Origin of the sequence: Serratia sp. CY38905, from assembly GCF_052168875.1 — a bacterium.
Classification (GTDB): Bacteria; Pseudomonadota; Gammaproteobacteria; order Enterobacterales; family Enterobacteriaceae; genus Serratia; species Serratia sarumanii.
This window is the reverse complement of the sequence record NZ_JBJNLV010000008.1, coordinates 169,373-227,043: the sequence shown is the minus strand read 5'-3', so window position 1 is coordinate 227,043 and position 57,671 is coordinate 169,373. Positions and strand designations below refer to the sequence as shown.

General features: G+C 61.7%; 46 protein-coding genes (2 of these 46 running past the window's edge). 25 read left to right on the top strand and 21 right to left on the bottom strand.

Going from position 1 to position 57,671, the window contains the following annotated elements; genetic code table 11:
- Positions 1 to 1,208, bottom strand: partial view of a YifB family Mg chelatase-like AAA ATPase gene (locus ACJ8MK_RS17850; RefSeq protein ID WP_442517946.1) — the 5' portion only. It extends 316 nt beyond the left edge of the window; the window shows 1,208 of its 1,524 coding nt (coding positions 1-1,208); its start codon is at positions 1,206 to 1,208; the stop codon falls past the left edge of the window.
- A 341-nt stretch (positions 1,209 to 1,549) separates the two neighbouring features.
- Between ACJ8MK_RS17850 and ACJ8MK_RS17845 the strand changes: the two genes are divergently transcribed.
- The 10 genes from ACJ8MK_RS17845 (at position 1,550) to ACJ8MK_RS17800 (ending at position 11,893) form a co-directional block, all read left to right on the top strand.
- Entirely contained in the window at positions 1,550 to 2,782 is a 1,233-nt protein-coding gene (locus tag ACJ8MK_RS17845) for an MFS transporter (protein WP_049234772.1), read from the top strand.
- A 133-nt stretch (positions 2,783 to 2,915) separates the two neighbouring features.
- Positions 2,916 to 3,014: an ilv operon leader peptide gene (gene ilvL, locus ACJ8MK_RS17840; protein ID WP_013814970.1), complete on the top strand. Its 99-nt coding sequence runs from the start codon at positions 2,916 to 2,918 to the stop codon at positions 3,012 to 3,014.
- 142 nt (positions 3,015 to 3,156) lie between these two features.
- Positions 3,157 to 4,803: an acetolactate synthase 2 catalytic subunit gene (gene ilvG, locus ACJ8MK_RS17835; protein ID WP_039569749.1), complete on the top strand. Its 1,647-nt coding sequence runs from the start codon at positions 3,157 to 3,159 to the stop codon at positions 4,801 to 4,803.
- Positions 4,800 to 5,057: an acetolactate synthase 2 small subunit gene (gene ilvM, locus ACJ8MK_RS17830; RefSeq protein ID WP_004929955.1), complete on the top strand. Its 258-nt coding sequence runs from the start codon at positions 4,800 to 4,802 to the stop codon at positions 5,055 to 5,057. The genes ilvG and ilvM overlap by 4 nt, the downstream gene beginning before the upstream one ends.
- Positions 5,058 to 5,080: 23 nt before the next feature.
- Positions 5,081 to 6,007: a branched-chain amino acid transaminase gene (locus ACJ8MK_RS17825; protein ID WP_033636413.1), complete on the top strand. Its 927-nt coding sequence runs from the start codon at positions 5,081 to 5,083 to the stop codon at positions 6,005 to 6,007.
- 76 nt (positions 6,008 to 6,083) lie between these two features.
- Positions 6,084 to 7,934, top strand: coding sequence for a dihydroxy-acid dehydratase (gene ilvD, locus ACJ8MK_RS17820; RefSeq protein ID WP_442517945.1), 1,851 nt, complete (start codon positions 6,084 to 6,086; stop codon positions 7,932 to 7,934).
- A 5-nt stretch (positions 7,935 to 7,939) separates the two neighbouring features.
- On the top strand, positions 7,940 to 9,484 hold the full coding sequence (gene ilvA, locus ACJ8MK_RS17815) for a threonine ammonia-lyase, biosynthetic (RefSeq protein WP_015379394.1): 1,545 nt from the start codon (positions 7,940 to 7,942) through the stop codon (positions 9,482 to 9,484).
- 112 nt (positions 9,485 to 9,596) lie between these two features.
- Positions 9,597 to 10,592 (top strand): hypothetical protein, encoded by a 996-nt coding sequence (locus tag ACJ8MK_RS17810; RefSeq protein WP_033654501.1) that lies wholly within the window; start codon positions 9,597 to 9,599, stop codon positions 10,590 to 10,592.
- On the top strand, positions 10,592 to 11,170 hold the full coding sequence (locus ACJ8MK_RS17805; protein WP_060439642.1) for a hypothetical protein: 579 nt from the start codon (positions 10,592 to 10,594) through the stop codon (positions 11,168 to 11,170). The genes ACJ8MK_RS17810 and ACJ8MK_RS17805 overlap by 1 nt, the downstream gene beginning before the upstream one ends.
- 21 nt (positions 11,171 to 11,191) lie before the next feature.
- Complete coding sequence (locus ACJ8MK_RS17800) at positions 11,192 to 11,893, top strand: DUF2461 family protein (RefSeq protein ID WP_197641124.1); 702 nt, start codon at positions 11,192 to 11,194, stop codon at positions 11,891 to 11,893.
- Between the two features lie 8 nt (positions 11,894 to 11,901).
- Here the strand turns inward: ACJ8MK_RS17800 and ilvY are convergent, their stop codons facing one another.
- Positions 11,902 to 12,792 carry an HTH-type transcriptional activator IlvY gene (ilvY, locus tag ACJ8MK_RS17795; protein WP_033636409.1) on the bottom strand — a complete coding sequence of 297 codons (891 nt, stop codon included), beginning with the start codon at positions 12,790 to 12,792 and terminating at the stop codon, positions 11,902 to 11,904.
- A 168-nt stretch (positions 12,793 to 12,960) separates the two neighbouring features.
- Between ilvY and ilvC the strand changes: the two genes are divergently transcribed.
- The gene (gene ilvC / locus ACJ8MK_RS17790) at positions 12,961 to 14,436 is read left to right on the top strand and encodes a ketol-acid reductoisomerase (RefSeq protein WP_033636408.1); all 1,476 of its coding nucleotides are present in this window, start codon (positions 12,961 to 12,963) and stop codon (positions 14,434 to 14,436) included.
- 47 nt (positions 14,437 to 14,483) lie between these two features.
- Here ilvC and ACJ8MK_RS17785 read toward each other — a convergent pair whose 3' ends face one another.
- Positions 14,484 to 15,419 carry a sugar kinase gene (locus ACJ8MK_RS17785; RefSeq protein ID WP_442517944.1) on the bottom strand — a complete coding sequence of 312 codons (936 nt, stop codon included), beginning with the start codon at positions 15,417 to 15,419 and terminating at the stop codon, positions 14,484 to 14,486.
- Between the two features lie 240 nt (positions 15,420 to 15,659).
- On the opposite strand from ACJ8MK_RS17785, the gene pdeH reads away from it, so the two are divergent.
- Together pdeH and ACJ8MK_RS17775 are read left to right on the top strand one after the other, a co-directional pair.
- Positions 15,660 to 16,451, top strand: a complete 792-nt coding sequence (gene pdeH, locus ACJ8MK_RS17780; RefSeq protein ID WP_049212970.1) for a cyclic-guanylate-specific phosphodiesterase — start codon at positions 15,660 to 15,662, stop codon at positions 16,449 to 16,451.
- 90 nt (positions 16,452 to 16,541) lie between these two features.
- Positions 16,542 to 18,581: an AsmA family protein gene (locus ACJ8MK_RS17775; protein ID WP_442517943.1), complete on the top strand. Its 2,040-nt coding sequence runs from the start codon at positions 16,542 to 16,544 to the stop codon at positions 18,579 to 18,581.
- Here the strand turns inward: ACJ8MK_RS17775 and ACJ8MK_RS17770 are convergent, their stop codons facing one another.
- From ACJ8MK_RS17770 to yhjD, 3 genes are all read right to left on the bottom strand, one after another.
- On the bottom strand, positions 18,582 to 19,349 hold the full coding sequence (locus ACJ8MK_RS17770) for a CDP-diacylglycerol diphosphatase (RefSeq protein ID WP_033654494.1): 768 nt from the start codon (positions 19,347 to 19,349) through the stop codon (positions 18,582 to 18,584). It abuts the gene before it with no gap.
- A gap of 100 nt (positions 19,350 to 19,449) precedes the next feature.
- A complete protein-coding gene (locus ACJ8MK_RS17765; protein ID WP_033636402.1) occupies positions 19,450 to 20,772 on the bottom strand; it encodes an MFS transporter in 1,323 nt (440 codons plus the stop codon).
- Between the two features lie 328 nt (positions 20,773 to 21,100).
- Positions 21,101 to 22,120: an inner membrane protein YhjD gene (gene yhjD / locus ACJ8MK_RS17760; protein WP_033636401.1), complete on the bottom strand. Its 1,020-nt coding sequence runs from the start codon at positions 22,118 to 22,120 to the stop codon at positions 21,101 to 21,103.
- A 341-nt stretch (positions 22,121 to 22,461) separates the two neighbouring features.
- On the opposite strand from yhjD, the gene ACJ8MK_RS17755 reads away from it, so the two are divergent.
- Complete coding sequence (locus tag ACJ8MK_RS17755) at positions 22,462 to 23,328, top strand: crotonase/enoyl-CoA hydratase family protein (protein ID WP_033636400.1); 867 nt, start codon at positions 22,462 to 22,464, stop codon at positions 23,326 to 23,328.
- A gap of 16 nt (positions 23,329 to 23,344) precedes the next feature.
- Here the strand turns inward: ACJ8MK_RS17755 and pdeR are convergent, their stop codons facing one another.
- Positions 23,345 to 25,339 carry a cyclic di-GMP phosphodiesterase gene (gene pdeR / locus ACJ8MK_RS17750; RefSeq protein WP_039569730.1) on the bottom strand — a complete coding sequence of 665 codons (1,995 nt, stop codon included), beginning with the start codon at positions 25,337 to 25,339 and terminating at the stop codon, positions 23,345 to 23,347.
- Positions 25,340 to 25,874: 535 nt separating this feature from the next.
- Between pdeR and spy the strand changes: the two genes are divergently transcribed.
- On the top strand, positions 25,875 to 26,363 hold the full coding sequence (gene spy, locus ACJ8MK_RS17745; RefSeq protein ID WP_033636398.1) for an ATP-independent periplasmic protein-refolding chaperone Spy: 489 nt from the start codon (positions 25,875 to 25,877) through the stop codon (positions 26,361 to 26,363).
- 94 nt (positions 26,364 to 26,457) lie between these two features.
- Here the strand turns inward: spy and ACJ8MK_RS17740 are convergent, their stop codons facing one another.
- Positions 26,458 to 27,675, bottom strand: a complete 1,218-nt coding sequence (locus tag ACJ8MK_RS17740) for a Tm-1-like ATP-binding domain-containing protein (RefSeq protein WP_442517942.1) — start codon at positions 27,673 to 27,675, stop codon at positions 26,458 to 26,460.
- A gap of 264 nt (positions 27,676 to 27,939) precedes the next feature.
- On the opposite strand from ACJ8MK_RS17740, the gene ACJ8MK_RS17735 reads away from it, so the two are divergent.
- The 4 genes from ACJ8MK_RS17735 (at position 27,940) to ACJ8MK_RS17720 (ending at position 36,616) form a co-directional block, all read left to right on the top strand.
- Positions 27,940 to 28,578, top strand: coding sequence for a TetR/AcrR family transcriptional regulator (locus ACJ8MK_RS17735; protein WP_033636396.1), 639 nt, complete (start codon positions 27,940 to 27,942; stop codon positions 28,576 to 28,578).
- Between the two features lie 478 nt (positions 28,579 to 29,056).
- Entirely contained in the window at positions 29,057 to 32,080 is a 3,024-nt protein-coding gene (locus ACJ8MK_RS17730; RefSeq protein ID WP_442517941.1) for an autotransporter outer membrane beta-barrel domain-containing protein, read from the top strand.
- A gap of 202 nt (positions 32,081 to 32,282) precedes the next feature.
- Positions 32,283 to 35,309, top strand: a complete 3,027-nt coding sequence (locus ACJ8MK_RS17725; protein WP_442517947.1) for an autotransporter outer membrane beta-barrel domain-containing protein — start codon at positions 32,283 to 32,285, stop codon at positions 35,307 to 35,309.
- Between the two features lie 455 nt (positions 35,310 to 35,764).
- A complete protein-coding gene (locus tag ACJ8MK_RS17720) occupies positions 35,765 to 36,616 on the top strand; it encodes a helix-turn-helix domain-containing protein (protein ID WP_033636393.1) in 852 nt (283 codons plus the stop codon).
- On the opposite strand, the gene ACJ8MK_RS17715 is transcribed toward ACJ8MK_RS17720, so the two are convergent.
- The 3 genes from ACJ8MK_RS17715 to ACJ8MK_RS17705 form a co-directional block, all read right to left on the bottom strand.
- Complete coding sequence (locus ACJ8MK_RS17715; RefSeq protein ID WP_033636392.1) at positions 36,606 to 38,390, bottom strand: ATP-binding response regulator; 1,785 nt, start codon at positions 38,388 to 38,390, stop codon at positions 36,606 to 36,608. The two genes, ACJ8MK_RS17720 and ACJ8MK_RS17715, sit on opposite strands and share 11 nt — an antisense overlap.
- Entirely contained in the window at positions 38,387 to 38,881 is a 495-nt protein-coding gene (locus ACJ8MK_RS17710; protein ID WP_033636391.1) for a molybdopterin-dependent oxidoreductase, read from the bottom strand. Before ACJ8MK_RS17710 ends, ACJ8MK_RS17715 begins: the two co-directional genes overlap by 4 nt.
- Before the next feature lie 161 nt (positions 38,882 to 39,042).
- On the bottom strand, positions 39,043 to 40,392 hold the full coding sequence (locus ACJ8MK_RS17705) for an aminotransferase-like domain-containing protein (RefSeq protein ID WP_049195607.1): 1,350 nt from the start codon (positions 40,390 to 40,392) through the stop codon (positions 39,043 to 39,045).
- Between the two features lie 137 nt (positions 40,393 to 40,529).
- Here ACJ8MK_RS17705 and ACJ8MK_RS17700 point away from each other — a divergent pair, with 137 nt between their 5' ends.
- The 3 genes from ACJ8MK_RS17700 (at position 40,530) to ACJ8MK_RS17690 (ending at position 42,683) form a co-directional block, all read left to right on the top strand.
- A complete protein-coding gene (locus ACJ8MK_RS17700) occupies positions 40,530 to 41,159 on the top strand; it encodes a LysE family translocator (protein ID WP_442517940.1) in 630 nt (209 codons plus the stop codon).
- A 36-nt stretch (positions 41,160 to 41,195) separates the two neighbouring features.
- A complete protein-coding gene (locus ACJ8MK_RS17695; RefSeq protein WP_442517939.1) occupies positions 41,196 to 42,047 on the top strand; it encodes a PhzF family phenazine biosynthesis protein in 852 nt (283 codons plus the stop codon).
- A gap of 69 nt (positions 42,048 to 42,116) precedes the next feature.
- Complete coding sequence (locus tag ACJ8MK_RS17690; protein WP_442517938.1) at positions 42,117 to 42,683, top strand: DinB family protein; 567 nt, start codon at positions 42,117 to 42,119, stop codon at positions 42,681 to 42,683.
- Between the two features lie 77 nt (positions 42,684 to 42,760).
- Here ACJ8MK_RS17690 and gorA read toward each other — a convergent pair whose 3' ends face one another.
- On the bottom strand, positions 42,761 to 44,113 hold the full coding sequence (gorA, locus tag ACJ8MK_RS17685) for a glutathione-disulfide reductase (RefSeq protein ID WP_103830361.1): 1,353 nt from the start codon (positions 44,111 to 44,113) through the stop codon (positions 42,761 to 42,763).
- A 130-nt stretch (positions 44,114 to 44,243) separates the two neighbouring features.
- Positions 44,244 to 45,086 (bottom strand): 23S rRNA (adenine(2030)-N(6))-methyltransferase RlmJ, encoded by an 843-nt coding sequence (locus tag ACJ8MK_RS17680; protein WP_004931012.1) that lies wholly within the window; start codon positions 45,084 to 45,086, stop codon positions 44,244 to 44,246.
- Positions 45,087 to 45,300: 214 nt separating this feature from the next.
- Here ACJ8MK_RS17680 and ACJ8MK_RS17675 point away from each other — a divergent pair, with 214 nt between their 5' ends.
- The 3 genes from ACJ8MK_RS17675 (at position 45,301) to rsmJ (ending at position 48,677) form a co-directional block, all read left to right on the top strand.
- Positions 45,301 to 45,762: an HIT family protein gene (locus ACJ8MK_RS17675; protein ID WP_442517937.1), complete on the top strand. Its 462-nt coding sequence runs from the start codon at positions 45,301 to 45,303 to the stop codon at positions 45,760 to 45,762.
- Positions 45,763 to 45,879: 117 nt separating this feature from the next.
- The gene (gene prlC / locus ACJ8MK_RS17670; protein ID WP_033649387.1) at positions 45,880 to 47,922 is read left to right on the top strand and encodes an oligopeptidase A; all 2,043 of its coding nucleotides are present in this window, start codon (positions 45,880 to 45,882) and stop codon (positions 47,920 to 47,922) included.
- Positions 47,923 to 47,930: 8 nt separating this feature from the next.
- Positions 47,931 to 48,677, top strand: a complete 747-nt coding sequence (rsmJ, locus tag ACJ8MK_RS17665) for a 16S rRNA (guanine(1516)-N(2))-methyltransferase RsmJ (protein WP_033654480.1) — start codon at positions 47,931 to 47,933, stop codon at positions 48,675 to 48,677.
- Positions 48,678 to 48,705: 28 nt separating this feature from the next.
- On the opposite strand, the gene ACJ8MK_RS17660 is transcribed toward rsmJ, so the two are convergent.
- From ACJ8MK_RS17660 to uspA, 8 genes are all read right to left on the bottom strand, one after another.
- The gene (locus ACJ8MK_RS17660; RefSeq protein WP_033654479.1) at positions 48,706 to 49,305 is read right to left on the bottom strand and encodes a KpsF/GutQ family sugar-phosphate isomerase; all 600 of its coding nucleotides are present in this window, start codon (positions 49,303 to 49,305) and stop codon (positions 48,706 to 48,708) included.
- The gene (locus ACJ8MK_RS17655) at positions 49,305 to 50,942 is read right to left on the bottom strand and encodes an FGGY-family carbohydrate kinase (RefSeq protein WP_039569021.1); all 1,638 of its coding nucleotides are present in this window, start codon (positions 50,940 to 50,942) and stop codon (positions 49,305 to 49,307) included. The genes ACJ8MK_RS17660 and ACJ8MK_RS17655 overlap by 1 nt, the downstream gene beginning before the upstream one ends.
- A gap of 13 nt (positions 50,943 to 50,955) precedes the next feature.
- Positions 50,956 to 51,909, bottom strand: a complete 954-nt coding sequence (locus ACJ8MK_RS17650; protein WP_033649382.1) for an ABC transporter permease — start codon at positions 51,907 to 51,909, stop codon at positions 50,956 to 50,958.
- A 1-nt stretch (position 51,910) separates the two neighbouring features.
- Positions 51,911 to 52,900: an ABC transporter permease gene (locus ACJ8MK_RS17645; RefSeq protein ID WP_442517936.1), complete on the bottom strand. Its 990-nt coding sequence runs from the start codon at positions 52,898 to 52,900 to the stop codon at positions 51,911 to 51,913.
- Positions 52,893 to 54,392 carry a sugar ABC transporter ATP-binding protein gene (locus tag ACJ8MK_RS17640; protein ID WP_103774471.1) on the bottom strand — a complete coding sequence of 500 codons (1,500 nt, stop codon included), beginning with the start codon at positions 54,390 to 54,392 and terminating at the stop codon, positions 52,893 to 52,895. The genes ACJ8MK_RS17645 and ACJ8MK_RS17640 overlap by 8 nt, the downstream gene beginning before the upstream one ends.
- 104 nt (positions 54,393 to 54,496) lie before the next feature.
- Positions 54,497 to 55,483: an autoinducer 2 ABC transporter substrate-binding protein gene (locus ACJ8MK_RS17635; protein WP_033649381.1), complete on the bottom strand. Its 987-nt coding sequence runs from the start codon at positions 55,481 to 55,483 to the stop codon at positions 54,497 to 54,499.
- A gap of 329 nt (positions 55,484 to 55,812) precedes the next feature.
- A complete protein-coding gene (gene gdhA, locus ACJ8MK_RS17630; protein ID WP_033649380.1) occupies positions 55,813 to 57,156 on the bottom strand; it encodes an NADP-specific glutamate dehydrogenase in 1,344 nt (447 codons plus the stop codon).
- Positions 57,157 to 57,356: 200 nt separating this feature from the next.
- Positions 57,357 to 57,671: the 3' portion of a universal stress protein UspA gene (gene uspA / locus ACJ8MK_RS17625; RefSeq protein WP_004930988.1), read on the bottom strand. It continues 123 nt past the right edge of the window; the window shows 315 of its 438 coding nt (coding positions 124-438); its start codon lies off the right edge, out of view — the gene reads right to left on this strand; the stop codon is at positions 57,357 to 57,359.

The following is a 57,671-nucleotide window of genomic DNA, read 5'->3' as shown; positions in this document are numbered from 1 at the left end:
CTTTCTCCGTGTGTTTTCCGATGACTGAGTGTTCCCGGCGGCAACAGCGGCACTTCGATAGACAGATCGAAACGATCGAGAAAAGGCCCTGACAGCCGGGCCAGATAGCGCAACACCTGCTGCGGTGAGGCGCGATTGTGCAACCCCTGATAGTGCCCCGTCGGGCTGGGGTTCATTGCCGCGATCAGCTGCACTCTGGCGGGGAAACAGACCTTGGCGTTGGCGCGTGAAATCACGATCTCGCCGGATTCCAACGGCTCACGCAGCGCATCCAGTACCTTACGCTCGAATTCCGGCAGTTCATCCAGAAACAGCACGCCGTTATGCGCCATCGAGATCTCGCCCGGTCGCGGCAGTGAGCCGCCGCCGACCAATGCCGCCATCGAGGCGCTGTGGTGCGGTGCGCGAAACGGCCTCTGGCGCCATGGTAGGGCAGTGGGAATGTGATGCTGCAAGCTGGCGACCGCTAGACTTTCCAGCGCCTCAGGCTCCGTGAGCGGTGGCAGTAGGCCCGTGAGGCGGCTGGCCAGCATGGTTTTACCGGTGCCCGGCGGCCCAATCAGCAATAGGTTATGCCCGCCGGCGGCGGCGATCTCCAGTGCCCGCTTGGCCTGCTCCTGGCCGATGATATCGCGCAGATCGGCGCTGTCGCAGGCGGTGTCTGCAGCGGGAGGCGTGGCCGCCACCGGCAGTTCGCCCTGGCCGAGCAGAAAGGCGCAGACTTCCAGCAGGTGCCGGGCGGTATGGGAGTGCGACTGCTCGATCAGGCCGACTTCGGCGGCGTTGTCCGTTGAGAGAATCAGTTGCCGCCCGGCATCAGCCGCCGCCAGCGCCGCCGGGATCGCGCCCCTGACCGCGCGCAGTGAGCCGGACAGCGCGAGCTCGCCAAGAAACTCGTAGCGCGCCAACGGTGCGAGGGGCAATTGCTCGGAGGCGGCGAGGATCGCCAGCGCTATCGGCAGATCGTAACGCCCGCCTTCTTTCGGCAGATCGGCGGGCGCCAAATTGACGGTGATGCGCCGGGCGGGAAAGGTGAAACCGTTATTGATCAGGGCGCTGCGCACCCGATCGCGCGCCTCTTTTACCGTGGTTTCCGGCAGGCCGACCAGCGTCAGGCCGGGCAGGCCATTGCTGATATGCACCTCCACCGTCACGGAAGGGGCCTGAACGCCGATGATGGCGCGGCTATAGATTACCGCCAGTGACATATCGCTCTCCTTGCTGAGGGCGACATGATGCGTGATTCATCTGGGCATTGCGCGGCGTTATTGGTGGTTTTTCGATGCATTTAGCAGAGTAATCGCTGATTTTCATCGAAATAAATGAGGTTGTGCGAGCCGCCTCGCAACCTGCGGCAATACCCATTAACAATTCGCTGAAGGCTGCAACATATTAGCGGCCCATACGCATTGCAACCATAGGGTTAACGGGTGTATTTAACAATTGATTAAAAGAAAAATCACTTATTTAACAAACCCCGACCGCCGCCGCATTCTGCCCGGCAGCCGCTAAACCTCCTGACTTCGTACTCTACGGTAGGGATAACACTATGTTTGGTTGGACCCCGCTGCAACGCAACGCGGCAATCGCCAGCTTTTCAAGCTGGACGCTCGACGCTTTCGATTTTTTCGTGCTGGTATTCTTACTCAGTGACATCGCGCAATCTTTTCACGTCGGTCTGGAACAGGTGACGTTGGCGATTCTGCTCACGCTGGCGGTGCGCCCGATTGGCGCGCTGATCTTCGGGCGGGCGGCGGAAAAATATGGCCGCAAGCCGATCCTGATGCTGAATATCGTCTTCTTCTCGGTGTTTGAGCTGCTCTCCGCCGCCGCGCCCTCGCTGACGGTCTTCTTGCTGTTGCGGGTGTTGTACGGCGTTGCGATGGGCGGCATCTGGGGCGTGGCGTCGTCGTTGGCGATGGAAACCATACCGGACCGCTCGCGCGGCCTGATGTCGGGTATTTTCCAGGCCGGCTATCCGTTCGGTTATCTGCTGGCGGCGGTGGTGTACGGCCTGCTGTTCGAAACGGTCGGCTGGCGCGGCATGTTTGTCATCGGCGCGGCGCCGATCCTGCTGCTGCCGTTTATTTATTATTGCGTGCAGGAGTCGCCGGTGTGGCTGGCGGCGCGTGAACGCAAGGAAAGCTCTGCCTTGCTGCCGGTGTTGAAGAGCCACTGGAAGCTGTGCTGCTATCTGGTGCTGCTGATGGCGGCGTTCAATTTCTTCTCCCACGGCACGCAGGATCTGTATCCGGTGTTTCTGAAAGTTCAGCACGGTTTCGATCCAAAAACCGTCAGTATCATCGCCATTAGCTACAATATCGCGTCAATTATCGGCGGCGTTTTCTTCGGTTCGTTGTCGGAAAAGATCGGCCGCAAAAAAGCGATCATCATCGCCGCGTTGCTGGCGCTGCCGGTGATCCCGCTGTGGGCATTTTCCAGCGGTTCGCTGATGTTGGGGATCGGCGCTTTCCTGATGCAGTTCATGGTGCAGGGCGCCTGGGGCGTGGTGCCGACCTACCTGACTGAGCTGGTGCCGGCCAACACCCGCGCGGTGCTGCCGGGGTTCGTGTACCAGTTGGGTAACCTGATCGCTTCGGTCAACGCCACGCTGCAAGCCACCATCGCCGAGCATCATGGGCATAATTACGGCCTGGCGATGGCGATCGTCGCCGGTACGGTGGCGGTGGCGATCGCCCTGTTGGTGTTCTTCGGTAAGGATACGCGCGGCAAGGCGATCACAGACGCGGTGAAAAATCCGGGCGTGCGCGCCAACGTGTGAAATCCGGGCGATTCGCGTGAGGTATGACCAGATTGCGCCGAATAATAACGCAAAAAAAGTGTTGTCATGCCGCGCGCGACTATGGTACCTCTGTAAGCATTAGTTCTGAATGAGCACAGTGAACAAACCCATTATGAAAGCCTTTGCCCAAGTGATTAGCCTAGTCGTGATTAGCGTGGTGGTGATTATTATCCCACCGTGCGGGGCTGCACTTGGACGAAGAAAGGCTTAGCAAACAAGCCGGAATCGCAAGAGAACCCCCGCACCGTCAGGTCCGGGGGTTTTTTATTGGCAAGAGAAAAGTGGAGCAAGGGGCAGAGAATGAAAAACAGAACAAAATCCTGCGGTTGTCGAAGTAAGGCGGGGAAATAACTATGAATGGCGCTCAGTGGGTAGTTCAAGCGTTGCGTGCGCAGGGTGTGGATACCGTATTCGGCTATCCGGGTGGGGCAATCATGCCGGTGTACGATGCGCTGTACGACGGCGGAGTGGAACACCTGCTGTGCCGCCATGAACAGGGCGCCGCGATGGCCGCCATCGGCTACGCCCGCGCCACCGGCAAAGTCGGCGTTTGCATCGCCACTTCCGGCCCCGGCGCCACCAACCTGATCACCGGCCTGGCTGATGCGCTGCTCGATTCCGTTCCCGTTGTCGCCATCACCGGTCAGGTGGGTTCCGCGCTGATCGGCACCGATGCCTTTCAGGAGATCGATGTTCTCGGCCTGTCTCTGGCCTGCACCAAGCACAGCTTCCTGGTGGAATCGCTGGACGCGCTGCCGGGCATTATGGCGGAAGCCTTCGCCATCGCCGCCGGTGGCCGCCCTGGCCCGGTGCTGATCGATATCCCGAAAGACATCCAGCTGGCGCAGGGCGACTTGCACCCGCATCTGATACCGGTCGATGAAGCGCCGGCATTCCCGGCGGCGGCGTTGGCGGAGGCGGCCGAGCTGCTGGCTCAGGCGCACAAACCGATGCTGTACGTCGGCGGCGGCGTGGGCATGGCGCAGGCGGTGCCGGCGCTGCGCGAGTTCATCGCCGTGACCCGCATGCCGAACGTCGCCACCCTGAAGGGGTTGGGCGCGCCGGATGCGCAAGATCCGCTGTACCTCGGCATGTTGGGCATGCACGGCACCAAGGCCGCCAACCTGGCGGTGCAGGAGTGCGATCTGCTGATTGCCGTCGGCGCGCGTTTCGATGACCGCGTGACCGGCAAACTGAACGCCTTCGCACCGCACGCCAAAGTGATCCACATGGATATCGACCCGGCGGAAATGAGCAAGCTGCGCCAGGCGCATGTGGCCCTGCAAGGCGATCTGAAAGCGTTGCTGCCGGCGTTGCAGCGCCCGCTGAACATCGCCCCCTGGCAGCAGCAGGTGACGGCGCTGAAAGCCGACCACGCCTGCCGCTACGATCACCCCGGCCAGCCGATCTACGCGCCGCTGTTCTTGCGCCAGCTGTCCGCCCGCAAGCCGGCCAACAGCGTAGTGACCACCGACGTGGGCCAGCACCAGATGTGGAGCGCGCAGCACATGACGTTCGAACGCCCGGAGAATTTCATCACCTCCAGCGGCCTCGGCACCATGGGGTTCGGCGTGCCGGCTGCGGTGGGCGCCCAGATCGCGCGCCCGCAAGATACGGTGATCTGCGTCTCGGGCGATGGCTCCTTCATGATGAACGTGCAGGAACTGGGCACCATCAAGCGCAAACAGCTGCCGCTGAAGATCGTACTGCTGGACAACCAGCGCCTCGGAATGGTGCGTCAATGGCAGCAGTTGTTCTTCGACGGCCGCTACAGTGAAACCAACCTGTCCGATAACCCCGACTTCCTGATGCTGGCCGCCGCCTTCGGCATTCCCGGCCAGCGCATCAGCCGCAAGGATCAGGTGGAGGGCGCGCTCGAGGCGTTGTTCAACACCGAAGGCCCTTATCTGCTGCAGGTCTCTATCGACGAACTCGAAAACGTCTGGCCGCTGGTGCCGCCGGGCGCCGGCAACGAAACCATGTTGGAGGAAATATCATGATGCAGCATCAACTCTCGATCCAGGCGCGTTTTCGCCCCGAAATGTTAGAGCGCGTATTGCGGGTCGTGCGTCATCGCGGCTTTCAGGTTTGTGCTATGAATATGGTTTCCCCGGCCAACGCCGACAGCATCAATATCGAATTGACCGTTGCCAGCCCGCGTCCGGTTGCCCTGTTGTCATCTCAATTAAGTAAACTGATGGACGTCTCCTGCGTCGAGATCCAGCAGCCAACATCACAACAAATACGCGCCTGAGGCGCCGAGAAGGATAAATAACAATGACAAAGAAAGCCGATTACATTTGGTTCAATGGTGAGATGGTTCCCTGGGCCGAGGCCAAAGTGCACGTGATGTCGCACGCGCTGCATTACGGCACGTCGGTATTTGAGGGGGTGCGCTGCTACGACTCGCACTTGGGGCCGGTAGTGTTCCGTCATCGCGAGCATATGCAGCGCCTGCACGATTCGGCGAAAATCTACCGCATGCCGGTTTCGCAAAGCGTTGACGAACTGATGGAAGCCTGCCGCGCCACGTTGCGCAAGAACAACCTGGTCAGCGCGTACATCCGACCGCTGGTGTTCGTCGGCGATGTCGGCATGGGCGTCAACCCGCCGGCCGGTTACAAAACGGACGTGATTATCGCGGCGTTTCCTTGGGGCGCTTATCTGGGTGAAGAAGCGCTGGATCAAGGCATCGACGCGATGGTCTCCTCCTGGCACCGCGTCGCACCAAACACCATCCCCACCGCGGCCAAGGCCGGCGGCAACTATCTTTCTTCTCTGCTGGTGGGCAGCGAAGCGCGTCGCCACGGCTATCAGGAAGGCATTGCGCTCGACGTGCACGGCTACATTTCCGAAGGGGCGGGCGAGAACCTGTTTGAAGTGAAAGACGGCGTGATTTACACCCCGCCGTTCACCTCTTCGGCGCTGCCGGGCATCACCCGCGACGCGATCATCAAGCTGGCGAAAGACATGGGCTTCGAAGTGCGTGAGCAGGTGCTGTCGCGCGAATCGCTGTACCTGGCCGACGAAGTGTTCATGTCCGGCACCGCGGCGGAAATCACGCCGGTGCGCAGCGTGGACGGCATTCAGGTCGGCATCGGCAAATGCGGCCCGGTGACCAAACAGATCCAGCAGGCGTTCTTCGGCCTGTTCAGCGGCAAGACAGAAGACAAATACGGCTGGCTGGATCCGGTCAATCCGTAACGACAAGACAGACAGATAAGAATATCCAGGCGGTTCGTTCGCCGCCTGTCATAAATACATTTGGAGTGAAAAGAGCATGCCTAAGTACCGTTCCGCCACCACCACCCACGGCCGCAATATGGCGGGTGCCCGCGCATTGTGGCGCGCGACCGGGATGTCCGACGCCGATTTCGGCAAGCCGATCATCGCCGTGGTCAACTCCTTTACCCAGTTCGTGCCGGGCCACGTGCATCTGCGCGATCTGGGCAAACTGGTCGCCGAACAGATCGAAGCCTCCGGCGGCGTGGCCAAAGAGTTCAACACCATCGCGGTGGATGACGGCATCGCCATGGGCCACGGCGGCATGCTCTATTCCCTGCCGTCGCGCGAGCTGATCGCCGACTCGGTCGAATACATGGTGAACGCCCACTGCGCCGACGCGATGGTGTGCATCTCCAACTGCGACAAGATCACCCCGGGCATGTTGATGGCGGCGTTGCGCCTGAACATTCCGGTGATCTTCGTCTCCGGCGGCCCGATGGAAGCCGGCAAGACCAAACTCTCCAATCAGATCATCAAGCTGGATCTGGTGGACGCGATGATCCAGGGCGCGAACCCGAACGTCAGCGACGCCGACAGCGAGCAGATCGAGCGTTCTGCCTGCCCGACCTGCGGTTCCTGCTCCGGCATGTTTACCGCCAACTCGATGAACTGCCTGACCGAAGCGCTGGGCCTGTCGCAGCCGGGCAACGGCTCGCTGCTGGCCACTCACGCCGATCGCAAAGCGCTGTTCCTCAACGCCGGCAAGCGCATCGTCGAGTTGACCAAACGCTATTACGAGCAGGACGACGAAAGCGCGCTGCCGCGCAATATCGCCAACAAGGCGGCGTTTGAGAACGCCATGACGCTGGACATCGCCATGGGCGGCTCGACCAACACCGTGCTGCACCTGCTGGCTTCGGCGCAGGAAGGCGAGGTGGACTTCACCATGGAAGACATCGACCGCCTGTCGCGCAAAGTGCCGCACCTGTGCAAGGTGGCGCCGAGTACGCAGAAATACCATATGGAAGACGTGCACCGCGCCGGCGGCGTAATCGGCATCCTCGGCGAGCTGGATCGCGCCGGCTTGCTGAACCGCGAGGTGAACAATGTGCTGGGGCTGACCCTGCCGCAGACGCTGGAAGCCTACGACGTGATGCTGACCCGCGACGAAAGCGTCAAGAAAATGTACTCCGCCGGGCCGGCCGGTATCCGCACCACGCAGGCATTCTCTCAGGACTGCCGCTGGGATTCGCTGGACACCGACCGCAAGGAGGGCTGCATCCGCACCCGTGAGCACGCCTACAGTCAGGACGGCGGGCTGGCGGTGCTGTATGGCAACCTGGCGGAAAACGGCTGTATCGTCAAAACCGCCGGCGTAGACAAGGAAATCCTCACCTTCCGCGGCCCGGCCAAAGTGTATGAAAGCCAGGATGATGCGGTAGAAGCTATCCTCGGCGGCAAAGTGGTGGCGGGCGACGTGGTCGTTATCCGTTACGAAGGGCCGAAAGGCGGGCCGGGCATGCAGGAAATGCTTTACCCAACCACGTATCTGAAATCGATGGGGCTGGGCAAGGCGTGTGCGCTGATCACCGACGGGCGTTTCTCCGGCGGCACCTCCGGGCTGTCCATCGGCCACGCCTCGCCGGAGGCGGCCAACGGCGGCCTGATCGCCCTGGTGCAGGACGGCGACATGATCGCGATCGACATTCCGCATCGCGGCATCCAGCTGGACGTCAGCGAGCAGGAGCTGGCGGCGCGGCATGAGGCGGAACTGGCGCGCGGCGATGCGGCCTGGACGCCGAAAAACCGTGAACGTCAGGTGTCCTTCGCGCTGCGCGCTTACGCCTCGTTGGCCACCAGCGCCGACAAAGGCGCGGTGCGCGACAAGAGCAAACTGGGGGGATAAGCAGTATGGCGGTCTCTCAACCCCTACCCAGCGCCCCCTGCGGCGCGGAATATCTGCGAGCGGTACTGCGCTCGCCGGTCTACGAGGTGGCGCAGGTCACCCCGTTGCAGGCCATGAGCAAAATCTCTTCGCGCCTCGGCAACACCATTTTGGTGAAGCGCGAAGATCGCCAGCCGGTGCACAGCTTCAAGCTGCGCGGGGCCTATGCGATGATCGCCGGGCTGGACGAAGAGCAGAAGGCGCGCGGCGTCGTAACGGCTTCGGCCGGCAACCACGCGCAGGGCGTCGCCTTCTCCGGTAAACGGCTGGGGATCAAAACGCTGATCGTGATGCCGGTGTCCACCGCGGACATCAAGGTGGATGCGGTGCGCGGTTTCGGCGGCGAAGTGCTGCTGCACGGCGCCAATTTCGACGAGGCCAAGGCGAAGGCGATCGAGCTTTCCCAACAGCAAGGAATGACCTTCGTGCCGCCGTTCGATCATCCGACGGTGATCGCCGGGCAGGGCACGCTGGCGATGGAGCTGCTGCAGCAAGACGCGCATCTGGATCGGGTCTTCGTGCCGGTCGGCGGCGGCGGCCTGGCCGCCGGGGTGGCGGTGCTGATCAAGCAGCTGATGCCGCAGATCAAAGTGATTGGCGTCGAAGCGGAAGACTCCGCCTGCCTGCGCGCGGCGCTGGATGCCGGCCATCCGGTGGATCTGGCGCGCGTCGGGCTGTTCGCTGAAGGCGTGGCGGTGAAGCGCATCGGCGACGAAACCTTCCGCCTGTGCCGTGAGTATCTGGACGACGTGATCACCGTGGACAGCGACGCCATCTGCGCGGCGGTCAAAGATCTGTTCGAGGACGTGCGCGCCATTGCCGAACCTTCCGGCGCGCTGGCGCTGGCGGGGCTGAAAAAGTACGTGCAGCAGCACAACATTCAGGGCGAGCGTCTGGCGCACGTGCTGTCCGGCGCCAACCTCAACTTCCACGGGCTGCGCTACGTTTCCGAACGTTGCGAACTGGGCGAACAGCGCGAAGCGCTGTTGGCGGTAACCATTCCGGAACAGCAGGGCAGCTTCCTCAAGTTTTGCCAACTGCTGGGCGGCCGCTCGGTGACCGAATTCAACTACCGCTACGCCGATGCCGACAACGCCTGCATTTTCGTCGGCGTGCGTCTGACGCGCGGCCACGCCGAACGGCGGGAGATCATCGACGAACTCAACGCCGACGGTTATCAGGTGGTGGATCTGTCGGACGACGAGATGGCCAAGCTGCACGTGCGCTACATGGTGGGTGGGCGTCCGTCGAAGCCGCTGCGCGAACGGCTGTACAGCTTTGAGTTTCCGGAGTCGCCGGGCGCGCTGCTGAAGTTCTTGCAGACGCTGGGCACGCACTGGAACATTTCGCTGTTCCACTATCGCAGCCACGGCACCGACTTCGGCCGGGTGCTGGCGGCCTTCGAGCTGGCGCAAAGCGAGCCGGAATTCGAGCGTCACCTGCAGGCGCTGGGCTACGATTGCCACGACGAAACCGACAACCCGGCGTTCCGCTTCTTTTTGCAGGGGTGAGTCGGATTGATAAGCAACCGTGACGCGTTAGTCAGTTTATGGGTTGCATGGTTGTGATTTTGTCGTGCATTTTTATACTGCCAAGACTTCTGACGTATAGGGATGCACGACAATGAAAACCGCTTTTTCTACGCCGTTCGGTTCCCCCGAAGACGATTTGACCAACGCCGAGTTTGCCCGCCTGTTGGGCAATACCGGCGTACAAGAATTCTATCGCGATATTAATCTGCAAGCCTTGCAGGACTCGCTGGACTGCAGCCTCGCCTTTCATGGCGTGGGCATTATTTTTTCCGACGGGCAGAACTCATTTTTAGTCCGCCCGACGCAGCACACCGGTTACTCAAACGCTTCGCAGGTTACCCACGTGGTCATCAGCAAAACGGTGGCTCATACTTCACGCGTTGCCGCGACCAATACGCTGTCGGAAGCGTTGAGCAAACCCAGCGTCAGCAAAGAGTTGGCCTCGGCCGCGCTGTCGTGCGGAACGCTGCTGGTATCGGTATTTTTACTGGCGTCGGGCAGCGTCGCCGTGCCGTTTACCGGCGGCACCAGCTCGGCGGTGGCTTATCTGGGTTATGCCGGCATGGCTGCCAGCGCGTTGCAGTGCGGCAATGGGCTGTACCGCGTCAACAAGCTTTATGACGGGAAAGGCGATGAACTGGCTCAGCTCGACTCAGAACAGTGGTATATCGCTACCAGTACCGTGCTCGATGTGATCTCGCTGGCCAGTGCCGGGGCTGCCCTGAAGGAAGCGACGATGACCTACCGCGCCATGCGCCGCATTTCGGCGCGCAAGGCGACGGAATGGCTGAAAAGCATGCCCCGTAGCGAAAGGAAGCGGCTGACCGAAAACATCATTCGGGCGGAAAATCCGGGAATTTCCAATAACGTCTTGAAAGAGATGGTGAAGAACGGCTTATACCCGAAGCGCTACCCGACGGAAGCGATCCAAAACGGGCTGCGCCAGCAATTGCATTCGGCGCTCAATAACTCATTGACGTTCGTGGGCAGCGGCATCAGCGGCACCCTGTCTGCGCCGGTGAATGTGAAAACCACCGGGCAGTATTTTGTGGGCATTATGCAGAAATTGCCGCAGATGGTGAGGTAATGGCGGACTGGATGATTAAACGCCTGATCGCGCAGGGCCGGGAGATGGAACGCCAAATCGCGGCGCGCGATGGCGCGCTTTTCGCCGGTGTGGATGCGCAGCTCGAGCAGCATTTCCTGACGCCGGGCCAGCGGCTGTCGCCGCCGGGCGTCGGCAATGTCATGTTGCTGATGGTTTGCCTGACGCTGGGGCTGGCGGGCGTGATGGGCCTGGCCACGGACGTGGCGGCCGCCTGGAGCGGCAAGACTTCCGCTGCCGTTCTCATGGGCAGCGGCGCGATCGTGGCGGTGTGGATGACGTTGATCCTGTTCCAACTGGTGCAGGGTAAAAACAGCGGGGTGGTATTGTTGCAATATTACCTTGGCATGCTCGGCCTGTTTTGCCTTGGCGCCGCGGCGGCGTGGGCGGCGGGGATGACCGGCATCGCCACTGTCGCCATGCTGCTGGGGGGCGGGGTTGGCGGTGCGCTATTCAGCAACCGGGCGGCGTTCTATCTCTATGTCGCTTATTTTCGCACGCGTCGGCGCGTATTTATCAAACGCCGTTGGCAGAGAGAAGATCTGCGCAACACCCGATAAACCGTCAGAACGGAAAAACTTATGACGCAACCCTTCTCCGGCTTTAGCCAGCAGGGTCTGAATTTCCTGCAACAGGTGCGGATCGAGAACGATAAGGCGTGGTTCGACGGCAACCGCGACATCTACGATCGCGAGCTGCTGGCGCCGTTTCGCGCGCTGGTGGAGCAGTTGGCTCCCGGCATGCTGGCGATCGATCCGCTGTTCGAGACTCGCCCGGCGATCGGTAAAACGCTGTCGCGCATTCATCGCGATACGCGTTTTTCACATGACAAATCGCGCTACCGCAGCCGCATGTGGCTGACGTTCAAGCGCCCGAGTAAAGACTGGAAAGACGCGCCGGTCTACTTTTTCGAACTGGGGCCGGACATGCTGCGCTATGGGCTCGGCTACTACAGCGCCAACAAGCCGACCATGGATCTGTTCCGCCATACGCTGAGGCAGCGGCCGCAGCCTTTCCTTGAGGTGGCCGCCTGCTGCCGGCCGCCGTTCGAGCTGGTGGGAGAGAGCTACAAGCGCCCGCTGGTGAAGGAACAGGCGGCGGAGATCGCCACCTGGTACAACCGCAAGTCGTTTGCGGTGATGGTGACCGACAGCGAAGTGGAAAAGCTGTTCAGTGCCGATCTGATGCCGCTGCTGGCCGGGGCATTTTTGCAGCTTGAGCCGCTCTACCACTGGCTGATGCAGGTAGAGACGATGAAGCAGATCGACCCGGCGGATCTGTAAACCCCGCGTCAGCGGGGATGCAGCAAGCGCCAAAAGGCGTCGATCAGCGGATCGCTGAGGCGCTTTTTCTGGACGCAGACCCCCAGCTCGAACGGTTCGACCATCGAGATGTTATCCAGCTGCGAGATGCGGTTGCGTACCGGCTCCGGGCTGTTGTCCACCACTACGCTCGGGATCAGTGCGATGCCGCAGCCCAAAGCGACCATCGACACGATGGCTTCGTGGCCGCCGACGGTGGCGTAAATCAGCGGATTGCTGATGCGGTGGCGGCGGAACCACAGCTCGATGCGTTTTCGCGAAGGGCCGTGCTCCGGCAGGATGAACGGGATCTCGGCCCAGTCGGGCCTGTCGGCGAACGCCTGGCTGCGCACCGCGCAGGGCAGCGCCGGCGCGATCAGCACCAGCGGGATTTCGCCGATTTTGGTGAACGCCACGCTGGCGGGCAGCGTTTCCGGCCGGCCGGCGATGCCGAGATCGGCCTCGTTGGATTGCACTTTGTCGACCGCGTCGGCGGCGTCGCCGGTGGTCAGCTTAATCTCCACCAGCGGGTGCTGCGCGCGGAAGCGATCGAGGATCGGCGGCAGGTGGCTGTACGCCGCGGTCACCGAGCAGAACAGCCGCAGTTCGCCGCTCAGCGAAGGGCCGTGCTGGCCGAGCGAGTGCTTCAGCTGCTGATATTGCAGCAGCGTTTGCTGGGCGAATTCTTTCAGCTGTTCGCCGGCGTCGGTCAGCTGCACGGTGCGGTTATCGCGCAGGAACAGCGGCTGCCCGAGGATCTCTTCCAGCCGCTGGATCTGGCGGGAGAGCGTCGACGGGCTGACGTGCATCGCCTTGGCGGTGCGCCCGAAGTGATGGCTTTCGGCCAGATGCAGGAACAGCTTTAAATCACGTAAATCCATATCGATACGCTCGCAGTGAGAGTGTTGCAAAAATTGCAATATCACGTTCTCAATATATCAATTTAAGCAACGCATTTCCTGTTATACATTGAGTTTAACGAATCTCCGCACAGACAGGGCGGGGAATGAAAATAACAATGCAAGACAACATCAAACCGGAGTACCACCATGGCTAACTATTTCAACACATTGAACCTGCGTCAGCAGTTGGCGCAATTGGGTAAATGCCGCTTTATGGCGCGCGACGAATTTGCTGACGAAGCCGGCTACCTGAAAGGTAAAAAAGTGGTGATTGTCGGCTGTGGCGCCCAGGGCCTGAACCAGGGGCTGAACATGCGCGATTCCGGTCTGGACGTCGCCTATGCCCTGCGCAAAGAAGCGATCGACGAGAAGCGCGCTTCCTGGCGCAAGGCGACCGAAAACGGCTTCAAGGTCGGCACCTACGAAGACCTGATCCCGCAGGCGGATCTGGTGGTCAACCTGACGCCCGACAAGCAGCACTCTTCCGTGGTGCGTGCGGTGCAGCCGCTGATGAAAGACGGCGCGGCGCTGGGTTACTCCCACGGCTTCAACATCGTTGAAGTGGGTGAGCAGGTGCGTAAAGACATCACCGTGGTGATGGTCGCGCCGAAATGCCCGGGCACCGAAGTGCGCGAAGAGTACAAGCGCGGCTTCGGCGTGCCGACCCTGATTGCGGTTCACCCGGAAAACGATCCGAAAGGCGAAGGCATGGCGATCGCCAAGGCCTGGGCGGCGGCGACCGGTGGCCACCGCGCCGGCGTGCTGGAGTCCTCCTTCGTCGCCGAAGTGAAATCCGACCTGATGGGCGAGCAGACCATTCTGTGCGGCATGCTGCAGGCGGGTTCGCTGCTGTGCTTCGACAAGCTGGTTGCTGAGGGCACCGATCCGGCTTACGCCGAGAAACTGATTCAGTTCGGCTGGGAAACCATCACCGAAGCGCTGAAGCAGGGCGGCATCACCCTGATGATGGATCGCCTGTCCAACCCGGCCAAGCTGCGTGCCTATGCGCTGTCCGAACAGCTGAAAACCATCATGGCGCCGCTGTTCCAGAAGCACATGGACGACATCATCTCCGGCGCTTTCTCGAGCGGCATGATGGCCGACTGGGCGGAAGACGACGTGAAATTGCTGACCTGGCGCGAAGAGACCGGCAAAACCGCGTTCGAGAATGCGCCGCAGTTTGAAGGCAAAATCAGCGAGCAAGAGTACTTCGATCACGGCGTGCTGATGGTGGCGATGGTGAAAGCGGGCGTTGAGCTGGCGTTCGAAACCATGGTCGATGCCGGCATCATCGAAGAGTCGGCTTACTACGAGTCGCTGCACGAGCTGCCGCTGATCGCCAACACCATTGCGCGTAAGCGTCTGTATGAAATGAACGTGGTTATCTCCGATACCGCAGAGTACGGCAACTACCTGTTCGCCAACGCGGCGGTGCCGTTGCTGAAGGACTTCATGACCACCCTGCAGGCGGGCGATTTGGGTAAAGCCGTGGCGGGTACGGCGGTGGACAACGCGCAGCTGCGTGACGTGAACGAAGCGGTACGCAGCCACCCTATCGAAACCGTCGGCCGCAAACTGCGTGGCTACATGACCGACATGAAACGCATCGCCGTTGCGGGCTGATTTCCCGCAAGGCAAAGCACACAGAGCCGGCAGCGATGCCGGCTTTTTTATGCCTCCGGCATGACCTCGGCGGGAATGATGGCGCCGCGGTGTTGGATCACCGTTGCGGCGAGCAGGTGGCCGCGCTGCGCCGCCTGTTGGGCGCTGCCGCCGTTCAGGCGTACCGCCAGGTAACCGGCGCTGAAAGAGTCGCCCGCCGCGGTGGTATCCACCACGCGCTCCGGCGGCAGCGCGATGGCCGGCACCTCAAGCCGCTCTCCCTCCACGCTGAACACCAGACAGGCATCCGCGCCGCGTTTGATAACGATCTCGCCGACGCCGAGCGCCTGCGTGCGCGCCACCACCTGTTCAACCGGCTGCGCTCCCCACAGCAGCTCTTCGTCATCCAGCGTCAGGAAGGCGATGTCGGTGCAGGCCAGCACCTCACGGTAGGCCTGCTGCGTTTCCTCACGGCTGTGCCACAGGCGCGGGCGATAGTTATTGTCGAAGATAACCTGGCCGCCGTTGGCGCGGCAGCGGCGCAACAGCGCCAGCAGCTTCGTGCGGTCGGCAGGCGCGAGGATCGCCAGGCTAATGCCGCTGAGGTACAGGTAATCGAACTGCGCCAGCCGGGCGCACAGTGCGTCGGCCTGGGGACCCGCCAGCCAATACCGGGCGGCGGCGTCGTTGCGCCAGTAGTAGAAGGTGCGTTCGCCGGCGGCGTCGGTTTCGATCACGTACAGGCCCGGCAGTTTGTTTTCCAACCGCTGAATCAGCCCGGTCTCGATCTTCTCCTGCCGCCAGGCCTGCAGCATCTCGTCGCTGAAGCTGTCGGTGCCGAGCGCGGTGACGTAATGCACCTGCAGCGTCTGTTCCGGCATTTGGCGGGCGAGGTAGACGGCGGTGTTGAGGGTATCGCCGCCAAAGCCGCGCGTCAGCTGTGCGCCCTGCTGCGACAGTTCGATCATGCATTCGCCGATCACGGCGAGATTTCGGATAGTCATCGTCAATAAGCCCTGGCTAAAGAAGAAGCAACAACCGCCAGTCTCCACGCAAGGCGGTGAGGGAGTCAATAAATTAAAACGGTGTTTTGATTTTTTATGATCGCGATCGGCCCATGCCAAAACAGGGTGAAGAAGAAACCGTGCGGCAATTCGTGCTTAAAGTTTTGCGCGGCGCGGCCGATAAGCTGGGTAAAGAAACAGCGGCAGCGCTCTCACTTCCCCGCCACGGCGATAGTACCGATGATAACCAACCTGATCTCGGGTCTGCTGGCGCCCTGTTTTGCCCTCTATGCCTGCGCCAAATCGCGGCGCTACTGGCGGCAATGCCGGCGCTTGTATACCTTCCAGCCGATTTATCGCACCAGCGGCGCGCTGCTGGCGGTGGAACTGCTGACGGCGGTATATCACCCGAATGAACCGGACAAACGGCAATCCCCGGAACAGTATTTTTCCTCGCTCGGCGTCGCCCAGCGTTTGCGGGTGATCCAGGAACAGCTGGCGCTGTTGCAGCGCTGGCAGGCATTGTTCATTCGCCACGCGTTGATGGTGTCGGTCAATATCGACGGCATGGCGCTGCAAGCGTTGCAGCGCCATAGCGAGCTGCAGCGGCAGATCGCCGAGATGCCCTATCTGCGCTTCGAACTGGTGGAGCACGCCGAAACGGCGTCAAACCGCCCGTTGCACCAGATGGTCGGCGGCGAACGGCTGTGGCTGGACGATTTCGGCAGCGGGCTGGCCAACTTCTCCGCCGTCGGCGCCTGGCGCTATCAATACATCAAGGTAGCGCGCGAATTGTTCACCTTGCTTAAACAGTCTGAAGAGGGCGTGCAGCTGCTCGGCACCCTGATCAAGATGATGAACCAGCACAGCGACGGGGTGATCGTCGAAGGCGTGGAAACCGAGCAGGAGTGGCGGCTGGTGCAGCGTTCCGGCGCGTTGGCCGCGCAGGGTTACTATCTTTCCCGCCCGGCATGCTTTGAAACTTTACACAGCGTACCGACGCTGTTCGCCGCGCCCGGCGCGCCGGCGTGAACTCCGGCCTATCCTCAGCTAATCTTAAACGGGGCTGCTCATTCCTTTTCCTTTCATTCGGCAGCCCGGTTTATGTGCTGAGGGAGCCCTATGACAAGAACAGGAAAGGTTTTCAGCTGGCTGGGCGGCATTGTGCTGCTGGCGGTCGCCGCGCTGGCGATCTTCATCGCTACCTTCGACTGGAATCGACTCAAGCCCACCATCAACGACAAAGTGTCGGCCGAACTGCGGCGGCCGTTCGCCATCCGCGGCGATCTGGGCGTCGACTGGTCGCGTAACCGGGATGAGGGCGGCTGGCGCGCCTGGGTGCCCTGGCCGCATATTCACGCCGAAGACGTGTGGCTGGGTAACCCGAAAAACATGCCCGGCGACAGCATGGTGACGCTGCAGCGCGTCGACGCCAGCATCGCACCGCTGGCGTTGCTGAAGAAAGAACTGCTGATCCCGCGCATTTGGGTCAAGCAGCCGAATGCGTCGTTGCAACGCCTGGCCAACGGCGACAACAACTGGACGTTTGACCTGGCCGCTGGCCAGGATCCGCAGCAACCGCCTTCCGACTGGTCGTTCACCGTTCACGACATCGTGTTCGACAAGGGGCAGATCGCCTTTAAAGACGCCACGCTGAAGGCGGACTTCCGCGCCGTCATCGATCCGCTCGGCAAACCGCTGCCGTTCAGTGAAGTGACCGGCAAACAGAGCAGCGGCAAGGCCGCCACTCCTGACTACGTCTTCGGTTGGCAGGTCAAGGGCAAATACAACGGCGAGCCGCTGAGCGGCAGCGGCAAGATTGGCGGCATGCTGTCGCTGCAGAGCGCCGATCTGCCGTTCCCGCTGCAGGCCGACGTGCGCTCCGGCAGTACCCGGGTGGCGGTGGCGGGCACCTTGACCGATCCGCTGAACCTCGGCGGGCTGGACGTGCAGCTGAAATTTTCCGGCGAAAGCCTGGGTAATCTCTATGGCCTGACCGGCGTGCTGCTGCCGAACACGCCGCCGTATGCGACCGATGGCCATCTGATTGCCCGCCTGCATCAGCCGGGCGGCGCCGTGTTCGAATATCAGAAATTCGACGGCAAAATCGGTGACAGCGACATTCACGGCGATTTGAAATACGTTGCCGGTAAGCCGCGGCCGACGCTGAGCGGCGCGGTGAGCTCCCGGCAGCTGAGGTTGGCGGATCTGGCGCCGCTGATCGGCGCGGACTCCAACGCCGCCAAAGCCGGGCGCGGCGAGAAGAGCCGCCAGCCGGCGGATAAGGTGCTGCCGGTCGAACAGTTCGATACGCAAAGCTGGCGCAAGATGGATGCGGACGTGAAGTTTGCCGCCGCGCGTATCGAACGCGGCAGCGATTTGCCGCTGAGCGATTTGGCCACGCATCTGAAGCTGAACAATGGCGAACTGCGCCTGGATCCGCTGCGCTTCGGCATGGCGGGCGGCAGCCTGAACGCCGTGGTGCGCCTCGACGGCGGCAAAAAGCCGATGCGCGGCCAGGTGGATATGCACGCGCGCAAACTCCAGCTCAAACAGCTGTTGCCGAACGTGGCGGCGATGAAGCGCAGCCTCGGGCAGATGAACGGCGACGCCAGGCTGACGGGCAGCGGCAATTCGGTAGCCGAGCTGCTGGCGACCAGCAACGGCGACCTGCGCCTGTTGATCAATAACGGGGTGATCAGCCGCAGCCTGATGGAAATCCTCGGTCTGAACGTTGGCAACTATCTGGTGGCGCAGCTGTTCGGTGACGATGTGGTGGGCATCAACTGCGCGGCGGCGGATGTCGGCATCCGTAACGGCGTCGCCGCGCCACGGCTGTTCGTGTTCGACACCGAGAACGCGGTGATCAACATCACCGGCAACACCAACCTCGCCACCGAACGGCTGGATTTGTCCATCGATCCGGAAAGCAAGGGGATGCGCGTGCTGACCCTGCGCTCGCCGCTGTACGTGAAAGGCACCTTTAAGCACCCCGACGCCGGCGTCAAAGCCGGGCCGCTGATCGCGCGCGGCGCGGCGGCGGTGGCGTTGGGCGCGGTGCTGACGCCGGCGGCGGCGCTGCTGGCGCTGGTTTCACCCAGTGAAGGCGGCGAGGAGAACCAGTGCGGGCAGATCCTGCGGGAGATGAAAGGCAAAAAATAGTCAGGCGTGCGGCGGCGGCGTGAGCAGCCGGCAGTCGTGATCCTGGATCTCTTCCGCCGAGGCCAGGGTAAACGGCAGCAGGCTGCGCTCGGTCGCCAGCAGCAGGAAATCGCCGTCCGGCAGCGCGGTCATCGCCAGGCCGAAGCTGCCCATGCGCCCTTCGGCGCGCGGCAGGCCGGAAGCCAACAGGCGGAAGGCGCCCTGTTGTTCCAGTTCGGCGGGGGTCACCCGCCGCCCCAGATAGTCATGCCCCAACAGGCCGCCGGGCAGCGGTTGCCATTGATCGATAAAATCGGGGCCGATCTGCGCCAGCCGCTGTTTTACCGCCGGCAGCAGGCAGGAGATATGAATGTGCAGCTGGTTTTGCGTGCGGCCATATTCCGAGTTGATCGCCAGTGAAATATCGCCATCGTCGATCGGTTTGCCATAGCGTTCCGCCATCACGTGGCGCGCGCGCCAGGCCTGGGCGAAGAAATTCGGCGTAGTGGCGTCCAGCACCGCCGGGCTTTCTATCCCGGTGATTTTGGCGCTGGGCATCAGCAGGTATTGCAGCGGCCCGTTGCGATCTTTAAACACCACGAAGCCGGCCGGCACATCTACCTGCGCGCAGGGCGCCGGGTTGTCATGCGCTTGCTGATTGGGCAGACATTGCTGGCTGACGATGCGCCACAGCGCATCGGGATGATCAGGCTTCAACCCGTAATAGAGCGCGATGGCGAGAGCCGCCAGCAGCGCAACGCAGACAAATACTCCACGACGCAGAGACATCGGCCGATCCTGTTACCGAGAGAAACATCCAGCATAGCCCGGTTTTATGACAGTAAACGAACAACGCGTGCGGCCCCCGCAGTGAGGGGGCCGCAGGGGATCACAGCGACCGGTGGCGGGTTTCTTTCATCAACAGCAGGGCCAGCAGCGTCAACCCGGCCATCGCCGCCAGGTACATGCCGACGTAGAACAGCCCGTAGTGGGCCGCCAGCCAGGTGGCGATATAAGGCGCCACGGACGCGCCGAGGATCGACGCGACGTTGTAGGAGAACGACGCGCCGGTATAGCGCACTTCGGTCGGGAACAGCTCCGGCAGCAGCGCGCCCATCGGGCCAAAGGTCAGCCCCATGATGCTCAGGCCGCACAGCAGGAAGCCCATCACCAGCGCCTGATTGCCGGAACCCAGCAGGGGCGGGAACAGGAACGCGAAGCCGATCATCAGCAGGGTAATGGCGATCATGGTCTTGCGGCGGCCGAACGCATCCGCCAGCAGGCCGGCGATCGGCACCATCACGCCGAAGCCGATCACCGCCACCATCAGCATCCACAGGAAGCTGTTGCGGGAGTAGCCGAGGCCCAGCGGCTGCGGCGCGGTGCCGTAGGTCATCGAATACACCGTCATCAGATAAAACAGCGTGTAGGTCGCCAGCATGATGAAGGTGCCGAGGATGGTGGCTTTCAGATGCTTGCTCAGCAGCGTGCCGAGCGGCACTTTCACCTGTTTGCCGGCCTTGGCCACTTTGGCGAACACCGGCGTTTCATGCAGCGATACCCGAACGTACAGGCCGATCAGCACCAGCGCCGCGGAGAGGATGAACGGCACGCGCCAGCCCCATTCCATAAACTGCTGGTCGCTCAGCAGCCAGGAGAGCAGCAGGAAGGTGCCGTTGGCGAAGAAGAAGCCGATCGGCGCGCCCAACTGCGGGAAGGAGCCGTACAGCGCGCGCTTTTTGGCCGGCGCGTTCTCCGTCGCCAGCAGGGCGGCGCCGCCCCATTCGCCGCCCAGCCCCAGGCCCTGCCCAAAGCGCGCCAGCGCCAGCAGGATAGGGGCGAAGATGCCGATGGTTTCATAGCTTGGCAGCAGGCCGATCAGCACGGTGGAAATCCCCATGGTCAGCAGCGAGGCGACCAGCGTGACCTTGCGCCCTACCCGATCGCCGAAGTGGCCGAACAGCGCAGAGCCGATAGGGCGCGCGACAAAGGCGACGGCGAAGGTGGCCAGCGACTGCAGCGTCGCGGTGGTCGGGTCGCCCTGCGGGAAGAAGATGTGCGGGAACACGATCACCGCGGCGGTGGCGTAGATGTAGAAGTCGAAGAACTCGATGGCGGTGCCGACCAGCGAGGCGACGATGACTTTCCCGCGGGAGTTCACCGGTGTGGACGCCTCGTCGGCGTCGAGTGGGGGTGCGATGGTGGCTTGCATAATATTTCTTATCGTTAGAGGGGGTAAAAATCCATCTTAGTGACAGCATGCGGCCTTTTCAACGCGGGAGCTTTGGGCAACGCCGCTCCTAACCGGTTAAAAAGACTAATGTTTTACCGGGCTTCTTTTCTGCAGCGTTAAACGTTGAGAAATGGAGTTCGCGCAGAGGGAATGGCTGTAAAAACGGCAAAGAAAAGTGACTGGGCAGTTTGTTATGCTGGTTTTTCGGATGGCGCACCGCGCGATTCAGATGTATTGACTGGTTTTTTGGCTGTTAACCAGATGAACCTGCCGGTGTGTGCGATAACACCGGCACGATTGCATGGCTTCAGCGCGCTGGCGGCTCGCGTTCCGGCAACGCTTTGTCGCCTTTGTAGTCGGCGGTGGCGATCCAGGCGGCGCAAAACAGCGTCAAACGAGCGAAGAAGTAGAAGAACGCCATCAGCCCGATCACCGATCCGAAGGCCGCGCCGGAAGGCGACTTCGCCACCTGCGGCAGCGTCATGGTCATCACGAACTTGATCACCTCAAAGCCGATGGCGGCGAGCAAGGTGCCGCGCAGCAGCGCTTTTTTCTTCGGTTTGTGGCGCGGCAGCATCCAGAAAATCCACAGGAACAGCAGATAGTTGGCGAAGATCGAGATCGACAGCGCGATCGTCGTCAGCGCCGGCCGCAGCCATTCGATGCCGTCCAGCCCCAGCGCGTTGACGATCGCCGCCTGCGCCGACCCGGCGACCGAGGTCAGCGACAGCGTGATAATCAGCGCGACCACCAGGCCGGTCAGCGAGATGAAGTCGCGGGTGTATTTGAAGTAGATTTTCTCCTGATCCTGCGGATTGCGCTCCCAGACATCGCGCGACTGCGCGCGGATCGCCTCGCGCAGATTGCCCATCCAGCTGATGCCGGAATAGAGCGCCAGCGCCAGGCCGGTCAACCCCACGGTGGTGCGCTGCTGAATGGCGGTATTGACGGTGTTCTTCAGCGTGCTGGCCAGCGTCGGATCGCTGATGCTGCCGACGATCCGGTTGATCAAGCGGGCCAGCAGATCCGGATTGGAGGCCAGCACGAAGCCGGCGGCGGCAAACGACACCATCAGGATCGGGATCAGCGAGAGGAATGAAAAATAGGTGATGGCGGCGCCGAACTGGCTACCCAGCCGATCGTTAAAGCGTTCGGCCGCGCGCAGCAGGTGCGCCACGCTCGGCCAGGCTTTGATGCGTTCAATCAGACGTGAAAAACCACCGATGCGGCGGTCGAGGGTCTCATGGCCGGTCTTGATGGCGATAAGCGGCTTCGGCGGCGTGTCTTGTGCGGGCTGGCGGCGTTCCTGGTCTGGTCCTGTAGGCATTACTTCACGATTTCCTTAACGTTAAACGGCATGTTTCAGCATTGATTATAGCCAAAGCCCCGCGGCGTTTTGAGCGCCGGGGCGGTAAACGGTCATTTTCCGAGCTTAGCGCGTTAGCGCCCGGCATGAAATGCCGGGGAGGGGCAGATAGGTAAAATTCCTATGAAAACCCCGTGGCGCCTCGGTTTTTTTCACTTTCCTACCTCCAATTTTTATCTGTTTCGTCGGCGAGAAAGCGTTTACTCATGATGTGGCGTTGCGCTTTGCCGCTCGCCGCTCCGCTGCAGCCGTAGGGGCTGGAACGGTCTCATCCGTCATCAACAGAAAAACTGGAAGGTCTTATGAAATTGCTTAATCACCCCACCTGCCGCCCGTTTACCGAAGCGGGCAATCTGTCGCAGCTGTCCGCCTACTATGAAGAGGGGCGGCACATCATGTGGATGCTGCTGCGCGCCGCGCCGCGCCCCTGCTTCAACCAGGCGCTGATCGAAGACATCATGACGCTGGCGCAGGCGGCGAAGGAATCTTCGCTGCGGTTCGATTTCTGGGTCACCGGCTCGCTGGTGCCGAACATGTTCAACGTCGGCGGCGATCTGCAGTTCTTCGCCGACGCGATCAAAAACCGCAAGCGCGAGGCGATGATGGCCTACGCGCGCGCCTGCATCGACTGCGTGCATGCGGCGGCTCGCGGTTTCGACACCGGCGCGGTCAGCATTGCGATGGTCGAAGGCAGCGCGCTGGGGGGCGGCTTTGAAGCGGCGTTGGCGCACCATTTCGTGCTGGCGCAGAACAATGCGCGCATGGGGTTTCCGGAGATCGCGTTCAATCTGTTTCCCGGTATGGGCGGTTACTCGCTGGTGGCGCGCAAGGCGGGCATGCGCTTGGCCGAGGAGCTGATTTGGGGCGGCGAGTCGCATACCGCAGAGTGGTTCGAGAGCCGCGGGCTGGTGGATCAGCTGTTCCAGCCCGGCGACGCCTACATGGCGACGCGCACCTTTATCGATACCATTCGGCCGAAGCTCAACGGCATGCGCGCCATGCTGCGGGCGCGTCAGCGCGTGTTGCAGCTGACGCGCTCCGAGCTGATGGACATTACCGAAGATTGGGTGCACTCGGCCTTTACCATTGAGGAAAAAGACCGCGCCTACATCGAGCGGCTGGTGATGTTGCAGGATCGCCATACCCTGAACCTGCGTCGTGCCGGCTAACCTTAACGCGCCCGCCTCATGCGGAGGGTGAGCGCGGGCGATAGGACTGCAGCCAATGCTCCAGCTGTTCCGGGAGCATTGGCCGCGCAAACAGAAAGCCCTGTTTTTCGTCCACGCCGACCTCGTCGAGGAAGTGGTTTTCGCTCTCGGTCTCCACCCCTTCGGCGATCACCCGGAACGCCAACGCCTCCGCCGCCGCAACGATCGCGCGCACCAACGATTGCGATACCGGGTTGAAATTCACCCCGCGCACGAAGCTTTTATCCAGCTTGATGGCGTCCAGAGGAATGCGCGCCAGCTGCGCCAGCGACGAATAGCCGGTGCCGAAGTCGTCGAGATGCACCTGCGCGCCCAGTTCGCGCAGCCGGGTGATCAACGCGCGCGCGCGGTTCTCGTCTTCAATCAGGCTGCTTTCGGTCAACTCGAAGTCCAGCAGACAGGGGGCCATGCGGTGACGGCGCAGCACCCCGAGCAGGTCGTTGACGATGCTGTCATCGGCCAGCTGACGGGCAGAGAGATTGACCGCCACCCGCAGATTCAAGCCCTGTTCTTGCCACTGCGCCGCCTGCCCGGCGGCGGTCTGCAGCACCCATTGGCCGAGCGGGCCGATCAGGCCGGACTCCTCGGCATAGGAAATGAACTGCAGCGGCGGGATCAGGCCGCGCTCCGGCGAATCCCAGCGCACCAGCGCTTCCACGCTGTGCACTTCACCGCTGCGCGCGTCGATTTTCGGCTGGTAATACAGCACCAGCTGATTTTGCTCCAGCCCTTTGCGCAGGTTGGTGTCCAGCCACATGTATTCGGCGACGCGTTTATTCATCTCCGGCGAGAAGACGGTATAGGTACGTTTGCCGTGCTCCTTGGCGACGTACATGGCGGTATCGGCGCTGCGGATCAGGCTGTCGAGATCGTTGCCGTGCTCCGGGCACAGCGCGATGCCGATCGAACAGCCGGTATACACCTCAATCAGGCCGATGCGGAAAGGGGTTTTCAGCCTGTCGATGATGCGCTGCGCCAGCGTTTGCAGGCGCTCGCGATCGGTTTGCGGTGCCAGCACCAGGAATTCGTCGCCGCCGAGGCGGGCGAGCACCTGGTCCGGGCCCAGGCAGCCGAGGATCGCCAGCGCGACCTCGACCAGCAGCCGATCGCCGAACATATGGCCGTAGGCGTCGTTGACCTTTTTGAAGTTGTCGAGATCGAGGTACACCAGGCCGAAACTCTCTTCGCCGCGCGTGGCGATGGCGTGATTGATCTTGTCCTGGATGGCGTTACGGTTCGGCAGGCCGGTGATGAGATCGGTGTTGGCCAGCACCCGCAGTCGCTCCTGCGCCCGGCGTTCTTCGGTGATGTCGGTACCGGAGCAGATCAGAAAGACTTCGTTTTTGCCGCTGCCGCTGTGCACGAACTTATTGCGGAACAGGAACAGCCGTTCGCCCTTGACCGTCTTTACCCAGCGTTCCACCTCATAGGACGAACCGTTGCGGAAGAAGCCGGCGATGTTGCGCCGCGAAGCGGCGGCTTCTTCCGGGCTCATAAACAGCTGGAAAACGTTTTTGCCGATCACCTCGTGTTCGTGCAGCCCGGTATACTCCTCGCTCAGCCGGTTGAAACGCTGAATGCGGCCGTGTTGATCGACGATCACGATCACCGAGTTGGCTTCGGACACCACCTGCTCGGCGAAGGAGAGGCCGTGCACCAGGTCGCGCGCCACAGATTGGGTGTCGCTGAAGGCGGAAGCGGTGCCCGCCCATTCGAGGTTGTTGACGCGGCGCCCGACCAGATGCAGATGCAGCGGTGCACCGGCTAGCGTAATGGTCAGCTCCAGGCTGGCGGTGACGCCGGTCAGGCGACGGATTTTCGCCGCTTCCATGGCGCTGAGCGCCACCGCGACGTGGGCTTTGCCTTTAACGGCGGACAGCTCCAGGGCATTGCTGTCAAACGCCAGCCGCCAGTGGGGGCTTTGGGTGCCGAAGTGGGCGTTAAGAAGCTCAGGGCCTTGGTCTGCGGGCATGATGATTCCTCAAAAGAGCACGGGCGGCCGGTCAGCACAGCTCCGGGCAGCCTGTTGGCCCGAAAGCGATCGCCGTACGCATCTGTGCATCATATAACAGGTTTTCACAGGCGGGGCGGGTGATGGAAACTATTATATAAGCAATGATTAGTTTTGCGGTGTAAACGTCGCCCGGCGGCCGGTTGTCTTAAAGTGTAGGAGAACATCGGATCCTGTGATGCTGGTACTGACTTCCCCCGTTATCGGAAAACGGTTGATGTAAGGTTGCCGTGCAGGCGAGTAAATTATAACGGTAAGGGGAAAGCGGAAAAATAACTCCACCGGGGGGAGTGTTGCCGGGAAATTAAAATTTCCATCAAATAAACGCCATCTTCATAGTTTTCTCATAATTGGTGAATAAATCCGAGACGGGTTTTAAAAAGTTTACACACCCTCGCATTACTTGAAATTTATCAGCCTATTATTATCTCCGACGACGAATGAGCCTGTTAACGTACAGCGCTCCTGATGAAGAAAAACTTTTAAGGAAATGATTATGCGTAAATTGACGGCTTTATTTATTGCTTCCACGCTGGCCCTGGGTTCTGCTTCCGCGGCGTTCGCTGCGGACACCACTGCCCCGGCGGCGGATGCGGCGCCGATGAAAATGATGCATCACAAGGGTGAAGGCAAAGGCGGCCCGTTCGCCGGGCTGAACCTGACCGAGCAGCAGCGCCAGCAGATGCGCGATATCATGAAAGAGTCGCACCAGAAGCGCGGGCCGGGTATGAAAGAGGAGCGCCAGGCGCTGCACAATCTGGTCGCTTCCGACAGCTTTGACGAAGCGAAGGCGAAGGCGCAAATTGACGCGATTGGCAAAGCGCAATCCGAACGCATGCTGGAGCGCGCCAAAGCGGAAAATAAAATGTATAACCTGCTGACCCCTGAGCAGAAAAAACAATACAATGAGAATTATCAGAAACGTGAGCAAAAGATGATGGACCACATGAATAAAATGAAGGCGCAGATGTCCTCCGATCAGTAATATCCGCTCGCGGTGAATAATAAAGGGCCAGACTATTTGTCTGGCCCTTTTTCTATTTGGCGTTATCACTGGCAGGCTATGCAGTGAGTGATAATCATTCTCCGCCGACCATGTGCCGGAACTGCTCGGCAACGGCCTGAGCAAAGCGCGGGTCGTTAATATGATAAGGCGTTTTTATCAACCGGCGTTTGTCGGTGGCGCGCACCGTTTCTTCCAGCGCTTGCGTAAAGGCGGCCAGCGCCGCCGGATCCCAGAACGGTTGCCCGGGCGCGTCCAGAGCCGATACGCCGCCCGCCGGGATAACGAAACGCACTTCGCCCGCGCAGGCGTTGATTTTTTCGCCCATCCAACGCCCCATTAACGCATTCTCCCGCGCGCTGGTGCGCACCAGCGTCACTTGCGGGTTGTGAGGGTGGCGCAGACGGTTGGCATAGCGAGCCGGCACCGTGTTCGGCGCGCCGAAGTTGATCATGTCGATCGCGCCGCAGGAGAGCACGCACGGGATGCCGGTACGCGCGATGGCACCGAAACGATCGGTATTGCAGGGCAGCACGCCGCCAAACAGGTGATCGGCCACTTCGGTGGTGGTCAAATCGATGGCGCCGTGCAGTTGGCGGCTATCGATCAGTTTTTCCAACGCTCTGCCGCCGCTGCCGGTCGCATGAAACGTCAGACAATCCCATTGCGATCCCAACTCGGCAATCAACGCCTGAACGCAGGGCGTGGTGACGCCAAACATTGTCAGGCCGATCGCCGGCTTGTCGTCGTGAGAGTCGACGGCGGCGAAGCGGACTGCGCCGGCTATCTGGCGCGCCGCGTTGCCCAGCACCCGTCGCGAGATGCGATTCAGGCCGGCGAGATCGGTGACCGAATACAGCATGCTGATATCGCTGGCGCCGACATAGGCGGAAACGTCACCCGCCGCCATGCTCGAGACCATCACTTTCGGCAGACCGATCGGCAGTTGCTGCATGGCCGGCGTGATGATGGCTGTGCCGCCGGAGCCGCCCAGGCCAAGCAGGGCGGCGATATCGCGGCGCGTCAGGATAAAGCGTTCGAAAGCGGTCGCCATGGCGGCGAGCGCCTGGCCGCGGCTGGCGCAGAAGACCGCGCCGGCGCCCGCCGGATGGTGGCGAGCGACCTCTTCTGGGCCGATATCGGCCGGGGAGTCAAACGGCAAGCTACGGGTGGAGAGATCGACGGTTCGCGTGGGTAAATCCAGGCTGGCAATCAGCCGCCGCACATACTCCAACTCTTGTCCTTTCGTATCTGCTGTGGTAGCAATATAGACAAAATTTGAAGTATCTTTCATGGGTTTTTCCGAGGTGCTTCTAATTTTTATTTTAAAAATTAATGCATTATATTTTTTTAGGTGCCCTGGTGTTGGCATTTAAATTAAATTGATTAATGTATTTATATAATGAGACGGCAGTATCATTTTTGCAAGGGCAGCTCAGTGCAAAATGGGACTTCTGTCTCATTTTTGAGCTTTTTGCGCGGCCGAGCCTTTGTCGTCAACCTGTCGGCAGTGGCGTATCTCCAGCCGCGCAAGCATGTACAGATGTATGAGGTTTAAGTGCCGATAAATGCTTTTCCCACCCCGTTCGATCCTTCACTGACGTCCACCCGGGCAAAAACCTACCGTTTGTTGCTGGCCAGCGCGATGGCGCTGTATGACGAAGGCGCGTTTCCTTCGATCACCGAACTGGCGGCGTATGCGCAGGTATCGCGTGCGACCGCCTACCGCTACTTTCCGACCCAGAGTGCGCTGATTAGCGCCGTGGTGGCGGAAAGCCTGGGGCCTATTCTGGAATGGCGCCCGCAAGACGATGATGCCCTGAAGCGCATTCAGCAGTTGCTGACCTTCGCCTATCCTCAGATGGAACGGCACGAGGGGGCGTTGCGCGCGGCGTTGCAGCTCTCTTTGCAGCAGTGGGCGCACGCGACGCCGGGCGAAAAATTCGTGCGCGGCAACCGCAAGCGTCTGTTGGCGCTGGCGGTAGAACCGCTGCAGGGCAAACTGCCGCCGGACTCTCTGCAGAGAGTGATTCATGCTTTCTCGCTGATTTACGGCTCGGAGGTGTTCCTGGTGCTGAAAGATATCTGGGGGCTGGAGCTTGAGAGCATTCAGGACGTCACGCAATGGATGGCCAAAGCCATCCTTCGTCAGGCGGAAGAGGACGCGACGAACCGCAAAAAAACATCAGCAGGATAATCCAATTTTTGCCGATGGCTGACTGAAAAACCAGCATAATTCACTGAGTGAATATTGGCAAAATTTATAATTAAAAGTGATAAAAGACGCCTGTTAAGCACTTTTCAGGCGGCCACACCTTTCAGTTACCCCTGAATTATATTTTTATTTATCAGTTAATTAATATTTATTCCCTCACGTGCTATCGCCGCTCCGATACCGCCAAGCGTCATTGTCATTTCTTATCGTCGCTGGCCTGATTCACCCCTGAAACTTTCTCTCCTCCCGCCGAACTGCCGGATGACACATTAAGCGCACTTGAGATTGTTGTGCTTTATTTATTTGGTATTACCAAACTGTTACACAAAAAATCTTATAAAACATTTGCAAACAACAACGGACGGTATCTGGGATGGAGAAGAAACTTAGAGGAGTCAAATCCGCTCGGGCGGCCTTCGGCTGGCCTGAAATCGGAGTTCATCGCGCACAATGGAGCGCGATGCTGATCTGCCTGACGGCGATCGGCGGGGCGCAGGCCGCCAGCTATATAGAGAACGGCAAAGCGGGCGATCCGGCCAGCTGGCGCAGCAGTGAATTCAACGCGGAATGGGGGCTGGGGGCGATCCACGCCGACCAGGCCTACGCCGCCGGTTATACCGGCAAAGGCATCAAACTCGGCATTTTCGATCAGCCGGTCTACGCCAAGCACCCCGAGTTTTCCGGTCCTGATAAGGTGATCAATCTGGTTACCGAAGGCATCCGCGAATACACCGATCCCTATATCCCGGTGAAGAAAGGCGATGACTTCCGCTATGACGGCACGCCGAGCGTGGATTCCGACGGCACGCTCGGTTCGCACGGCACCCACGTGGGCGGCATCGCCGCCGGCAGCCGCGACGGCGGCGCCATGCACGGCGTGGCGTTCAACGCGCAGATCATCAGCGCCGAAAACGGCGATCCCGGCCCGGAGGATGGCATCATCCTCGGTAACGACGGCGCGGTTTACCAGGCCGGTTGGGATAAGCTGGTGGCCAGCGGCGCGCGCATCATCAACAACAGCTGGGGCATCGGCATTACCGATAAATTCGCCAAGGGAGGCAAAGATCCCGCTTATCCTCATTTCACGGTCGACGATGCGCAAAAGCAGTTCGATCAGATCAAGGTTATCCTGGGCACCAAGCCCGGCGGCGCCTATCAGGGCGCGATCGATGCGGCGCGCAGCGGCGTGGTCACCATCTTCGCCGCCGGTAACGATTACAACCTGAACAACCCGGACGCCATGGCCGGCCTGGCGTATTTCGTGCCGGATATCGCGCCGAACTGGCTGTCGGTCGCCAGCCTGCAGGATCCCACCAATAGCGGCGATTACAGCATCAGCACCTTCTCTTCACGCTGCGGCTACACCGCCAGTTTGTGCGTCTCGGCACCGGGTACCCGGGTATACAGCTCGGTGATCGAAGGCACCAGCGTGGAGAATCTGACGACCGGCTACGCCAAATACAGCGGCACCTCGATGGCGGCGCCGCACGTGGCCGGCAGCGTCGCGGTGCTGATGGAGCGTTTCCCGTATCTGAATGGCGCACAGGTGGCGGAAGTGCTGAAAACCACCGCCACCGACATGGGGGCGCCGGGCATCGACGCGCTCTACGGCTGGGGGATGATCAACCTGGGCAAAGCCATCAACGGCCCTGGCATGTTGGCGACCGTCGAGGATATTCCCGAAGAATTCCGCATCCCGGATCCGACGGGCGTGGCTTACGGCCCGACCCAGTTCGTGGTGGATCTGCCGGGCGTTGGCGCGGTGCTGGACAAGGGCAAACCGACCGAGCGCGTCTGCAGCAGCGATCTTTGCGGCCTGGACTTCTGGAGTAACGACATCTCCGGCCACGGCGGCCTGACCAAGCAGGGCATCGGCACGCTGGTGCTGACCGGAACCAACACCTATTCCGGCCCGACGCTGGTCAATCAGGGGCGGCTGGCAGTCAACGGCTCGGTCACCTCGGCCGTCAGCGTGCAGAGCGGCGGCATCGTCGGCGGCAGCGGTACGGTCGGTTCGCTGACCGCCCGTGATGGCGGCACCGTGGCGCCGGGCAACTCGATCGGTACCCTTAACGTGGCCGGTAACGTCAGCTTCGAGCCGGGTTCGCGCTACGCGGTGGAAGTGGGGCCGAACGGCCAGAGCGATCGGATCCAGAGCAGCGGATCGGCGACGATCGGCGGCGGCGAGGTGGCAGTGACGCTGGAGAACAGCCCCAACCTGCTGACGCAAAGCGAGGTGCGCAGCCTGCTGGGCCAGCAGTACAACATTTTGAGCGCGCAGCAGGGGGTGAGCGGGCAGTTTGACGCGGTGGCGCCGAACTACCTGTTCCTCGGTACCGGGCTGAGCTACCAGCCGACCGGGGTGACGCTGAGCGTCGGGCGCAACGGCACCAGCTTCGCCAGCGTGGCGCAGACCTCGAACGAGCGGGCGGTGGCGGTGGCGGCGGATGCGCTGGCGGCGGGCAACCCGGTGTACGAGAGCCTGCTCGGCAGCGGCACGGCGGGCGAAGCGCGGCAGGCGTTCCGCCAGCTGTCGGGGCAAATCCATGCGGACATCGCGTCGGCGCTGGTGAACGACAGCCGCTACCTGCGCGAGGCGCTGAACGGGCGCCTGCGTCAGGCGGAAGGGCTGGCGAGCTCGTCGGCCATCAAGGCGGATGAGGGCGGTGCCTGGGCGCAGCTGCTGGGGGCGTGGGACCACGCGTCGGGCGACGCCAACGCCACGGGTTATCAGGCCTCGACCTACGGGGTGCTGGTGGGGCTGGACTCGGCGGCGGCGGACGACTGGCGGCTGGGGGTGGCGACCGGCTACACCCGCACCTCGCTGCACGGCGGGTACGGGTCGAAGGCGGACAGCGACAACTACCACCTGGCGGCGTATGGCGACAAGCAGTTCGGGGCGCTGGCGCTGCGCGGCGGGGCGGGCTACACCTGGCACCGCATCGACACCAAGCGGTCGGTGAACTACGGGATGCAGTCGGATCGCGACACGGCGAAGTACAGCGCGCGCACCGAGCAGCTGTTCGCGGAAGCGGGCTACAGCGTGCAGGGTGAGTGGCTGAATCTGGAGCCGTTCGTGAACCTGGCGTACGTGAACTTCGAGAACAACGGCATCGCGGAAAGCGGCGGCGCGGCGGCATTGCGCGGCGACAAGCAGCACACGGACGCGACGGTGTCGACGCTGGGCCTGCGTGCGGACACCGAATGGCAGGTGAGCCCGGGCACGACGGTGGCGCTGCGCAGCGAGCTGGGATGGCAACATCAGTACGGCAGTCTGGAGCGTGGCACCGGGCTGCGGTTCAACGGCGGCAACGCGCCGTTCGTGGTGGACAGCGTGCCGGTCTCGCGCGACGGCATGGTGCTGAAGGCGGGGGCGGAAGTGGCGGTGAACGAGAACGCCACGCTGTCGCTGGGCTACGGCGGGCTGCTGTCGCAGAACCACCAGGACAACAGCGTCAACGCCGGTTTCACCTGGCGCTTCTAAGCACAAACACCATCGATTCAATCCTTGTACCGGAACCGTCTGCGGACGGTTCCTTTTTCACATCCTGCTAATGAAAGCCCGGCGCACCTGAGGCGTCGGCCAATAACAAGCAAAAGGTAAGGAAATGACAACAACAATGGGTTTTGATAGCAAAGGAAATGCTCGCCGCTCGCCGTGGCGGCTGAACGCGCTGGTCTGCTGCATGGCGCTGGCGGGGTATGCACAGGCGGCGCCGCACGAGGTGAACGGCCAAGCCGGCGATCCGGCCAGCTGGCGCAACGCCGAATTCAACGCCAACTGGGGGCTGGGGGCGATCCACGCCGATGAGGCCTACGCCGCCGGCTATACCGGCAAAGGGCAGAAGGTGGGCATTTTCGATACCCCGGTCAACCGCCATCCCGAGTTCGCCGGCGACGGCAAACTGATCAACGTGGTCACCGAAGGCTATCGCGCCTACACCGATCCGCACCGGCCGGGCATTAACGCCGGCGACCGCTTTTACTTCGACGGCACCTTCCACTTCTACAGCGGCTCACAGGGCATGCTGAGCAATCATGGGGTGCACGTTGCGGGCATCAGCGCCGCCAACCGCGACGGCGTCGGCATGCACGGCGTGGCTTTCGATTCGCAGGTGATCAGCGTCGATAACGACAACGACGGCCCGGCCTATGGTGAATTCCTCGGCCTGGACGGCGCCGTCACCAATGCCGGCTGGCAGGCGATGATCAACAACGGCGTGCGGGTGATCAACAACAGCTGGGGCGTCAGTATTCCCGACTTTCTGTCCGACGGCGGCCGCGATCCTAACGCGCTGCACTTTGAGCTGAAGGATGCGCAGGAACAATTCGATCAGGTCAAACCGCTGCTCGGCAGCCTGGCCGGCGCAGGCTATCAGGGCGCCATCGACGCCGCGCGCAAAAATATTCTGGTGCTGTTCGCCGCCGGTAACGACGGCAACTACAACCAGCCGGATGTGATCAGCGGGCTGGCCTACTTCGTGCCGGACATCGCGCCAAACTGGCTGTCGGTCGCCAGCGTGGCGCAGGATGCGGCATCGACCAACAGCGTGCCTTACACCATCAGCAGCTTCTCTTCCCGCTGCGGCTATACCGCCAGCTTCTGCGTCTCGTCGCCGGGCAGCAAAATCTACAGCACCGTGGCCAACGGTTCCGATCCGGCCAACCTGGTGTCGGACTACGGCAATAAAAACGGCACCTCGATGGCGACGCCGCACGTCACCGGCGCGGTGGCGGTGTTGCTGCAGCGTTTCCCGTACATGAGTTCGGCGCAGATTGCCGACGTGCTGAAAACTACCGCCACCGACATGGGCGCGCCGGGCATCGACGCGCTCTACGGCTGGGGGATGATCAACCTGGGCAAAGCCATTAACGGCCCGGGCATGTTCTATACCGTCGAGGATATTCCGGCGGAGTTCCGCATCCCGGATCCGACGGGCGTGGCCTACGGCCCGACCCAGTTTGTCGCCAATATTCCGGGCCTGGGCGCCGAGGTGGATGCCGGCACGCTGCACGCCAGAAAGTGTGACGACATCAGCTGCGAACTGGAAGTCTACTCCAACAACATCTCCGGCCACGGCGGCCTGACCAAAGAAGGGATGGGCACGCTGGTCATGACCGGCGCCAACACCTATGCCGGCCCGACGCTGGTCAATCAGGGGCGGTTGGCAGTCAACGGCTCGGTCACTTCGGCCGTCAGCGTGCAGAGCGGCGGTATTGTCGGCGGCAGCGGCACGGTGGGTTCGCTGACTGCCCGCCGCGGCGGCACCGTGGCGCCGGGCAACTCGATCGGTACCCTGAACGTGGCCGGCAACGTCAGCTTCGAGCCGGGTTCGCGCTACGCGGTGGAAGTGGGGCCGAACGGCCAGAGCGATCGGATCCAGAGCAGCGGATCGGCGACGATCGGCGGCGGCGAGGTGGCGGTGACGCTGGAGAACAGCCCCAACCTGCTGACGCAAAGCGAGGTGCGCAGCCTGCTGGGCCAGCAGTACACCATCCTGAGCGCGCAGCAGGGGGTGAGCGGGCAGTTTGACACGGTGGCGCCGAACTACCTGTTCCTCGGCACCGGGCTGAGCTACCAGCCGACCGGGGTGACACTGAGCGTCGGGCGCAACGGCACCAGCTTCGCCAGCGTGGCGCAGACGGCGAACGAGCGGGCGGTGGCGGCGGCGGCGGATGCGCTGGCGGCGGGCAACCCGGTGTACGAGAGCCTGCTCGGCAGCGGCACGGCGGGCGAAGCGCGGCAGGCGTTCCGTCAGCTGTCGGGGGAAATCCATGCGGACATCGCCTCGGCGCTGGTGAACGACAGCCGCTACCTGCGTGAGGCGCTGAACGGGCGCCTGCGTCAGGCGGAAGGGCTGGCGAGCTCGTCGGCCATCAAGGCGGATGAAGGCGGTGCCTGGGCGCAGCTGCTGGGGGCGTGGGACCACGCGTCGGGCGACGCCAATGCTACCGGCTATCAGGCCTCGACCTACGGGGTGCTGGTGGGGCTGGACTCGGCGGCGGCGGACGACTGGCGGCTGGGGGTGGCGACCGGCTACACCCGCACCTCGCTGCACGGCGGGTACGGGTCGAAGGCGGACAGCGACAACTACCACCTGGCGGCGTACGGCGACAAGCAGTTCGGGGCGCTGGCGCTGCGCGGCGGGGCGGGCTACACCTGGCACCGCATCGACACCAAGCGGTCGGTGAACTACGGGATGCAGTCGGACCGCGACACGGCGAAGTACAGCGCGCGCACCGAGCAACTGTTCGCGGAAGCGGGCTACAGCGTGCAGGGTGAGTGGCTGAATCTGGAGCCGTTCGTGAACCTGGCGTACGTGAACTTCGAGAACAACGGCATCGCGGAAAGCGGCGGCGCGGCGGCATTGCGCGGCGACAAGCAGCACACGGACGCGACGGTGTCGACGCTGGGCCTGCGCGCGGACACCGCCTGGCAGGTGACCCCGGGCACGACGGTGGCGCTGCGCAGTGAGCTGGGGTGGCAACACCAGTACGGCGGGCTGGAACGAGGTACCGGGCTGCGGTTCAACGGCGGCAACGCGCCGTTCGTGGTGGACAGCGTACCGGTCTCGCGCGACGGCATGGTGCTGAAGGCGGGGGCGGAAGTGGCGGTGAACGAAAACGCCACGCTGTCGCTGGGCTACGGCGGGCTGCTGTCGCAGAACCATCAGGACAACAGCGTCAACGCCGGTTTTACCTGGCGCTTCTGACGTTCAGCGATCATCGCAATGACCACGGAGCCGGCATGCCGGCTCCGTTTTTATTTGCGGCTGCGGGGTGAGTCCGTATGATGGCGCGGCGCCAGGGCAATAAAAAACCGGGATCCTGACGGATCCCGGCTTAAAAGTGGGTAAAACAGATTAGCGCTAAAGGCTCAAGCCCCGTTTGATTTGCGCAGTCCGAGCGATGTGCTCATCGTCTCAGTAGCGGCAACGGAACAAATTTTCCCTGGTGTTACTATGGTTATTATTAAAAAACGTGCTGGTGTTATTTTTTATAGTGTATTGCTGTATGTCTCTTTTGATACCATGTTTGACGATGCAACATGGTATGTCAAGCAACGTTTTTAACGCATAATTGCATGAGATGCCAGTTTTAGATGTGGCTTTTTCAGCGGAAATAATCAAAACGACTGATAAATCAGTAAAAAAAATCGAAGGAACAAATGGATAACAATCACCAAAAATTCGATTCACAGTCGATTGCCAATCGGGTCAGGGAGCTGTTTTTACATTACGGGATTGGAAAACGTCAGCATGCCCGCGAGCTCAGCCGCATCTTGGATCTGAGTTTTTCACATGCGCACCGCAAACTGAAAGGGCAAAGCCCCTGGACGCTGGAACAGATCAACAGCGTCGCGGCCGCGTTGGGAGAAACGCCGGCGGCGATCGCCGATTTGAGCGCCGAACACGAGACCACCGAGCCAAACATGGCGCGCGATGCCATCTTTTTCGTGGCGGGGGTGGCGATGCCTTGCGTCGGGCACATTGGCGATGAGCTTCCTGCCGGGCGGCCGGCGGAATTTGTGGCGCTGCGCGTGGAAGGGCAGTGGCGTATCTATCGCGCCGATGAGGCACCGGCAGGCCCGCGTTACGGCGTCGATCTGATCGAAATCCGGCCCGGCTTCGGCGACGACGAGCGGCTGAGCATCGCGGTATTGGACGATTCGCATCAGGCGGCCGATGAGCTGGCCAAGTATCTCGGCGGCTGCGGCTTCAACGCGGTGGCGTTTTACGACGTCGACAGTTTCTGTCAGGCATTGCAGCAAAGCCTGTTCGACGGCTACGTGGTGGACTGGCTGATCGGTGAGGAAACGGCGGATCGCTGTATCGCCACCATTCGCGCCTCCGACAACCCGGACGCGCCGGTACTGGTGCTGACCGGCGAACTGGGTACCGACCGACGCGAGTCGGAAATCGCTCAGGCGATGCGCGAGTACGACGTGCTTGGCCCTTATGAAAAGCCGGTGCGGCTCCATGTGATCGAAGCCGCACTGCAACGCTGTTTTAATCTTTAGCGGGGAACACCTCGGCCAGCGCGTTTGACAGCGCATCCAGCCGAACCGGCTTCATCAGGTAGTTATCGAACAGGGCGCGCTGATCCGCCGTCAGCTGCTCCGGCGTGTAGGCGCTGATGCCGATGATCGGCACATGGCGGTTGGGGCCGCGGCGGTTGCGCAGCTGCCTGGCCAGGGCGGCGCCGTCGATGCCCGGCATCTGCAGATCCAGCAACAGCGCGTCGTAAGGGCGTCTGAGCAGCTTCTGCAGCGCGCGCTCCGGCGAGTCGCACAGTTCGTGCTGGTAGCCCAGCTTGTCCAATAGCGCCGCAAAGGCGTCACCCACCGACTTGTTGTCATCCACCACCAGCACCTGCTGTGGCTTCTGCTGCAGAGAGGCATTGGCGGCGGCGGGCGCGTCGGCGCGTTCGTCTTCACTGATCTGCACCGGAATGCTGACGATAAAGGTGCTGCCCTTCTTGATTTCGCTGTACACCGTGATGGTGCCGTCGAGCAATGTCACCAAGCCGTGCACGATCGCCAGCCCCATCCCGACGCCGGCATACTGCTTGGTATGCGACTGATCCAACTGGGTAAAGGGCTTGAAGATCTGATCGAGCTGGTCTTTTTCGATACCGATGCCGGTGTCGGTCACTTCGATAATCAACGAACTGCCGCCCGGCTGGCGGCGCAGGCAGCTGTGCAGCGTAATGCTGCCGCTTTCGGTGTACTTGTAGGCGTTGGTCAGCAGGTTGACGATAATCTGCCGGATGCGCAGCGGATCGGAGTGCACCAGCAGGTGGCTGCATTCCACTTCACAGCTCAGTTTGACCTGCTCTTTGCGGGTCAGGGTGGCGATTTCGTTGGCGGTCTCCGCGATCAGCTTCTGCGCGTCGAACGGCACGATGCGCAATTCCATCATGCCGCTGTCGAGGTGCGCGTAGTCGGTCAGATCTTTCATCTGGCTTTCGATTTGCTGCGCGGCGGTCTCCAGCCGCTGGAAGGTGTCCGCATGCTCAGCCGACACCCGGGTATTCACCAGCACGTCGATGGCCGACATCACGCTCTGCAATGAGGTGCGCAGCTCGTGGCCGATGGCGCCGAGGAAGGCGTTTTTGGTGCGCGTCGCTTTCTCCGCCTCGATGGCCTTGGCCTGCTGGCGAATGGTCAGCCGCTGCTGACGGAACACGATCAGGGTGATGGCGATCAGCGCGATCACCGAGAACATGACGATCACCAGCCCATAGAAAATAATGTGCCGTTTCTCGATGTAATCCTCATAGGCGGCGGTGCGCTGCTTCACCTCGGCGTGGTCGGTCAGGTTGGCCATTTCGATGGCGTAAGGCTTGATGGCTCTCATGGCCGCGGAAACCTGGCCGAAGTCGATTTTCCGACTGCTCAGCAGCTTATCGATGCGATCCATCTGCAGGCGCATCTGTTTGACCACTTCCGGGTAGCCCGGCTCGGCGTACAGCGGCTGGGTCGATTCGGAGACGGTTTCCAGCACGTAAAAACGCGAATAGAGGATTTCGAACCGCAGCCGCAGGTTGTCGTTGTCCACCTGCGCGGCGTGGCTTTGCTGCTCGACCAGCGTGTCGAACTCCGCCAGCTTGATGGAGAACTTGGCGATTGACCAGGAGTAGTTCTCCTGCGTGCCGGCGATGGCATACAGCCCTTTCTTCGACAGGGTGGCGCTGTAGTAATAGAGCGTGACGGTCGAAGCCACTAAAAACAGCGCGGCGAAAATGGCCGGGATCGCCAGCCTGCTGCCGTTCTTAAAGGTCGTCAGCTTCATTTGATCACGATCCTGTCCACTTGCCAGATAAAGCGCGAGTTGTACAACGGCGAGTTCAGTTCAGGCCCGGCGGCGTCGCGCGGGTAAACCAGGAACAGCGGTCCGAAGTTTCTGAGTTTCAGCATCTCCCCGTCCATCTTGTAGGCCAGGATCATGTTGTACTTTTTGACGTCGGACAGCGGCACGTCGATGTAATAGTCGTTCAGCGCATAGAAGGTCAGCGTCTCGCCCTTGGCGCCGACGCGCTCCAGGATATCGGCCACCGAAATCCCTTCGAATTTTCTCTGCGGCGTCCAGGAAGTGGAGGTGGTGATGCTGCGCACCGGCATCGCCAACAGCTGCTTATCGGTGAACAGATAGCTTTTGTTGACCGGGTCGGTCACGTTGTCGATCTTGCCCGCCACTTCGAGGGTAAAGCTGAGCGCGCTGCTCTGGGCGATAATCAGGGCCACGCAGGCCATCGCAAGGGTTTTGCATAGTTTGAACAGCATCGGTGTTCTCCAGAGGCGCGGGGAGGTTGTATCAGTCCCGCTAATTTATCAGGCAGAATAATGGCAGAAAAAGCAGGCGGGCGCGAAAGGAATAGTAAACCGCACAAAAAGAACAGGCCTGAACCGGTCGTCCCGTGCGCGTAACCTTTCCCTTCCGTTTGTCAGCCGTTCCGATGTGCTTTCAACAGCTGCGCCAGCTGTGTCAGGCCTGCCGTTAGCTCGTCCAGCGAAGAGGAACCCAGGCACAGGCGAATGCCCGTTGCCCGTTCGTCGCGGTCCACCATCACGGCGTCCGGCGGCGTCACTTTTACGTTGGCCAATGCGGCGGCGGCGGCCACAGACTCGGCGGTTTCGCGCGGCATCGGCAGCCAGACATGATAAGCGTCGGGATGCGATACGCATTCGCCGGCGTCGAATATCGAGGTGGCCAGATGCACTCTGCGCTGAGCCTCATGGCGCAACGCTTGCGGTATCGCCTCGACCGCGCCGCTGGACAGCCACTCCCCCACCACTGCGCAAGACAGTGGCGAAGGCGCGAAGGGAATATCTTGCAAGGCTTCTTCCGCCGCGTTTTGCATGCCGGGCGGCAGAGTCAGCATACCGATCCGCAACCCCGGGCCGAGCGTTTTCGACAAGCCATTGACATGGAACACCCGCTCGGGTGCCAATGTCGCGAGCGCAGGCGTTGCTGAATGCCCCAAGGCATACACGCCATCCTCGATGATCCAGACATTCGCCTGCCGGCATATCTCGACGATAGCCTGCCTGCGCTCGGCGCTCATGGTGGCCGTTGTCGGGTTATGCAGCGTCGGTGTCAGATAGACCGCAGTATGGCCGCAGGAGACACGCTCGAGCGCGCGAGACAGCGCTTGCGGCACCATGCCTTGCGCATCGATATCGATACCGATCAAGCAATGGCCTTTGCGCCGGGCCAGCGCGATCGCGCCGGGATAGCTGATTCTCTCCGTCAGTATCGTCCCGCGTGGCCCGCAGGCCAGGTCAAAAGCCAGTGAAATCGCCTGACGGGCATTGCTGGTCAGCGCCAGATTCGACGGTTCGATCGTGACGCCGACGTTTTCGAGCCAGCGGGCCAACAAACGTCGGTGCTCCAGATGCCCGGTCGGAGGGGAATAGAGGTTCAGATGATCCGCATCCATTTTCCGCGCAATGCTGGCCAGCGTGCGCGCCAGCAAACGATCGGTCAGCACCGCCGGCGGCACATTGGACGAAAGATCGATTTCGCGTTTTTCACGGGCGTGGCGAATCGCCACGAACATCCCGCGGCCTTTCACGCTGCGTACCAACCCGCGTCGTTCCAGGATGGCATAGGCTTTGGTCACCGTGCCCAGACCGATCTCTAATTGCCAGGCGAGCGTACGGTGAGCCGGCAGACGATCGCCACCCTGCAATTTACCCTCGATAATGTCGTCGCCTAACGCCAACACCAGCCGCTCGACGGTGGTGACTTCCGCATTGGCCAGGCGAGGTTGCCAGGGCGATTGAAGCCGCATGGTGATGCTCCGAAAAATGAATAGTGTCACGTGACACTATTTAAATAGGTGAAAAGTGTAACACATACTATGTTGGTGAAGAGTCCCCGAGTTTTCAACAACGTCTCGGCCGCAAGGCGGGTCAGCGGAGTTTTTCCATGAATGTCAGTCAGCTTGCGTTGGTTTATGGCGCATATCTTCTCGCAACCGCCAGTCCGGGCCCCAGCAACATGGCGATCATGGGCGTGGCGATGCGTGACGGCCGCTCACCCGCACTGGCGCTGGCTGCCGGAGTGGTGACCGGATCGCTGTGCTGGGCACTGTTGGCCGCGACCGGCCTTTCCGCCGTGCTGGCCACATATGCGCAGGCGCTGTGGGCCATCAAAATCGTCGGCGGCGTGTATATGCTGTATCTGGCGCTGCGCGCCGGCCAATCCGCATTACGGGCGTCTCCCGTCTCGACAGGGATAGCGGCAGGGGATGGCGGGCGATCTTATCGGAAGTTGTATCGGCAGGGCGTGCTGATGCATCTCAGTAATCCCAAGGCCATCATGTCCTGGATGGCGATCATGTCGCTGGGTTTGCGACAAGGGGCGCCTGAAGGCGTTTTACCGGCGATTATCGGCGGTTGTGCGTTGCTCGGCGTGACGATTTTCGGGGGGTATGCCCTGCTGTTCTCAACGGCGCCGATGATCGCGTTTTATACCCGGGTGAGGCGCTGGATTGAAGGAATGCTTGCGCTGCTGTTCGCTTGCGTGGGCCTGGAGCTGTTGATATCGCGGGGGTAATCACGCACGCCCGGCGTTAACCTGAGGAGAGAGGCGATGGTTTTTGGCATGCAGATGGTGGATGTCTTTGGCGCCGGGCCACTCGCCGGCAATCCGTTGGCGGTGATCGCGGGCGCCGGAGCGTTGTCGACGGAGGACATGCAGCGCTTGACGCGTTGGTTCAACCTGTCGGAGACGGCCTTTTTACTGCCGCCGACGCACCCACAGGCGGATTACCGGGTGCGAATATTCACGCTGGATCGTGAAATGCCGTTTGCCGGGCACCCGACGTTGGGCAGCTGCCATGCCTGGCTCGCTCTGGGAGGGGCGCCCAGCAACGAGACGGAGATCATCCAGGAGTGCGGAGCAGGATTGGTGAGCATTCGTCGCGAGGGAGGGCGGTTGTGTTTTGCCGCGCCACCGTTGATTCGTTCCGGGGCGCCGTTAGGAGAGACGTTGGCCGACGCGTTGCAGTTTTTGGGGATCGCGTCTGATGAGGTGCTCGATGCCGCCTGGATCGATAATGGCCCGGGGTGGCTGGGGATCCGGCTGGCCAGCGCCGAGCGGGTGCTTTCCCTGACGCCGGCGAGAAGCTGGCCGCGCAGAGTGGACATTGGCGTCGTCGGCCCACATGCCGAGGGTGACGCAGCCTTCGAAGTGCGCGCTTTTTTGAGCGATCATCTTGGCGCTATCGTCGAAGATCCGGTCACCGGCAGTCTCAATGCCTCCCTGGCCCAGTGGTTGTTCGCAAGCGGCGTGGTCAGCGGCGGATATATTGCCGCTCAGGGCCGCTGTCGTGGGCGCAACGGGCACGTGCATATCACCCGCGACGAGGGTGGCCGGATTTGGGTGGGCGGCAATACGCGCATTCAGGTCGAAGGGCGGTTGCAAGGGATTGGCACGGCGTAGAACGCGTCGCCGCACTGTGTGCGGCTGAACGGAATATCGATTTTCATCCGATGATAAGGAGTGAACAGTATGTTTGCGATGCCACAAAACGATACCCCCGTCGAAGCTGATATCACTCAGCCGACGACGGTCATCGATACGTTGAAAATGCTGGTACGTTACAAAGCGTGGGCGAATGCGCTGACCTTTGACACCGTAATGTCTTTGCCGGCCGGTGAAGCCTTGCGGCCGCGGCCGACCCGTTTTGGCAATATGGTGCATACCTTGAATCATGTCTATGTGGTGGACGATATCTTCAGGCACCACCTGCAAGGTCGAAAACATGGCTACCTCGCGCGCAACACCGAGCAAACGCCCGCGCTTGACGCTCTGCGGTGTGCGGTGGAGGAAATGGACCACTGGTATATCGAACAGGTGGATAACTGGTCGCCCGAGGCGCTGGCGCAGGTGGTGCAGTTCGAATTCGTCGGCGGGGGGGAAGGTCGCATGACGCGCCAGGAAATCGTGCTGCATGTCGTCAACCACGCGACCTATCATCGCGGTTTTGTCGGCGATATGCTCTATCAGGTGCCCTTCGCTTCGCCAGCGAACGATTTGCCGGTGTTTCTTCGCGATCACTACCACCGGGCGCCGTGAGGCGAGCGAGATAAATAAAAAAGCCAGACGCTTTCGCGCCTGGCCTGTTATGCGCCGGAACTCGGCGAGGCTGCGCCTCAGCGCATGGTAACGAACTCTTCCGCCGCGGTCGGGTGGATCGCCACGGTGTTGTCGAAGTCCTTCTTGGTGGCGCCCATCTTCACCGCCACGGCGAAGCCCTGCAGGATTTCATCCATGCCGAAGCCGATGCCGTGCAGGCCGACGATTTTCTCTTCTTTACCCGCGCACACCAGCTTCATGCGGCACGGCTGGCGGTGCTGCGTCACGGCGCTGTACATGGCGGTGAAGGAGGATTTGTACACCTTCACGTTGTCCGCGCCGAACTTCTCGATGGCTTCCGGCTCGGTCAGGCCGATAGTGCCGATCGGCGGGTGGCTGAACACCACGGTGGCGATGTTGCTGTAATCCAGGTGCTCATCCGGCTTGTTGTTGAACAGGCGCTCGGACAGGCGGCGGCCGGCGGCCACGGCGACCGGGGTCAGCTCTACCGCGCCGGTGTTGTCGCCCACCGCGTAGATGCCTTTGACATTGGTGTTCTGGAACTTATCGACGTCAATGTAGCCTTTCTCATTGGTTTTCACCCCGGTAACGCCGAGGTTCAGGTTGTCGGTCGCCGGTTCGCGGCCGATGGCCCAAATCAGGCAGTCGACGGTGAATGCCTTGCCGTTTTCCAGCTGCAGCGTCAGGCTGCCGTCGGCGTTCTTGACGATCGCTTTCGGCACCGATTCGGTATGCAGGCTCGGCCCTTCGGTGTTCATCACTTCCACCAGGGTTTCGACGATCATCGGATCGAAGCTGCGCAGCGGCGCGTGTTTGCGCACGAACAGGTGCGTTTCCGCGCCCAGCGCGTTCAGCACGCCGGCGATCTCCACGGCGATATAGCCGGCGCCGACTACGGCGACGCGCTTCGGCATGGCGTCCAGCTCAAAGAAGCCGTCGGAGTCGATGCCGTATTCCGCACCCGGAATAGCCGGGTGGCTCGGGCGGCCGCCGGTGGCGATCAGGATGTGGTCGGCGGTGATGGTCTCGCCGTTCACTTCCACGGTGTGCGCATCCACGAAGCGCGCGAAGCCTTTGATCACGTCGACCTTGTTCTTGCCCAGCACGTTATCGTAGGAGTTGTGGATACGGTCGATATAGGCGGTGCGGTTGGCGACCAGCTTCTTCCAGTCGAAGGCGTTGACGGTGGTGTCGAAGCCGTAGTCCGGGCCGTACTGATGGATGGCCTCGGCGATCTGCGCCGCGTGCCACATGACTTTTTTCGGTACACAACCCACGTTTACACAGGTGCCGCCCAGCTCTTTGGCTTCAATCAGCGCACACTTTTGGCCGTACATGGCTGCCCGGTTGATCGATGCGATACCGCCGCTGCCGCCGCCAATTGCTAGATAATCGTAATGTTTCGTCATCTGGGATTTCCATGAGTTGTGAATTTGAAGAGGGTAAGAGTTTAACGCCTGACCGGGGTTTGTCGCAAAGATTGCGTCGATGGCTGCGATAGGTGGACGCAGGGCGCGGCGAACAGCGCCCTGCCGGGGATTATTCCGGTACCACCCAGTTCACCAGATGGTGGCCGATGCCCGACGGCACCAGCACCTTGTGCAGCCACGGCAGCACGTTTTTCATCTGCTGTTCCAGTTTCCACGGCGGGTTGATGACGATCATGCCGGAGGCGGTCATGCCGCGCTGATCGCTGTCGGGTTTCACCGCCAGTTCGATCTGCAGAATGCGGCGAATGCCGGTGGCTTCCAGATCGCGCAGCATGCGTTTGATCTGCTGGCGCATCACCACCGGGTACCACAGCGCGTAGGTGCCGGTGGCGAAACGCTTGTAGCCTTCCTGAATGCCTTTGACCACGTCCTGGTAATCGGTCTTCATTTCATACGGCGGGTCCATCAGGATCAGGCCGCGGCGCGACAGGGGCGGCAGCTGGGATTTCAGCTGCTGATAGCCGTCGGCGCGCTGCACTTTGGCGCGCTCGTCTTTCTGGAACTCGCTGCGCAGCAGCGGGTAGTCGCTCGGGTGCAGCTCGGTCAGGTGAATTTTGTCCTGCGGGCGCAGCAGCTGGCGGGCGATCAGCGGCGAACCGGGGTAGTAGCGCAGCGTGCCGGAACGGTTGAAGTTGTGCACCACGCTCATGTAGGCCGCCAGCTCTTCCGGCAGATCGTCGCGCTGCCACAGCAGGCCGATGCCTTCCAGGTATTCGCCGGTGCGCTCGGCGTGTTCGCCGCTGAGCTGATAACGGCCCGCGCCCGAGTGGGTATCCAGATACAGGAACGGCTTCTCTTTTTCCTTCAGCGACTCGATGATCAGGCTCTGAACGGTGTGCTTGAGCACGTCGGCGTGGTTGCCGGCGTGGAAACTGTGGCGATAACTTAACATGACGGGTGGCGGTTCCTTGTGCTCCGCAGGCGGAGCATTCAATGCAATAAGGCTTATAATCTGCACAGTATAAACTGTCTGGCCGGGAAAAACCGGACTCCGTTGCCGCAGACGTTCACAGAAAGGGACAGGACGATGAGCAAACGGGCGTTCTGGCGGCCGGTGTTCGAAGCGTTCGAATGGGTTGAAACGCTGTGAATCACAAGGAGAAAGGATGAGCTGCATTTTTTGCGACATCGTGGCGGGCAAGGCGCCGTGCCATAAAATCTGGGAAGACGACGACCATCTGGCGTTCCTGTCCATCTTCCCCAACACCGACGGTTTTAGCGTGGTGATCCCCAAGGCGCACCACCCGAGCTATGCCTTTGACCTGCCGGACGAGGTGTTGGGCGCGCTGATGCTGGCGAGCAAGCGGGTGGCGAAGCAGCTGGATCGCGCGTTCGACGACGTCGGCCGCTGCGGCATGGTGTTCGAAGGTTACGGCGTCGACCACGTGCACGCCAAACTGATCCCGCTGCACGGCACCGCGTCGCTGGAGCAGTGGCGGCCGATCGAATCGACCTCGCCGAAGTTTTTCGCGCGTTACGAGGGCTATATCTCCTCCCACGACGCCGCGCGCGCCGACGACGAGCAGCTGGCGGCGCTGGCCGCCCGCATCCGCCAAAGCGCCGTTTAAGGCACCAACGATCAACGCCGGGCATTGATTTTCCTGTTGTCTGGCTCCATGTTAGAGATTCATACGCATTTTAAGGCTCGCCCCACGGCGGGCCCCAACGCTAATCAGGACTGCCCTATGACAAATCCGTTGCTGACCCCGTTTTCCCTGCCGCCGTTCTCGGCGATCCGCCCTGAAGATATCGTGCCTGCGGTGCAATCCGCGCTGGCGGACTGCCGCGCCGCGGTAGAGCGCGTGGTTGCGCAGCCGGGGCCGTTCACTTGGGACAATCTGTGTCAGCCGCTGGCGGAGTCGGACGATCGGCTGTCGCGCATCTGGTCGCCGATCGGGCACCTGAACTCGGTGAAAAACAGCCCGGAGCTGCGCGCCGCCTATGAGCAGGCGCTGCCGCTGCTGTCCGAGTACGGCACCTGGGTCGGCCAGCACGAAGGGCTGTACCAGGCCTACCGCAGCCTGAAAGAGGGCGCGGCGTTTGAGGCGCTGAGCGTGCCGCAGCGCAAGGCGGTGGACAACGCGCTGCGCGACTTCGAACTGTCGGGCATCGGCCTGTCGGCGGATAAACAGCAGCGCTACGGCGAGATCGTCGCGCGCCTGTCCGAACTGGGTTCCACTTACAGCAACAACGTGCTCGACGCCACCATGGGCTGGAGCAAACTGATTACCGACGAAGCCGAGCTGAGCGGCCTGCCGGAGAGCGCCCTGGCGCAGGCACAGGCGATGGCGCAGGCCAAAGAGCAGGACGGTTGGCTGCTGACGCTGGACATGCCGAGCTACCTGCCGGTGCTGACCTACGCCGACAACCGCGCGCTGCGCGAAGAGATGTACCGCGCCTTCGCCACCCGCGCCTCCGATCAGGGGCCGAACGCCGGCAAATGGGACAACAGCGAAGTGATGGCGGAAACGCTGGCGCTGCGCCATGAGCTGGCTCAGTTGCTGGGCTTCGATACCTACGCCGACAAGTCGCTGGCGACCAAAATGGCGGAGAGCCCGGAGCAGGTGATCGGCTTCCTGAGCGATCTGGCCAAGCGCGCCCGCCCGCAGGCCGAGCAAGAGCTGGCGCAGCTGCGCGCCTTCGCCAAACAGCACTATGGCGTGGACGAGCTCGAAGCCTGGGACATCACCTATTACGGCGAAAAACAGAAGCAGCACCTGTTCTCCATCAGCGACGAGCAACTGCGCCCGTACTTCCCGGAACAGCGGGTGGTGGAAGGGCTGTTCGAAGTGGTGAAACGCATCTACGGCATCACCGCCAAAGAGCGTAAAGACGTGGAGACCTGGCATCCGGACGTGCGCTTCTTCGATCTGTTCGCCGCCGACGGCGAGCTGCGTGGCAGCTTCTACCTCGATCTGTACGCCCGCGAAAACAAACGCGGCGGCGCCTGGATGGACGACTGCGTCGGCAGCCTGCGCAAGGCCGACGGCACGCTGCAAAAGCCGGTCGCTTACCTGACCTGCAATTTCAACCGCCCGCTGGGCGACCAGCCGGCGCTGTTCACCCATAACGAAGTGACCACGCTGTTCCACGAGTTCGGCCACGGTCTGCACCACATGCTGACGCAGATCGATACCGCCGGCGTCTCCGGCATCAACGGGGTGCCGTGGGATGCGGTCGAGCTGCCGAGCCAGTTTATGGAAAACTGGTGCTGGGAGCCGGAAGCGCTGGCGTTTATCTCCGGCCATTACCAGAGCGGCGAGCCGCTGCCGAAGGCCATGCTCGACAAGCTGCTGGCGGCCAAGAATTACCAGGCGGCGCTGTTCATCCTGCGCCAGCTGGAGTTCGGCCTGTTCGATTTCCGCATGCACTTCGAATACAGCCCGGAAAAAGGGGCGCAGATCCTGCCGACGCTGGCGGAAGTGAAGAAAATGGTGGCGGTGGTGCCTTCGCCAAGCTGGGGCCGCTTCCCGCACGCCTTCAGCCACATCTTCGCCGGCGGCTATGCGGCGGGTTACTACAGCTACCTGTGGGCGGAAGTGCTGTCGGCCGACGCCTACTCGCGCTTCGAAGAAGAAGGGATTTTCAACGCCGAAACCGGCAAATCCTTCCTCGACAACATCCTGTCGCGCGGCGGTTCGGAAGAGCCGATGGCGCTGTTCAAACGCTTCCGTGGCCGCGAGCCGCAGCTGGATGCTATGCTGCGCCATTACGGCATTAAAGGATAACCCGACACGTGAGCGTGTGTTTATTGTGTGAAGCAGGCGCCGATCCCGGCGCCTTGTCTGTTTTGGCGCAGCGCTGGCGGCTGACGTCCGACGACGACGCGCCGATGGCGCTGGTACTGACCCCGCAGCGGCTGGAGCTGCGCAAGCGCGACGAGCCGAAGCTCGGCGGAATCTACGTCGATTTCGTCACCGGCACCATGGCGCACCGGCGCCGCTTCGGCGGCGGCCGCGGCGAGGCGGTGGCCAAAGCGGTCGGCATCAAGGGCAGCTATCTGCCGGACGTGGTGGACGCTACCGCCGGGCTGGGGCGCGACGCCTTCGTGCTGGCGGCGCTGGGCTGTCGGGTGCGGATGCTGGAGCGCAATCCGGTGGTGGCGGCGTTGCTGGACGACGGCCTGCAGCGCGGCTATCAGGATGCGGAAATCGGCCCGTGGCTGCGCGAGCGCCTGACGCTGCTGCACGCCTCCAGCCTGACGGCGCTGGCGGATCTCAGCCCGCGCCCCGAAGTGGTGTATCTCGATCCGATGTTCCCGCACAAGCAAAAAAGCGCGCTGGTGAAGAAAGAGATGCGGGTGTTTCAATCGCTGGTGGGCAGCGACGATGACGCCGACGGCCTGCTGGAGCCGGCGCGCCGTTTGGCGACCAAGCGCGTGGTGGTGAAGCGCCCGGACTACGCGCCGCCGCTGGCCGACGTGCCGGCGCACGCCGCCACGCTGACCAAAAGCCACCGTTTCGATATCTACATGCCGCTGTAATGTCTGCCGGGCCCGCCGTGTCGGGCCCTCAGTTTTCCTCCCGCAAGCTTTTCCCCACGCCGCCGCCCGGATGCACTGCCAGCAAGGCGTCCTTGTCGTAACCGCTGCGCGCCATCAGGCAGGCGCAGGCGGCGTCGAAGATCGCCAGCACCAGCACAATTGAGGTGGTGGCCAGCATGTTCAGCGGATCTATCTCCTTTTGCACCCCGGTGGCGATCGTCAACTGCGCCGCCTGTGCGATGGCGGAATGCGGGTTTTCCGTCACCGCGATCAGCGTCACGCCCTTGGCCTGCAGCGTCGGCAGCAGGCGGGTCAGCTCGTCGGAATTGCCGCCGCGTGAGATCAGGATCAGCAGATCGTCGGCGCGCAGAAAGCCCAGATCGCCGTGCGCCGCGCCGGTGGCGTCGAGGTAGACCGCCGGCCGTTCCACGCAGGCCAGCATGTGGGCTATCTTGCGCGCCGCAATCCCCGAGGTGCCGACGCCGGTGACGGCAATTTTACCGCGGCAGTCGGCCAGCAGCGTCAGCAGCCGCTGCCAGGTGCGCGCGTCGAGGCGCTCGCCCAGCTGCGCCAGCTCCTGACTGTAGGTTTGCCAACCCTGCACGGCCTGCCGCCATTCCTGCTGCATCACGCCTCCTCCTGCATCAACCGGCGGTATTTCATGTGGTCGTTGTACAGCTCGTGGAATACCCGGTATTTGCGGTCGTAGTAGCTTTTTATCTGGTTGGTCTGCGGCGTGACCGTCTTGCCGATGCGGCTCATGGCGCTCATCGCCTCCGGCAGGGTGTCGAACACGCCGGCCGCCACGGTGCCCATCATCGCGCCGCCCAGCAGCATCGCTTCGCTCTCCTCCGGCAGCAGCATGGCGCAGCCGGTGGCGTTGGCGTGCTCCTGCACGAAGATCGGGTTCTTGGTGCCGCCGCCGCTGGCCATAATGGTGTCGATGCTGTAGCCGCTGTGGTTCATGGTTTCGATGATGTGGCGGGTGCCGAGCGCGATGGCCTGAATGGTGGCCAGGTAGTGCAGCGCCATGTCCTCCGGCGTGCGCGACAGCTTCAGCCCGGTCAGGATGCCGGTCAGCGTCGGGTTGGCGCGCGGCGAGCGGTTGCCGTGGAAGTACGGCAGCATATGAATGTCCTGCGTCAGGAAGGCGATATTCTCCGGCTCGCCGGCCATGCGGCGCAGAATGGCGTTCAACACCTCATAGATGGTCTGCCCCTGAGTTTTCGCCTGCGTCAGTAGCTCCGGGTAGCACGGGTGCGACTGGATGACGTGGTCGATCAGCGCGCCGGTGGCGGACTGGCCGCCTTCGTTCAGCCAGTATTCCGGCAGGATCGCCGAGTAATACGGCCCCCAGACACCGCCGATAAAGCGCGCGGTGCGCGACATCGCCATATGGCCGGTGGAGGTGCCGCCGATCAGCGCGACGCGGCGGTTGAAGTCGGCCACCTCGCCGGAGACGCCGGTGGCGCCCAGCGTGCCGAGGGTGCCGGCGTGGGCGTCGATGATCGACACGCTCACCGCCGTGCCGGCGATCAGCCCCATCTCGCCGGCGGCGCGCTGGGTCAGGCCGTGGCCCAGCGGCTCGCCCATCATTTTGACGTCGCTGCCGATCTTGGCCGCGTCATGTTCCAGCACGTCTTCCAGCCCGATCTGCTGGAAGTAGCTCTTGTCCCAGCGCTGTTCGTGGCCGAGATAGGTCCACTTGCATACCGTCGAACACAGCGAGCGGGTGGCGTCCTGGGTGGCGCGCCAGGTGAGGAAGTCCGGCAGATCGAACAGGTAGCCGGCGTTGGCCCAGGTGGTGGGCATGTGCTGTTTCAGCCACAGCAGTTTCGGCGTCTGCATCTCCGGCGAGATAATGCCGCCGACGAAGTCCAGCACCCGGTGTTTGGTGGCGTTGATGCGCTCGGCCTGGGCGATCGCCCGGTGATCCATCCACACGATGATGTTCTGTTCGGTGCGGCCGGAGGGGCTGACGGTCAGCGGCTTGCCCTCTTTATCCAGCACCACCAGCGAACAGGTGGCGTCGAAGCCCAACCCCTTGACCTGGATCGGGTTGATGTCGGCCTGGTTGACCGCGTCGCGCACCGCATTGCACACCGCCTGCCAGATGTTATCCGACGACTGCTCGACGAAATCCGCCTTCGGCCGGTACAGATCGATGGCCCGGCTGGCCTGGCCGACCATGCGGCCATTGAGATCGAATACGCCCGCGCGCGCGCTTCCGGTGCCCACGTCTACGCCAATAAAATAGCTCGCCATTATCTGTTTTCTCCTAAGCTTTTCGATTCTGTAACGCGATAAACAGGATCAGCACGCCGCCCCACAGGGCCATGGTCAGGTAGCTGCTAACCCCCAGCAAATTGAGGCCGCTTTCCAACATTTGCAGCACGATCAGCGCCAGCACCAGCCCCAGAATACGGCCGAAGCCACCGTCCGGGTTAATGCCGCCCAGCACCGAGGCCAGAATGGTCACCAGCAGATAAGATTCGCCGTAGCCGGCCTTGGCCGAGTTGAACTTGGCCATCATCAGCAGGGCGGCGCCCCAACCGAGCAGCGCCGACAGGATATACACCGCTACCTGCACCCGCGCGGTGTTCACGCCGCTGAAGCGGGTGGCCTGCTCGTTGGAGCCGATCAGGTACAGGCTGCGGCCCAGCGTGGTGTGCTCCAGCAGCAGCCACAGCCCGGCCGCCACCAGCAGGAACAGGATCAGCGCCACCGGCACGCCGAGCACGGCGCCGTTGCCGAGAAATTGAATCGCCGCCGGGAAGCCGGAGATCACCGCGCCGTTGGACAGCAGGATGTTCAGGCCGGTGATCAGGGTCATGGTGCCGAGCGAGGCGAGGATGGGCGAGACGCCGATCCAGGCCACCAGCGCGCCGTTGAGCGCGCCGATCGCCACCGCCACTAGCAGGCCGGCCACCAGCGCCAGCGCCAGGAACAGCGGCTGGTCAGGGTGGCTGACGATGATTGCCGCCATCACCAGCGAACAGGCGTTGGCGCCGGCGATAATCGACAGGTTGATGCCGCCGGTCAGCATGGTGATGCCCATGCCGAGCGCCAGCAGGCCGAGGATCGGCAGCTGCGAGGCGATCGACTGGAAGTTGCCGAGGCTGAAGAAGCGCGATCCGAGCAGCCCGGCGAACAGCAGCGCCACCGCGATGATGATCGCGCCCTGCAGGCGAATGATCCGATCGTTTGGGATCAACCGAGTTAACTGCGTCATGTCAGATCTCCTTGAGCAGCTTGCGTTTTTCGTTCCAGGCGGTGGTGCTGATGCTGATCAAAATGATCGCGCCGCTGAATACCTGGTGCCAATAGGCCGAGACGCTGAGCAGCGTCAGCCCGTTTTGCAGGAAGGCCAGCAGCACCACGCCGAGCAGGGTACCGGTCAACGAGCCGCGGCCGCCGCTCATGCTGGTGCCGCCCAGCACCACCGCCGCCAATACCGTTAGCTCGAAGCCAAGCAGCGAGTTGGGGGCCACCGACTGGGTGATCTGCGCCTGCACTACCGCCGCGACGCCGGCCAGAATGCCCATGTAGCCGTAGACGCAAAAATGCAGCCGCAGCAGGTTCAACCCCAGGCGCGACGCCGCGTCGCGGTTGCCGCCCATGGCGTAGATCTGGCGCCCCAGCCGGGTGCGGTTCATCAGCACGCCGGTGACGACGATGGTCCCCAGCAGGCACAGCAGCGGCAGCGTCAGGCCGTAGTCGTAGCCGTCGGCGCCCTGGAACGAGAACCAGTTGATGCCGTTCATGAACCAGTCCGGGAAGCCGTACAGCCAGGTACCGTTGGTGGCGTACACCAGCAGGCCGTAGAACAGGTTGAGGGTGGCGATGGTGATGATGATTGCCGGCACTTTCAGCCAGTACACCAGAAAGCCGTTCACCAGCCCGAGCAGCAGGCCAACGCCAATCGCCAGGGCGAACGCCAGCGGGAAGCTGCCGCCGTGCTGGATCACCCAGCTGGCCATCACATACTGGGCAATGGCGGTGACCGCCGGGAACGAAATGTCGATGCCGCCGGCGATCAGCACCACGAACAGCCCGCAGGCCAGGATGCCGAGAATGGTGTAGCTGGTGGCGACGTCGGTCAGGTTGCCGAGCGTCAGAAACTCGTCGGTGCCGGCGCTCAGGCCGATCGCCAGCAGCAGCACCAACAGGCCGAGATAAAACTCGTGCCGCCCGGCCAGGCGGGCCAATAATGACTTATCCATTCACCACCTCGGCGATCTGTTGCTCGGTACTCTGGTGCGGCGCAAACTCGGCGATCAGCTCGCCCTTGCGCATCACCATCACCCGATGGCTGTTGTAATAGGCTTCCGGGATCTCGTCGCAGATCATCAGCACCGCCATGCCCAGCTGCGCCAGATCGCGGGCGATCTGGTAGATCCCCTCTTTGTTGGCGATGTCCACGCCGACGGTGGGCGAGTCGAGGATCAGGATCTTCGGCTGGGTCGCCACCCACTTGGCGATGGCGATGCGCTGGGCGTTGCCGCCGGACAGGGTTTTCACCGGCAGCGCGCTGTCGGACACCTTGATGTTCAGATCGCGGATCAGCCGGTTGACCAGCTCGGTCGCCTTGGCGTGATCCAGCAGCCCGAGCGAGGTATGCAGCCGATCGAAGACGGTGACGATGGTGTTGTCGTAGATCGATTGCTCCATGATCAGCCCCTGCGTCAGACGATCCTCCGACACATAGCCGATGCCGCGGCGCACCGCTTCGCGGTTGTTGTGCAGCTGCACCGCCTGGCCCTCGATGCGGATCTCGCCGCTGTCCGGCCGCGTCATGCCGAACAGGCTGAGGCACAGTTCGGTGCGGCCGGCGCCGAGCAGGCCGACGATCGAGACGATCTCGCCGCCGCGCAGCGCCAGATTGACGTTGCGGTATTTCTCGCCGCGGCTGAGGTTGCGTACCTCGAGCAGCGGCGCCTGTTCGGCCGGCGGCAGCGGCGGCAGCGGGCTGTAGTGGAAGCGTTGGCCGGTCATCAGGAACGCCAGTTCATGGCTGTCCAGTTCGCTGGCCGGCCAGGTGCCCACCAGCTTGCCGTCGCGCATCACGCTGATGCGATCGGCGACTTCCATCACTTCATCCAATCTGTGGCTGACGAACACCACGCAGATGCCGGCCGCCTTCAGCTCGTTAACCACCCGCAGCAGGCCGTCGACCTCCTGGCGGGTCAGCGAGGCGGTCGGTTCGTCCATGATAACCAACCGCGCCTCGGCGGCGATGGCGCGGCAAATCGCCACCAGCTGCCGATCGGCGATCGACAGTTTTTCCACCTTTTTATCGGGATCGATGCGTACGCCGACCCGTGCCATGGCGTCGAGCGCCGTCTGGCGCATCACCCGCTTGCGCACCCAGAAATGGCCGCCGGGCAGGTAACGGTGGATGGCGATGTTCTCCGCCACCGTCAGGTTAGGGAACAGCGACAGGTCCTGGTAGATCACCTGTATGCCGTAATAACCGGACAGCTGCGGCGTCAGGGCGTGGAAGAGTTTGCCTTCCAGCGAAATGTTGGCGCCTTTTTCCGGCTGATAGACGCCGGAGATGATTTTAATGATGGTGCTTTTGCCGCAGCCGTTTTGCCCGGCCAGGCAGTGCACTTCGCCAATATTGAGCGTCAGGTTGATCTGGTCTAATGCCAGCACGCCTGGGAATCGCTTGCTGATATTCTCCAGGGTGATAAATGCGGGGGAGGCTGTCATAACGTTAACCTGTGCTTGCGTAGCGGCCGAAGCCCTGGGCGCAGCAAGCTGCGCCCCTACGAGGGTTTAACTACTTTCCCGGTGTAGCGAAATTACGCGAAAAATCAGAATCCAAGCGATTGGGCGTTGTCTTTGGTGACTTCCAAAATCTTATTAAACCGAATCACTTTGTGTTCCATGTCGACGTCGGCCTTGCCGAGGCCCTCGATCGCCAGATCCTTGTTCACTTCCTTGCCCTGCAGCAGCTGGTCGGCCACCGTCACCAGCGCATAGCCGGCGTCTTTCGGATCCCACAGCAGCGCTTTTTTGATGTCGCCGCGCATCAGGTAAGGGGCGGCCTGCGCCGGCATGGCGATGCCCACCACCGCGATCTTGTCCTTGGCGCGTTTCTTGGCCACCGCCTGGCCGGCGCCGATCGGGCCGAGCGAGCCGAAGCCGATGATACCCTTCATCTGCGGATAGGTTTTCATCAGATCCAGCGTGGTGGCGTAGGATTTGTCGATGCTTTCCGCCACCGGCAGGCGCGAGGTGACTTCAAACATGTCCGGGTATTTTTCTTTCTGGTATTTGATGGCGGAATCGGCCCAGGCGTTGTGCAGCGGCACGGTCAGCGAGCCGACGTAGATCGCGTAGCCGCCTTTGCCGCCCATGTCTTTCGCCAGTTCATCGACGTTGGCCTGCGCGTATTTCTCGCTGTCGATGGTCTCGATGTCCCACTGGCCGATCTGCTGGTCCGGGGATTCATGGGTCAGTACCACGATGCCTTTGTCGCGCGCTTTTTTCAGCACCGGCTCCAGCACCTTGGCGTCGTTCGGCACCACGATGATGGCGTTGACGTTCTTGGCGATCAGATCCTCAATCACCTTGACCTGCGCGGCCGGATCCGGCGTAGAAGGGCCGGTCTGGTAGGCGTTGACGTCGAGTTTTTTTGCCGCTTCGTTGACGCCCACTTCCATGCGGTTGAACCACGGAATGCCGGTCACTTTGGCGACCACGGCAATCTCATATTTATCAGCGGCGAACACAGGTGTTGTCGATAACATGCACGCAGAAACCACACATGCATTTAATAATGCGAGGTTAAATTTCATTAGCTGTACCTTTTTTTATCTGTAGGGGTGGCGGTTTTTCCACCGATGCAGATTACAAAGGAATGGAAGAGGGGGCGTAGCTGAAGTTAACGAAATGTGATCTGCGCACAGTTAAGTAAAATATTGCAGTATTTGGTGTTAAATAAATGTTTAATTATTTGGTGGTGGTAAATTTACTACCGATTAAGAAGCAATAAATAACCATTCATTAACTTTTATTTAACCAATTGGCATCATTTGGATGGCGAGAAAGCATAAAAAAATGCCGGCGCAGAGGCCGGCATTGAAGCATTTAATCGATGTGTGAACAAGATCACCTTTACGGCGGATTACAGCACGCCCTGCGCCAGCATGGCGTCGGCGACCTTGACGAAACCGGCGATATTTGCGCCGTGCACGTAGTGGGTTTGCTTGCCTTCGCCGCCGTATTCCACGCAGGCGTGGTGAATATCGGCCATGATATGTTGTAAACGTACATCCACTTTCTCTGCCCGCCAGCCGATGCGCGCGGCGTTTTGCGCCATCTCCAGCCCCGAGGTGGCCACGCCGCCGGCGTTGGCCGCCTTGCCCGGCGCGAACAGTACGCCGGCGTCGAGGAAGGCGTCGGTGGCCTGGATGGTGGTCGGCATGTTGGCGCCTTCCGCTACCGCCTTCACCCCGTTGCGGATCAGCGTCTGCGCCGCCTCGAGATCCAGTTCGTTCTGCGTGGCGCACGGCAGGGCGATATCCACCGGCACGTTCCACGGCTGCTGGCCGGCCAGATAGGTCAGGCCGCGTTCGCGGGCATAGTCCGCCACCCGGCCGTAGCGTTGGTTTTTGATCTCCGCCAGGTGCGCCAGCTTCTCGGTGGTGAAGCCGTCCTCGTCCACCAGGGTGCCGCCGGAATCCGACACGGTGATCACGCGCGCGTCCAGCTCCAGCGCTTTCTCGATGGTGTACTGCGCCACGTTGCCGGAGCCGGACACCGCCACCCGCATGCCTTCAAAGCCCAGGCCGTGGCGCTGCAGCATGGCGTCGGTGAAGTACACGAGGCCGTAGCCGGTCGCCTCGGGGCGGATCAGGCTGCCGCCGAAGGAGAGACCCTTGCCGGTAAACACGCAGGCGGTGTTGTTGGACAGTTTCTTCATCATGCCGGCCATAAAGCCGACTTCACGGCCGCCGACGCCGATGTCGCCGGCCGGCACGTCGGTGTCCGGCCCCAGGTGGCGATACAGCTCGGTCATCAGCGCCTGGCAGAAGCGCATGATCTCGCCCTGGCTTTTGCCCTTGGGATCGAAATCGGAGCCGCCTTTGCCGCCGCCCATCGGCAGGGTGGTCAACGCGTTCTTGAAGGTCTGCTCAAAACCGAGGAACTTCAGGATCGACAGGTTTACCGACGGATGGAAGCGCATGCCGCCCTTGTAGGGGCCGATGGCCGAGTTGAACTGCACGCGGAAGGCGCGGTTGACCTGCACCTGGCCGCGATCGTCCACCCAGCTGACGCGGAACTGAATGACGCGCTCGGGCTCCACCAGGCGCTCCAGCAGGGCCTGTTCGCGATAGCGCGGGTTGCGTTCGATAAACGGCCACAGCGAGGTGAAGACTTCGCGCACCGCCTGCAGATATTCCGGCTGGTGGGGGTTATGGCGCTGTAACGAGGACAGGAAAGACTCTACCGATACGGCATATTCCATGGATAACTCCTTTTAGCATTAAGTTTTCCCCCGCTATTTCTTATAGATATGGGTATAGGCGATGCCCGGGGGAGGATGTTGTGTCTTTAGCGACTATATCATCGGAGGGCGGTTGATTATCAAGCGATTAATCGGCGTGGCGGCATGAAAAACGCCCGCAGGGCGCGGGCGTTGGGCAGTTAAGTTAGCGAGTGCTTACTTTATTCGTCTTCTTCATCGCGCAGCGGCACGATCAGCATATCGATGTGCACGGTATTGATCAGCTGGCGAGCGGAAGACATCAGCTTGCTCCAGAAATCCTGGTGGTGGCCGCACAGTACCAGATCCATGTCATATTTCTTGATGGCATCGACCAATACCTGCGCCAGATCGCCGCTGCCGCTCAGGGTCTCGGTGATCGGGTAGCCGGCGTTTTGCGACAGCTCGGTCAGCGCCTGATGGGTTTCCTCGGAGATGCGTTTTTGCATGTCGCCGAGATTGACGTCGATCAGGCCGGTATAGAGGTCGGAATAGTT

Excerpts from the sequence above, each read along its gene's own strand:
- ACJ8MK_RS17765 (WP_033636402.1), bottom strand. The coding sequence starts at position 20,772 with ATGCAAGCCACCATCGCACCCCCACTCGACGCCGACGAGGCGTCCACA.
- prlC (WP_033649387.1), top strand. The coding sequence starts at position 45,880 with ATGACAAATCCGTTGCTGACCCCGTTTTCCCTGCCGCCGTTCTCGGCG.
- ACJ8MK_RS17700 (WP_442517940.1), top strand. The coding sequence starts at position 40,530 with ATGAATGTCAGTCAGCTTGCGTTGGTTTATGGCGCATATCTTCTCGCA.
- ACJ8MK_RS17810 (WP_033654501.1), top strand. The coding sequence starts at position 9,597 with ATGAAAACCGCTTTTTCTACGCCGTTCGGTTCCCCCGAAGACGATTTG.
- ACJ8MK_RS17845 (WP_049234772.1), top strand. The coding sequence starts at position 1,550 with ATGTTTGGTTGGACCCCGCTGCAACGCAACGCGGCAATCGCCAGCTTT.
- pdeH (WP_049212970.1), top strand. The coding sequence starts at position 15,660 with ATGATAACCAACCTGATCTCGGGTCTGCTGGCGCCCTGTTTTGCCCTC.
- ACJ8MK_RS17695 (WP_442517939.1), top strand. The coding sequence starts at position 41,196 with ATGGTTTTTGGCATGCAGATGGTGGATGTCTTTGGCGCCGGGCCACTC.
- ACJ8MK_RS17770 (WP_033654494.1), bottom strand. The coding sequence starts at position 19,349 with ATGTCTCTGCGTCGTGGAGTATTTGTCTGCGTTGCGCTGCTGGCGGCT.
- ilvL (WP_013814970.1), top strand. The coding sequence starts at position 2,916 with ATGAAAGCCTTTGCCCAAGTGATTAGCCTAGTCGTGATTAGCGTGGTG.
- ACJ8MK_RS17655 (WP_039569021.1), bottom strand. The coding sequence starts at position 50,942 with ATGGCGAGCTATTTTATTGGCGTAGACGTGGGCACCGGAAGCGCGCGC.
- ACJ8MK_RS17775 (WP_442517943.1), top strand. The coding sequence starts at position 16,542 with ATGACAAGAACAGGAAAGGTTTTCAGCTGGCTGGGCGGCATTGTGCTG.
- ACJ8MK_RS17715 (WP_033636392.1), bottom strand. The coding sequence starts at position 38,390 with ATGAAGCTGACGACCTTTAAGAACGGCAGCAGGCTGGCGATCCCGGCC.
- spy (WP_033636398.1), top strand. The coding sequence starts at position 25,875 with ATGCGTAAATTGACGGCTTTATTTATTGCTTCCACGCTGGCCCTGGGT.
- ACJ8MK_RS17705 (WP_049195607.1), bottom strand. The coding sequence starts at position 40,392 with ATGCGGCTTCAATCGCCCTGGCAACCTCGCCTGGCCAATGCGGAAGTC.
- ACJ8MK_RS17755 (WP_033636400.1), top strand. The coding sequence starts at position 22,462 with ATGAAATTGCTTAATCACCCCACCTGCCGCCCGTTTACCGAAGCGGGC.
- ACJ8MK_RS17635 (WP_033649381.1), bottom strand. The coding sequence starts at position 55,483 with ATGAAATTTAACCTCGCATTATTAAATGCATGTGTGGTTTCTGCGTGC.
- ACJ8MK_RS17675 (WP_442517937.1), top strand. The coding sequence starts at position 45,301 with ATGAGCTGCATTTTTTGCGACATCGTGGCGGGCAAGGCGCCGTGCCAT.
- ACJ8MK_RS17690 (WP_442517938.1), top strand. The coding sequence starts at position 42,117 with ATGTTTGCGATGCCACAAAACGATACCCCCGTCGAAGCTGATATCACT.
- gorA (WP_103830361.1), bottom strand. The coding sequence starts at position 44,113 with ATGACGAAACATTACGATTATCTAGCAATTGGCGGCGGCAGCGGCGGT.
- ACJ8MK_RS17720 (WP_033636393.1), top strand. The coding sequence starts at position 35,765 with ATGGATAACAATCACCAAAAATTCGATTCACAGTCGATTGCCAATCGG.
- ACJ8MK_RS17730 (WP_442517941.1), top strand. The coding sequence starts at position 29,057 with ATGCTGATCTGCCTGACGGCGATCGGCGGGGCGCAGGCCGCCAGCTAT.
- gdhA (WP_033649380.1), bottom strand. The coding sequence starts at position 57,156 with ATGGAATATGCCGTATCGGTAGAGTCTTTCCTGTCCTCGTTACAGCGC.
- ACJ8MK_RS17805 (WP_060439642.1), top strand. The coding sequence starts at position 10,592 with ATGGCGGACTGGATGATTAAACGCCTGATCGCGCAGGGCCGGGAGATG.
- ACJ8MK_RS17650 (WP_033649382.1), bottom strand. The coding sequence starts at position 51,909 with ATGACGCAGTTAACTCGGTTGATCCCAAACGATCGGATCATTCGCCTG.
- ilvC (WP_033636408.1), top strand. The coding sequence starts at position 12,961 with ATGGCTAACTATTTCAACACATTGAACCTGCGTCAGCAGTTGGCGCAA.
- ACJ8MK_RS17680 (WP_004931012.1), bottom strand. The coding sequence starts at position 45,086 with ATGTTAAGTTATCGCCACAGTTTCCACGCCGGCAACCACGCCGACGTG.
- ACJ8MK_RS17645 (WP_442517936.1), bottom strand. The coding sequence starts at position 52,900 with ATGGATAAGTCATTATTGGCCCGCCTGGCCGGGCGGCACGAGTTTTAT.
- ACJ8MK_RS17785 (WP_442517944.1), bottom strand. The coding sequence starts at position 15,419 with ATGACTATCCGAAATCTCGCCGTGATCGGCGAATGCATGATCGAACTG.
- ilvY (WP_033636409.1), bottom strand. The coding sequence starts at position 12,792 with ATGGATTTACGTGATTTAAAGCTGTTCCTGCATCTGGCCGAAAGCCAT.
- yhjD (WP_033636401.1), bottom strand. The coding sequence starts at position 22,120 with ATGCCTACAGGACCAGACCAGGAACGCCGCCAGCCCGCACAAGACACG.
- ACJ8MK_RS17710 (WP_033636391.1), bottom strand. The coding sequence starts at position 38,881 with ATGCTGTTCAAACTATGCAAAACCCTTGCGATGGCCTGCGTGGCCCTG.
- pdeR (WP_039569730.1), bottom strand. The coding sequence starts at position 25,339 with ATGCCCGCAGACCAAGGCCCTGAGCTTCTTAACGCCCACTTCGGCACC.
- ACJ8MK_RS17640 (WP_103774471.1), bottom strand. The coding sequence starts at position 54,392 with ATGACAGCCTCCCCCGCATTTATCACCCTGGAGAATATCAGCAAGCGA.
- ACJ8MK_RS17740 (WP_442517942.1), bottom strand. The coding sequence starts at position 27,675 with ATGAAAGATACTTCAAATTTTGTCTATATTGCTACCACAGCAGATACG.
- ilvM (WP_004929955.1), top strand. The coding sequence starts at position 4,800 with ATGATGCAGCATCAACTCTCGATCCAGGCGCGTTTTCGCCCCGAAATG.
- ACJ8MK_RS17660 (WP_033654479.1), bottom strand. The coding sequence starts at position 49,305 with ATGCAGCAGGAATGGCGGCAGGCCGTGCAGGGTTGGCAAACCTACAGT.
- ilvG (WP_039569749.1), top strand. The coding sequence starts at position 3,157 with ATGAATGGCGCTCAGTGGGTAGTTCAAGCGTTGCGTGCGCAGGGTGTG.
- ACJ8MK_RS17800 (WP_197641124.1), top strand. The coding sequence starts at position 11,192 with ATGACGCAACCCTTCTCCGGCTTTAGCCAGCAGGGTCTGAATTTCCTG.
- ACJ8MK_RS17825 (WP_033636413.1), top strand. The coding sequence starts at position 5,081 with ATGACAAAGAAAGCCGATTACATTTGGTTCAATGGTGAGATGGTTCCC.
- ACJ8MK_RS17725 (WP_442517947.1), top strand. The coding sequence starts at position 32,283 with ATGGCGCTGGCGGGGTATGCACAGGCGGCGCCGCACGAGGTGAACGGC.
- ilvD (WP_442517945.1), top strand. The coding sequence starts at position 6,084 with ATGCCTAAGTACCGTTCCGCCACCACCACCCACGGCCGCAATATGGCG.
- ilvA (WP_015379394.1), top strand. The coding sequence starts at position 7,940 with ATGGCGGTCTCTCAACCCCTACCCAGCGCCCCCTGCGGCGCGGAATAT.